The organism is Aeromonas caviae (assembly GCF_000819785.1).
Taxonomy (GTDB): Bacteria; Pseudomonadota; Gammaproteobacteria; order Enterobacterales; family Aeromonadaceae; genus Aeromonas; species Aeromonas caviae.
Genome location: NZ_CDBK01000078.1, coordinates 1 through 55,280 on the forward strand (window position 1 = coordinate 1; position 55,280 = coordinate 55,280).

Consider the following 55,280-nt stretch of genomic DNA (forward strand, 5'->3'; position numbering starts at 1 on the left):
ATTCAAATTGTTAAAGAGCAGGGTCTGAAACTATAACCCTCACCAGCTTGCTTTGCAAGGTGGACCAGACGCGCACTGCGCCGTGCTGATGGAGGCGCATTATAGGGATATGATTCTCGCTGACAAGCGAAAACTACGTGTTTATTTGAAAAAGACGCTCAGGTGTTTAATCAACAACCAACAAGACTAAAAAACCATCAACGATTCATCTAAATGAGCCTGCATACCTTCTCTATCGCTACCAATCGGTACCCGTTTTCGCCACATCAAGATCTACATGCCAGCCACGCCAGGCATACAAAAATGAAAAGGGCCCCTCGGGGCCCTTCATATCACGCGGCTTGTAGATCAGATGGAAAAACTGGAACCGCAACCGCAGGTCGTCGTGGCGTTGGGGTTGGTCACGGTGAAACGGGAACCTTCCAGGCCTTCGGTGTAATCCACGCTGCCGCCGACCAGGTATTGCAGGCTCATGGGATCGATCACCATGGTGACGCCGCTCTTCTCGACCACGGTATCGCCATCATTGATTTTCTCGTCAAACGTGAAACCGTACTGGAAACCGGAGCAGCCCCCCCCAGTGATGTAGACCCGCAACTTGAGTTCGGGATTCTCTTCTTCGGTGATCAAGGTCTTTACCTTGTTGGCTGCCGCATCCGTCATCTGGATGGGCAAGGGGGCTTCTGCTACTGCACTCATTGCTGACCTCACAACCGTTACATCCACAAACATGGAAACCGCGAAATTATCCAATACCCGACCATTTAGTTCAAGTATTCACCACTCTCTTACTGTGCTGCCGGCAAGGGGGCTGGTTGAGCGATCAGAGGCTTGAGCACCTCGTTCCACTCAGCAACCAGCTCCTGGGCCGGTTGCCGACCCTCCTTCGGGATGAGGATTCTCACCCTGTCCGGGATGAAGCCTGAGGGAAGCTGCCAATTGCCCTCCAAGAGCTGGAAGTATCGCAACGCGTAGCGTCCCTCCCCCACCTTCATGCCAAGATCCCGGCCACTGAGGATCCTGGGCTTGTCAGCCAGACTGCCTTCGAGCCGGATCTGCACCTGCCCCCGAAACAGCTCCCGCTTCTTGGCGGGTTGTGTGAGCGCCAGACGATAGTGGTAGCGACCCGGCACACTCGTCTCCTGCACTGTCAGATTGTCGATGGATACCCCCACCTGTTCGCCGGTGGGACGCATGATGCGCTCGAAGAAGGCCAGCTGACGTTTCTGCTCCTGTACCTGGGCTTCCTGATCCTTGAGCGTCTGCTGAAGTTGTTCGAAGGCGGCCTTCTGGGTCGCCAGCAGGGTCTCCCTGACGCCGAGATCCGTCTTCAGTTGTGCAATGGCCTTGCTCTGACGCTCCAACGTCTCTTGCTGCACCGTCATCAGGCTGCTCTGAGCCAGCTCCTGTCTGTTCCCGACGACATAACCGATACATGCCCCCACGGCCAGCACCACCAATAACTTCACGATTTGGGACATAAGGCCTCTTCTATATGCCGACATCAACACGGCCGGTTTCTTTTCACTATACGCGACCATGCCGGATTGATACGGATAAACAAAGAGTTAACCGGTCGCGATGCTGCTTTCACCCCGGTTTTGACGCGCAGCAAGCCGTAAAGTTCGCTCCAGGATCTGGGAATAGATGGGACGCCCCCCCAACCATTGCGCCACCAGGGTTGCCCCTATGGTGGTGATCATCATGGGCAGGATCAGCTGATAGTTGTCTGTCATCTCGGTCACCAGCACGATGCCTGTAATGGGGGCACGCACGGTGGCGGCGAAGAGCGCCCCCATGCCGGCGATGGCAAAGGCGCCCGGTTCGATGCCGAGATCGGGAAATGCAGAGTGGAACAGGTGACCAAAGATCACCCCGAACAGGGTGCCCAGCGCCAGGGTCGGCGCAAAGACACCACCAGGGGCCCCCGAGCAAAAGCAGATGAGGGTACCCACCAGTCGCACCGAGAAGATGATGAAGAGGGTCGCCATCGCATAGTCTCCCCCCGTCAGATGCGGGATGAGCTCGATTCCCCCTCCAGTGACCGAAGGGGCGAACAGCGACAGCATGCCAAAGGTTCCAGCCACCCCCATGCCGATGATGACGAAACGGTGGCGCTTGTTCTGATGCAATGCCAGATAACCATCCTGACAGGCGAGCACCAGCTTGTTGAAGACGAACCCCAGCACACCAAAGCAGCCCCCCATGAAAAGAAACAGCCAGAGCGCCTTCAAGGCCGGAGCGTCGTAGTGAGGCAGCATGATGACGGGGGATTGCCCTTTCATGTTCTGCAGCATCAGGGTCGCCATGACGGCCGAAATCCCGACCGCCTTGATGGCGAGGAAGGAGTAGCGAAATTGCGGTCGCATCTCTTCCATGACAAACAGTATCCCTGCCAGCGGGGCATTGAAGGCCGCAGCGAGACCACCCGCCGCACCGGCAGCCAGCAGGGCATGGCCATGCTCCTTGGGCAACCGGAAGATATCCGCCACCATCTTGCCGAGGTTGCCCCCTATCTGCACCGAGGGCCCCTCTCGCCCCAGCACCATGCCGGAACTCAGGGTACAGACCCCGCCAAAAAACTTCACCGGCAACACCCGCCACCAGCGTACCGGGCGCAGGTCGTCCATGGCCCCTTCAATTTCCGGGATACCGGATCCCCCCGCCTCGGGGGCAAAGGCATGAGTGAGGAAATAGCCGACCAACCCCAGCAGGGCGCTGAAACCAAAGCCGAGCAGGCCGAGCTGCCACCAGGGGCGATCGGCCAGCAAGTCGACACGCTGCTGGGCCAGCCAGTGAACGCAAGACTCGAACAATCCGCACACCAGACCTGCCAGCAGGCCGACCAGGGCCGCCAACAGGAGCACCAGCAGCGGCATCTTGTCCCGCCGTATCAGGCGCTGCAAGACTGGAGGACGACGCAGCGAGGCCGCGTCGGCGGAAGGAATGGCTTGTTGCTCCATGGATAATCACGCTCATCTAACGAGGACCAGACACACCTCGGCCTCGGCTGCCCAGCTCTGGGCCTTTCTGCTATAGTCGGCCCGTTTCATGTATCACGGGCGAGAGTCCGGGGCGAGAGCGCAAAGCATACTCCTCCCGCCATCCCCTGCCGAGCCGCAATCGGCAGCCTGCGCCCGGGTAACGACCAAAATCCCATTAAGGATGATCCATGTCAAAATCAGATCAGCTGTTTGAACAGGCCCGCCAGACCATTCCCGGTGGCGTCAACTCACCGGTCCGCGCCTTCAACGGGGTCGGCGGCACACCCCGCTTCATCGATCACGCCGATGGCGCCTACCTCTATGACGTGGATGGTCAGGCCTATGTGGATTACATCGGTTCCTGGGGTCCCATGCTGCTGGGCCACAACCACCCGGCCATCAAGGCCGCGGTCATCAAGGCGGTGGAGAAGGGACTGAGCTACGGTGCCCCAACCGAGATCGAAGTGCTGATGGCCGAGAAGGTGCGCCAGATCGTCCCCTCCATGGAGCAGGTGCGGATGGTCAACTCCGGCACCGAAGCGACCATGAGCGCCATCCGGCTGGCCCGCGGCTACACCGGTCGCGACAAGATCGTCAAGTTTGAAGGCTGCTACCACGGCCATGCCGACTCCCTGCTGGTCAAGGCCGGTTCCGGCGCCCTCACCCTGGGTCAGCCCAACAGCCCGGGCGTACCGGCCGATTTCGCCAAACACACGCTCACCTGTGTCTTTAACGATCTGGATTCGGTGCGCGAAGCCTTTACCCAGTACGGCAGCGAGATCGCCTGTATCATCGTCGAGCCGGTAGCCGGCAACATGAACTGCATCCCGCCGGTGCCCGGCTTCCTGGAAGGGCTGCGCGCCATTTGTGACGAATTCGGCGCCCTGCTGATCCTGGACGAGGTGATGACCGGCTTCCGCGTCTCCCTGCGCGGTGCCCAGGGCCACTACAACATCGACCCGGATCTCACCACCCTCGGCAAGATCATCGGTGCCGGCATGCCGGTAGGCGCCTTCGGCGGCAAGAAGAAGGTGATGCAGCACATCGCCCCGACCGGCCCCGTCTATCAGGCTGGTACCCTCTCCGGCAACCCGGTGGCCATGGCCGCCGGCCTCACCATGCTGGACCTGCTGCTGGAGCCGGGCCTCTATGAGCAGCTGAGCGCCAAGACCGCCCGTGTCGCCGAGGGGCTGAAAGCCGCCGCCGCCAGGCACGGCATCCCGCTTGCCATCAACTACGTGGGCGGCATGTTCGGCTTCTTCTTCACCGACGAGCCCGAGATCACCCGCTACGAGCAGGTCACTCGCTGCGACATGGAACGCTTCAAGCGCTTCTACCATCTGATGCTGGAAGAGGGTGTCTATCTGGCTCCGAGCGCCTACGAGGCGGGCTTCCTGTCGCTGGCCCACGGCGACAAGGAGATCGAACACACTCTGGCGGCCGCCGAGCGCAGCTTCGCCAAGCTGGCTGGCTGACAAGCCGCAAGATGTGCAGAGGGCCCCGATGGGGCCTTTTTTGTTTGCTCGTCCCGACAAGGCACCATAGTGGTGCATCCTTAAGTCCCTCACCGGAGCCTTGCCACCTGCTGGTGCGCCGCGCCGTACACGGGCTGTCATAAATCGGGCCCACAATTTGCAGGCCCCTGCTCAGGAGCCCATTGGACCGAGGTGTATATGGCAGAGATGAGCCCCATCGATGTGCTGCGGCGCTATCAGGAGTACGAAACCGAGCTGGCCCCCCTGCTGCTGGGGCTGCTCACCCTCCCCGAGGCATCTCTCAAGACCTATGCCTTCGTCGAGGAGGTGAAGAGCCTGGCCCCCCAGATCAGGCCAGCCATACTGGCGCCCGTTCCGGCGGCCCAGGGGCAGCTGCGCCTGCTGGTGCAGGGCCATGGCCGGGAGCTGGAGATCAACCTGCACCAGCTGATCGCCTGGCTGATGGGGGACAGGGAGCGGCGGCGCGCCATTCCCTGGTTCAGGGCCGTCTACGTCGTCCTGAGTCTGGCCCTGTTTCTCATCGTCGGCACCCTCATCTGGCACGGGCTGGAACAGCTCTATCTGCTCCTGTGCGGCACCCAGCAGAACCGGCTGGGGGCCTTCAGCGCCATCATCTTCCTCACGCTCGCGCTGGCGGTGTTCGATCTCGGCAAGACCATCCTCGAAGAGGAGGTGCTGCTGCATAAGGACATCTTCCGCCACAGCGCCATCCGGCGCACCATTACCCGCTTTATCGCCGCCATCCTGATCGCGGTCTCCATCGAGGGGTTGCTGCTGCTGTTCAAGGGATCCCTCGGCCAGAGCGAACTGCTCTGGCCTGCGGTGGGGGTGATGGGGTGCGCCGTGGGGTTGCTACTGGCGCTGGGGCTCTATGTGTTTCTCGGTGCCAGGGCGGAAGCCGCACTGGTCGCCTCCAGCCAGCAGACCGCTCACTCGGAGGGGGCTGCCAGAGGCATCAGAAGACGCGCCAGAACCGGGCGAGCGGGATGACATACCAACGCGGGGTGCCCGTGCAGGCGGGCCTCGCCGACGCCAGCTAGCTCGTCGCCTCTGCCAGCGCGGGCGCTGGCTGTCGCCGCGCCGCCCGCCAGGAGGCGTACATGGTCCAGGAGGTATAGATGACGATGAAGGCCACCAGCCATTTGAGCATCTCCATCTCCATGGATTTGACCAGCATGGCCGCCAGCACCACGCCGATGGGGCCGAAGATGGCCACCGCCAGCACGGCCCGCGCATCGAAAGCCCCCTTGCGGATGAAGGTCCCCGCCGAGAAGACGCTGAGAACGGCGGTGGATCCCATCATGATGGGGAAGGCCACCAGCGGGTTCATGCCGAGCAGATAGACCAGGGTCATGCAGGGGGCGAACAGGCCGATACCGACGTTCATCAGGGCTCCGAACAGGAAGTTGCCGGCAAGGGCGATCCCCAGCTTGTAACCGCTCAGCCCCATGGCCTCGCCACCGAGGGGGAAGAGCCCGAGCAGGCCGGCAAAGATGAGACCGGCGACCACCAGTAGGGAGACCGCCATCACCAGCCGGATGGTCTGGCGATCAAAGGAGGCCACGTAACGGGCGCCCCAGGCCGCACCGGCTGCTGCCGCCGCCATCATGCTGATGAGGGTCATGGGATCCACGTTGACCACGCCGATGAAGATGAGAGCCTGGGTCACGGTCGGCAGCACGCACTGGCCGTTGAGGGTACCGGGCAGCACCCGATCATCGATCAGCCTGAACTGCTTGTAGCAGGCGGTCTTCACCGCAAAGCTCCCTACCCCCAGGGTATCGAGAAAATTGGCCACAAAGCCGATGGCCGCCACCGGCCAGAAAGGGGTGGCTTCGAGCTGGCCATGACGCCGTTTGTGCCACCAGGCACGGACCAGCATAACGAGAAAGACCAGGGCACAACCGATAAACAAGAGACGCAGAAAAGTGACAAGCATGGGGAGACCTCCAACAACGGGCGGCGATTCTAAGGCAGCGGAGGGAAAAAATCCTGGCCAGGATCATGAGAGGACGGATGCAAACGTTTGGCCCCGACTATTTTGGCTGGCAGAACCCGAATGGGGCTATCCATACTGGTTGGGAGGGCGACAGCCCGGGCTCATCGGGCGTAGTCCTGGTCATTTCGCGACGACCACAGCACCGGTGAGGCGTAAACGAAAGAAGGCGGGGTGACCCGCCTTCTTTTTTCATTCTCCGTCAGGCAATCCAGCGTGGCAACCGGGGAGCCAGGCGGTCGATCAGGCGATCCGACACGGGAGTGAGCAACAGCAGCGGCAGGCAGATCAGGGAGAGGCAAAGAGCGCCTACATAGACGTCCGTCATCCAGTGCGCACCCGCCAGGATGCGGGGCGCCGAAAACAGGGGCACCATCACCACCGCAACCACCCCGGCCCAGCGCGGCAGATAGCGCAGGGCAAAACCGGCGAAGATCATCAGGAAGAGGGCGTGATCACCGGGGAAGCTGTCACCGGCGGAGTCCTTGGTGGGAATCGCACTGATCTCGGTCAGGCGCAGTGCCCCGTCCACCATCAGGGTGGGGCTGGGACGGCTGACCGGCAACAGATGCCCGAGCTGATTGATCACCAGGGCCCCCAGCAGCATCACGACCCCCATGGCCACCAGACGACGGCGCTCCTGCCCGTCGGCACGGAAGAAGCAACTGGCGAGGATCCCGCCCATGCAGGCCAGCGCGGCCAGATCGAACAGGCGGTTGTTGGTGATGGCCACCAGATCGGCCCAACGGGGGGAGTGGCCAATCCAGCCATTGACCAGCTGGAAGAGGGCGAGATCCCACCCATCCCAGGGGCCGTGCTCAGGCAGGGCGCCCCAACTGAAGGCGATGAGGCCCCCGGCCAGATAGAAAGGAATGAACTTGCTCATGCCGACGTGTCCTTCGAAAAACGCTCATTCTAGGCCAGCCGCAAGATGATTTGCATCACAAAAGTGTAAGAATTCGTGTAACAAAGGTATTCCATCGGCTCTTCTTTTGGCGCCGCCGACCAGGTGGGCAAGCGCGCCCCCTCCTTGGCTCTCCCACCGGTTGCGGCTAGTATGGGCGCTCCCTTCGTTCAGGATGATGATGATGCGCAGCTACCTTCGCATGATGTTGTTTGCCCTCGGTTTGCTGGCAGGTGTACAGATCCCCGGGCTGGTCGATCTCTACTTCCAGCGGCTGGATGCCCGGCTGCAGCAGGCAGGTCTGGCGCTGGCCCCCTTCCAGCGCACGGCGGACCAGCACTTCAATGGCGATCTGCAGGCGCTGGTCGCCCATTACGGTGCCAGCCAGGATCCCGTCTTCACCCAGGATGCCACCAGCCTCCAGCAACTGGTGAACCAGCAGCAGCACCTTCAGGGGGAGATCGCCGTGCGGGAGAGCCCCTGGTACCAGCAGCTCTCCCACCTGTTGCTGCGCGCCGATCCCACCCTCTGGCAGGATACCCTGCACAACTACGGCTATGTGGTCCCCCTCAAACAGGCCGCCATTTTCTGCGGCGTGGCGGCGGGTCTGCTGACCTCCCTGACGGGGGATCTGCTGCTCGGCCTCCTGCTGCTGCCATTTCGCTCCCGCCAGCGCGTCCCCCGTCACGGCCTGCGCTGATCCCCTCTCACTGCCAACCGGGGTGCCCGCCCCGGTTGGCGGCTACTCGAAGGGTTCGAGATAGGCTTCTATGGCCTTCTTCAGCCAGGCCAGCACCTGGCCGTGATGGGCGTTCTCCGACAGATAGACTCCGTAATCGCGCCACTGCAGGCTGAACTTGTGCTTCAGGGTCAGCAGCTCCCCCTGGCGCAGCTGGCTCTGGATAAGGGGTGAAGGCAGCACCGCCCAGCCCAGACCATCCAGCACCGCATCCCGCATCAGTTCGAAACTCGACAACCCGATATGCTGCCCCCCGATGGGCAGCAGGCTCTTGACCGAAAACGCGTCCACATAGGAGAGAGTGACCTGGGTGTGATCGGTCAGATCCTGCTGCAACACCCGCTTCAGCCCAGCCAGCGGGTGGCTTGGCGCCACCACCATCAGGGTGCGGATCGGGTTGAGCACGTCGATGCAAAGACCGCTGCGCTCCTGTTCCTCGGTGATGAGGCCGAAGGCGGCATCCACGAACCCCTCTTCCACCAGGGCCGGCAGCTCCGGCGGTGAGGCCAGCACCAGGGAGATGCTGGTGCCCGGAAACTGGCGACGCAGCGCCCCCAGCATCTCGCGCCATACCACCTCGGGAATGGCGTCGTCCCGGGCTACCCGCAGCGCCACCTCGGCACCGGAGGCATGGTGCTCGCACTTGAGCTTCAGGCTGTTGGCGGCCTGCAACAGCCGCCGACAGTCGTCCAGCACTTGCTCGCCGATTTCGGTCAGTCGGCTCTGGTTCGCCCCTCGTTCGAAAAGTTCGACGCCAAGCTCCACTTCCAGGGTTGCAATCGCCGAGCTCACGGCGCTGCGACTCTTGCCAAGTCGTCTGGCGGCATTGGCTATCGAACCACTGTCTGCTGTTTCTACAAAGAGTTGTATCTGATTTAGCTTCATGACTTCAAACTGGCGGCAGATTATTCCATCACCACCTTATCCCCTGCCCCGCCCCCAAGGCAAACAAGCAGCGACAGCTTTCTCGACGCTCAGCGATAACCTTGCCCGTTTCGGGTGCCGTTATCCTCTCTTCGTCGCAGCAACAGAAGGAAACTGCATGTCATCCCGTCCCCTGCTTTTGGCCCGCCTCTTCCTGACGGGGGCCATCCTGACCGAGGTCGCCGGCACCTCCTCCATGGCCCTGATCCCAAAGAGCGAGAGCGGCTGGATCCACTATCTGCCGATGTGGCTCCTCATCACCCTCTCCTACCTGCTGCTCGCCAAGGCCGCCAGGACAATCTCCATTGGTATCGCGTTTGCGCTGTGGGAAGGGCTGGGGATCGCCCTCATCACCGCCGTCTCCGTCCTGTTCCTCGGCTACGAGCTGAGCATCCAGGAGTGGATCGGACTGGCGCTGGCCATAGTGGGGATTGTCATGGTGACCCTGGGCGAGACCCATGATGTACCAGCCCCCACCCGCCAGAGGAGGGAAGCCCCATGCACCCGTTGATCATCGTACTGGGCGCCGCCCTGCTGGATATCGGCGCCAACATGGCGATCAACCGCTCCATCGGTTTTCGCGACAAGGGGTGGGGCGTCCTCGGCATTCTGCTGGTGCTCTGTGCCTTCACTCTGCTCAGCGAGGCGGTCAGTACCGGCAAGATCGATCTGGCCGTGGCCTATGCCACCTGGGGCGCCATCGGCATCCTGGGCACCGCCCTCGGGGGCCTGCTGCTGTTCGGCGAGCGCCTCAGACCCGTCGGCTGGCTCGGCATGATGGTGATGGCGGTGGCGGTCGCCCTGCTGACCACAGCATGATCCCCTCTCCAACCCCATGAAAAAAGCCGCCCTGTTCCCAGGGCGGCCTTTTCATGGTCAAACCGATCATCCAGGTTGCAACAGGCAGCCTAACGCGCTGCCTCGTACAGCTCCAGCGGCAGGCCGTCGGGGTCGGCGAAGAAGGTAAAGCGCTTGCCGGTCAGCTCGTCCACCCGCACCGGCTCCACTTCCACCCCGTGCAGCTCCAGGTGGGCGATGACCCGGTCGAGATCCGCCACCCGAAACGCCAGGTGGCGCAACCCGCACGCCTCCGGCCTGGAGGGGCGGGGCGGCGGCGCCGGGAAGCTGAACAGCTCCAGCTGGCTGCCGTCCGGCAGCGCCAGATCCAGCTTCCACGACTGACGCTCGGCCCGCAGGGTCTCGGCAATGATGGGCAACCCCAGCACCTGGTGATAGAAGTGGCGCGAGCGCGGATAGTCGCTGGCGATGATGGCCACGTGATGGATGGCCTCAAACAGGGGATGGGTCATGGCAATCCTTGCAAAACGGGCAGCCTGCGCTGCCCGTCTTCGTCAGTTGAAGAAACCGTTGAACCAGTTGTCCAGGGCATTCGCCGGGTCCGAGACCGGGCTGGCACAGCTCATGGGCTCGGCCAGCCCGGCCAGCTTGGCCGGCACCTGCAGACTGCCGGGACAATCACTGGCCACCCGGGCACCGCTCGAGCGGGAGAAGTTGGCCCAGCTAACCCCTTCGGGCATCTTCAGCCCCAGGCTGTTGACCCCTCGCTGGCTCATGTAGCCGCTGAACAGCTGCAAGGCGCCACTGGCACCGGTCAGCCCGGCCGGGGTGTTGTCGTCACGGCCGACCCAGACGCTCACCAGCTCGTTGTTGTCCATCCCGGCAAACCAGGAGTCTCGCAGCTCGTTGGTGGTACCGGTCTTGGCTGCCATGGTGGCCCCGGGGAACTTGGCACCGAGCGCACGGGCCGTCCCCTGGCTCACCGTCTTGGTCATGGCGAACAAAGTAAGCCAGCTTGCCTGGGGATCCGTCACTCGCTTGGCCGCTTCGTCATGCTGGTAGAGCTGGCGCCCCTCGCCATTCACCACGGCCCGGATGGCCGACAGGGGCTGGGTCAACCCCTGGTTGGCAATGGGCAGGTACATCTGGTTCACCTCCATGGGCGAGAGCGCCACCGCCCCCAGCACCAGGGACGGATAGGGCTGGATCTCCTGCTGCACCCCCAGCTTGTGCAGGGTGTCCACCACCTTGTCCAGGCCTATCTGCATCCCGAGGTTGACGGTCGGCACGTTGAGGGAGCTGGCAAGCGCCTCCATCAGGGGCACGCTCTGGCGGAACTTGCGGTCGTAATTCTGCGGCGTCCAGATCTGGCCATCCTGGCCGCGAATGCGGATCGGCTGATCTTTAAGCGGCGTGCCCAGGGTCAGGCCGTTGGAGAGGCCGGTCAGGTAGACCGCCGGTTTGACCAGGGAGCCAATCTGACGGCGGGCATCCAGTGCCCGGTTGAAGCCGGCGTAGCGGGGATCCCGTCCCCCCACCATGGCGACCACCTCGCCCTTGTGCCAGTCGGAGACCACCATGGCCGCCTCCAGCTTCTTCTTGCCACGCTGCTTCTCGATGGTGGCCAGACCCGACTCCACCGCCTGCTCGGCGGCGTGCTGGGCGATGGGATCCAGACTGGTGAAGATCTTGAGGCCGGACTGCTTGAGCAGATCCGGGCCGAAGCGGTTCTGGATCTCCCGCTTGAGCAGCCCCATGAAGGCCGGGGTACGGCCATAGCTCATCTGGCCGCGGGCGATAATGCCAAGGGGCTGCTTGCTGGCCAGGTCATACTCGGCCTGGGTCAGGCTGCCGTGATCCGCAAGCAGTTTCAGCACCAGATCCCGGCGCGCCTTGGCCCGGTCGGGGAATCGCCAGGGATCGTAATAGGAGGGGCCCTTCACCATGCCCACCAGCAGGGCCACCTGATCGATGTCCAGCTCGTTGACCGGAATACCGAAGTAGAAGTAGGAGGCGAGCCCGAAGCCGTAGACCCCCTGGGAGAAGTTCTGCCCCAGATAGACCTCGTTGAGGTAGGCCTCCAGGATCTCGTCCTTGCTGTAGCGGTAGTCGATGAGCACCGCCATGTAGGCTTCCTGCAGTTTGCGCCACAGGCTGCGCTCACGGGTCAGGAAGAAGTTCTTGGCGAGCTGCTGGGTGAGCGTACTGCCCCCCTGCACGGTGCGACCCGCCAGCAGGTTGGCTGCCATGGCGCGCATGATGGCCACCGGCGAGACACCGCCGTGCTGGTAGAAGTCCCTGTCTTCCGTGGTGAGCAACGTCACCAGCAGGCTGTCCGGCACCTCGGAGAGGCGCACCAGCAGGCGGTCTTCCCGATCCTCGGTGTTGAGGCGATCGAGCAGCACCGGGTCCATCTGGGCATAGCCGAGCTGGCGCTGGTTCTCCAGGGACTGGATCCCCTCGAGGCGCGCCCCGTTGAAGGTGAGACGCAGGCCACGGGCGCCGTCGGCACCGTCGTGGAACTCAAACGGCCGGCGCACCAGCTCGATGCGATTGCCGCTCACCGCGTACTCACCCGGGGTATGGGGCTGACGCACCTGCTTGTAGCTCAGCATGTTGAGCTCGCGCAGCATCTGGGTCTGGGAGAGCCGCTGGCTGGGATAGAGCTCCAGCGGGCGGCTGTAGACCATCACCGGCAACTGCCACTTCTCCCCGTCGAAGCGCTCGCGCACCTTGGTGTCGAGATAGATGCCAAACACCACCATGAAGGCCGCCACCACCAGAGAGAGCTTGAAGCCCAGCCAGAACAGGGTGCGCCAGATGGTGCGTTTGGGCGCCGCCTTCTTGGGCGTGCGCTTGCGTCGTTGGGTTGCCATAAATCCTCTTGTCGTTCTCCTCGCCATCCCGCTGATGCGAGCGGCCTGCGATGCCTGTTGTGGAGGGGACTGTGCCACCGCCATCTTGTTCTGATCGTACCGACCGATCACTGCCCCGTCGGCTACTCCTGCAATCCCATCTTTTTCTTGGTCACCCGGGTCGGCATCGCCTCCAGCGGGTTGTCCGGCCAGTAGTGACGGGGGTAGCGCCCCTTCATCTCTTTTTTCACCTGCTCATAGGATCCCGCCCAGAAGGCGGCGAGATCCGCGGTGATCTGCAAGGGGCGCTGGGCCGGGGAGAGCAGCTCCACCACCAGGGGGACCCGGCCATCGGCCACGCATGGGGTCGCGCCCAGCCCGAACATCTCCTGGATGCGCACCGGGATCGCCGGCGCCTGACCCGGCTGGTAGCGGATCCGTACCCGGCTGCCGGTCGGTGCGGTGAAGTGGCTCGGCAGCGCCTCGTCCAGCCGCCTTGGCAGGGGCCAGGGCAGAGACTGGCGCAGGATGTCGCTCATGTCGAGCCGCTTCAACTGCTCCAGCCGGGTCATGCCGCTCACCGCCGGCAGCAGCCACTGCTCGAGGTCGGCCAGCAGGCTCTCCTCATCCATGGCGGGCCAGGCTTCGTCGGGCAGCCAGTCGCGGGCGCAGCGCAAGCGGGCCAGCAGCCCCTCGCTACTCTCGTCCCAGGGCAGCACGTGCAGCCCCTTGCGCCGGATGCCCTGCAGCAGGCAGCGCCCCTTCTGTTCATCGGAGAGATCCGTCAGCGGCCGCTGGCCGAGCACCAGCTCGCCGAGCACCTGCTGGCGCTCCGCACGCACCCGTTCCTCCCGATCGTCCCAGTCGAACCACTGGCGCTCGCTCACCAGCTCGGACAGCTGGCGCACCAACTCATCCAGCGCCACCGGCTCGGCGATGAAGATGCGGCTGCCGCGCTCGTTCTGACCCATTTCGACGGCCACGATGGCCCCCTGCCCCTGGCAGGGATGCCCTTCTACCAGATCGCAGCTCACCCCGCCACTGAGCTGATAGCGGCTGCCACTGCGCAGCTTGCCGATGCGATCGGGCCAGGCGAGGGCGCACAGCAACCCCAGCCATTGACCCTGCGGGCTGCTTGCCCGCACGCCGAGCCGCTCGAACCAGCGGGCCGCCCCCTGGCGCAGGGCGCCCTGACGGCGGTGGAACAGCACGGACAGGCGCTCCGATCCTCGCAGATCTTCTTCCAGCAGCGCCACCAGGAAAGCCGCATCGGCGACAATCCCTGTCAGACCCTCGGATTCCAGCTCGCGGGCCCGCAGCAGCATGCGGGCAAGGCGGGGATGGGTGCCGAAGGCCACCATGGCACGGCCTGCCGGGGTAAGTTGTTGCTCACCCTTCGGGGCCATGGCGCCCAGGGCCACCAGCAACCGCCGGGCGCTGGCCACGGCGGCAGGGGGCGGCATGTCCAGCAGGGGCAGCGCCTCCACCCGGGCCCCCCACTGGGCGGCGTCCATCAGCAGGCCGGTGAGCTCTTGCGTCAGGATGTCGGGGGGACTCTGCTCGGCGAGGCGCTCCTGCACCTCGCTGCTCCAGAGCCGGTAGCAGACGCCGGGGCCAAGCCGCCCTGCCCGCCCCGCCCGTTGGGTGGCGGAGGCTTTGGCGATGGGCCGGGTCTCCAGCCGGGTAACGCCGCTCTTGATATCGAAGGTGGCGCGCCGCTCCAGTCCGCTGTCGATGACCACGGAGATCCCCTCGATGGTGAGGGAGGTCTCCGCCACGTTGGTGGTGAGCACCAGCTTGCGACGACCCGCAGGCGCAGGCTCGATGGCCGCTTGCTGGGCCGCGAGGTCAAGACGGCCATAGAGGGGAGCCAGGGTCACATCCCCTGGCAACCGCCCTTCCAGCCACTGTGCCAGCCGCTCTATCTCCCCCTGTCCCGGCAGGAACACCAGGGCACTGCCAGCCTGACTGGCGAGCGCCTCCAGCACCACGGCGCCGACCTGGGGCTCCAACCACTGCTGGCGATTGGCGGGGCGATAGTGGTACTCGATGGGAAAGCCGCGCCCCTCGGAGCGCACCACGGGGGCGCCTGGCAGCAGGCGCTCCAGGGCCATGCCATCCAGGGTGGCGGACATCACCAGCAGCTTGAGATCATCGCGCAACCCCTGCTGGCTTTCGATGGCGAAGGCCAGCGCGGTATCGGCGTGCAGGCTGCGCTCGTGGAACTCGTCAAAGATGACGAGCGACACGCCGGTGAGCTCAGGATCCTGCTGCAGCATCCGGGTCAGCACCCCCTCGGTCACGATCTCGAGCCGGGTCTGGCTGCTGGTGCGGCTCTCCCCGCGCACTCGCAGGCCGATGCGCTCGCCCACCTTCTCCCCCAGCTGACGCGCGAGGAAGCTCGCGATGTTGCGCGCCGCGAGGCGCCTGGGCTCCAGCATGATGATGCGCCCGGGCAGCCGGTGCTGGCGCACCAGCTCCAGGGGCAGCAGGGTCGATTTGCCCGCACCGGGGGGCGCCTGCAGGATCACGCTGGTATGGTTGTCGAGGGCTGCAAAGAGTTCGGGCAACACCGGGACGATGGGGAGGGAAGACAAAGCGATGGGCACCTTCTGTGACACTCCTGAAAAGGGGTCCATTCTGCCACAGCCTCCCGGCCATCGTAAGCGCCCCTGCCGGGCAGGGGCAGGAAGCATCAGGTGCAACACGGCAAGACATCCCGGGAGCGGCTGCCATAGAATGGCCCTTATCCGATGCCCATCACGAGGACCGACACGCCGCATGTCCAAACTCTTCTTTGCCCTGCCCCTGCCAGAGCTTGCCCCCGAGCTTGCGACCTGGCGAGACCAGCGCCCCTGGCCCGGTCAGCCGGTGCCCGAGAGCAACCTGCACCTGACCCTGGCCTTTCTCGGGGAGGCCGACGAAACGACTCAGGCTCGCCTGATCGCGGCCGCCGAGCGACAGCACTGCCCCCCTTTCAGCGTCCATCTGGATCAGACCGGCTGGTTTCAGCGCGCCAAAGCCGCCTGGGTGGGGCCCGGTGAGTGGCCGAACGAGCTGACCGTGCTCGCGAGGGCGCTGCGCCGCCACGGTGAAAAGCTCGGGCTGGGCAACGGCGAGCAGGGCTATCGCCCCCACGTCACCCTGTCGCGCAAGGCGGGCGAGGCCCCCGGCGAGCTGCCTGCGCCGGATTTTCTGCTCAGGGCCGATCGCTTCTGCCTCTATCAATCCGTCAGCACGCCGGACGGCGTCCACTACGAACCGCTCGCCTGCTGGCCCCTGCGGGCCCGCGTCAAAAACCCGCACCGCGAGGAGCTCACCCCATGATCTTCGATCCCCCCCTGCAGTCCGGGCAGCTGATCTCCCGCTACAAGCGCTTTCTGACGGATGTCGCGCTCGACAACGGCGAGGTGATCACCATCCACTGCGCCAATACAGGTGCCATGACCGGCTGCGCCCTGCCGGGCACCCGGGTCTGGTACTCCACATCCGACAACCCCAAGCGCAAGCTGCCAAACAGTTGGGAAATCGCCGAGAGCCCGGCGGGTCACTTCATCTGCGTCAACACGGCCCGTGCCAACCAGATCGCCCGGGAGCTCATCGAACAGGGCGCCCTCGCCCCCCTAGCAGGCTATGCCAGGCTGCGCACCGAAGTGAAATACGGGGAAGAGAACAGCCGCATCGACCTGCTGCTGGAAGATGACCACAGACCGGATTGTTACATCGAGGTGAAATCCGTCACCCTGCTCGACGAGCGGGAGCAACCCGGCATGGGGTACTTCCCCGATGCGGTCACCACCCGCGGCGCCAAGCACTTGCGTGAATTGATGGCCATGAAGGCGGCAGGGCACCGGGCCGTGCTGCTGTTCATGGTATTGCACTCCGGCATCGCGAGAATGCGCCCTGCAGCCCATATCGATCCGCACTATAGTCAGCTTGTTGAACAGGCGATGGCGGCAGGGGTTGAAATTTTATGCTATCGCCCCCATGTTGGGGTGCAGGGCATGGTGGCTCAGGATTTTATCCCATTTGAATCTGACCATATGCTACCCGAGGGCGGAGAATAAATGCAGAAGTGGGTAACATTATTGATAAGGCTTGTTTGCCTCCCGTTGACCCTTCTGCTATAGATGTCGCCCTCAATTTATGGATGGCACGGGTAGCGTGCTGAATTAGGAGACAGGGCATGCCAACAGGCGAAAACAGGAAATCTCTGGGCCCCCTGGCCATTGCGGGTGTAGAGCCTTACCAGATGAAAGCCGGTGAGGAGTACATGAATGACCAACAGAAGGTACATTTTCGCAAGATCCTGGGAGCCTGGCGCAACCAACTGATGCAGGAAGTTGACCGCACCGTCGACCACATGAAGGATGAGGCTGCCAACTTCCCGGATCCCGTGGATCGCGCCGCGCAAGAAGAAGAGTTTGCTCTCGAACTGCGCACCCGCGACCGTGAACGCAAGCTGATCAAGAAGATCGAGAAAACCTTGCTGCTGCTCGAAGAAGATGACTTCGGTTACTGCGAGCATTGCGGCATCGAGATCGGCATCCGCCGTCTGGAAGCCCGTCCGACCGCAGACCTCTGCGTGGACTGCAAGACGCTGGCCGAGATCAAGGAAAAACAGATGGCTGGCTGATGCCGCCCATCCACAGAAACGAAAAGGGAGCCCAGGCTCCCTTTTTTATTGAGCTTTTGGTCGGGCCGTCCCAGAATGCAGCCTCAATGCATCGCCTACCCGAATTGCCATGGTCATGACCTCCCCCCCCTCCCGACGCCCCTATGTGGGCCGCTTCGCCCCCTCACCGTCCGGTCCGCTCCACTTCGGATCCCTGGTCGCCGCCCTTGGCAGCTTCTTGCAGGCCAGGGCACAGCAGGGCCGCTGGCTGGTGCGCATCGAAGACATCGACCCCCCGCGGGAGATGCCGGGAGCGGCTGACCTTATCCTCACCACCCTGGAGGCACACGGTCTTGGCTGGGATGGGGAGGTGATGTTCCAAAGCGCGCGCCATGGCCGCTATGACGAGATCATCGATCAGCTCTACCGGGCCGGGGATCTCTACTGGTGCCGCTGTACCCGGCGCGAAATCATGGCCGCAGGGGGGTTCTACAACGGCCATTGCCGCGCCCTAGGGCTGACCGCCGAGGGGTGTGCCGCCCGTTTGCGCCAGCACCACCCGGTCTATCGGTTCGAGGATGCGCTGCAGGGAGAGATCACCGTCCCCGCAGCGCTGGCGGAGGAGGACTTCATCGTGCGCCGCCGGGACGGGCTCTACGCCTACAACCTGGCGGTGGTGGTGGATGACATGGACAGCGGCATCACCGAGATCGTCCGCGGCGCCGATCTGCTGGAACCCACGGTGCGCCAGATTGCCCTCTACCAGACTCTGGGGGCTGCCATCCCCGATTGGGTGCACCTGCCGCTGGCGGTGCAAGCGGATGGCAACAAGCTCTCCAAGCAGAACCATGCGCCGGCGCTGTCGCAGGACGAGGTACGACCGGCCCTGTGGCAGGCGCTGCACTTTCTCGGTCAGTGCCCGCCGCCCGAGCTGATGGCGAGCCGGATCGACGAGATCATCGGCTGGGGCATCGCCCACTGGCAGCTGGTCCGGGTGCCCCGCCAGCAGAAGATCCCGCAAGGGCAAAGCTAGCCCTGGCTGTATTTCTTGCCCCAAAAGGACCAATCAAGGGGAAGCAGGCCACACCGTTTCTCATTTGGTTGGGGCTGAGCTATGATAGGCCGCTATTTTTTTGGCCTCCCGTCAATTTGAAGTCATAACGAGGTGTACCATTTTTTCCCAGATCGCAAACTTTTGCCGCAAAGTGCTCGGCAAGGAAGACGGCGAGCAGTCGGTGGAGTCCCCCATTCCGGCCCGTGTCGCCGGACAGCGCCGTACCTTGAGCCGTGACCAGCACCCGATTTCGCGCAAAGAGATCAGCGAGAATGCCCTCAAGGTGCTCTATCGCCTGAACAAGGGGGGCTATGAGGCCTACCTGGTCGGCGGCGGCGTCCGTGACCTGCTGCTCGGGAAGACCCCCAAGGATTTCGACATCGCCACCGACGCGACGCCGGAGCAGATCAAGGCGCTGTTCAGCAACTGCCGCCTCATCGGCCGCCGTTTCCGCCTGGCCCACATCGTCTTTGGTCGTGACGTGATCGAAGTGGCCACCTTCCGGGGTCACCACCATCAGGTCAATACCAGCAAGCATGTGTCGGCCCAGTCCGATGAAGGCATGCTGCTGCGAGACAACGTCTACGGCACCATCGAAGAGGATGCCGAGCGTCGCGACTTTACCGTCAACGCCCTCTACTACAGCGCCAAGGATTTCACCCTGCACGATTTCGAGGGTGGGCTGGAAGACCTGGCCGCGCGCAGACTGGAGCTGATTGGCGACCCCGAGACCCGCTACCGGGAAGATCCGGTGCGCATGCTGCGCGCCGTGCGCTTCGCCGCCAAGCTCGACATGACCATCAGCCCGCGCACCGCCGCGCCCATCCGGGAGCTCGCCCCGCTGCTGCAGGACATCCCGGCCGCCCGCCTGTTCGAGGAGACCCTCAAGCTGTTCCTGGCGGGGGACGGTCTGGCCACCTACAAGCTGCTGCGGGAATACGGGCTGTTCCAGCCGCTGTTCCCCCAGGTAGCCGCCCTGTTCACGCCCCACGGCAACTCGCCCTACGAGCAGTTCATCGAGCAGGCGCTGATGGACACCGATACCCGGGTCCGTGAAGAGAAGCGCGTCACCCCCGCCTTCCTCTACGCCACCCTGCTGTGGGGCGCCGTCGAGGCCCGCGGCCGGGTGCTGGAAAACGAGAGCGGTCTGCCCTGGTACGATGCCTTCATGCTGGCTATCAACGAGGTGCTGGACAACCAGGTGCGGATCATCGCCGTGCCGCGCCGCTTCACCACGGACGTGCGCGACATTTGGGCCCTGCAGCAGCGCCTGACCCGCCGCCAGGGCAAGCACCCCGAGCGCGCCATGGAGCACCCGAAATTCCGTGCGGCCTTCGACTTCCTGTTGCTGCGCAACCGGGTCGAGCGCGGCCTCGGCGAGCTGGCGAGCTGGTGGGAACGCTATGTGGCCTCCAACCCGGACGTGCGCCCGCAACTGCAACGGGAGGCGACCCGCCGCCCGGCGAGCGGCGAGCGCGCCGACTCCCGCAGCGGTGATGGCGAGAAGCGCAGCGGCAATGGCCGCAACCGCCGTCGCCCCCGTCGCCGCAAGCCGAAGTCGGCAGAGTAAGGATCCGCCGATGATCGAGGTCTTCGTCGCCATCGGCTCCAACCTCGCCGACCCTCTCGGCCAGGCTCGTCGCGCCATCGCCGCGCTGGCGACCCTGCCCGAGTCAGAGCTGCTGCAGACCTCCCACCTTTACGGCAGCCGCCCCATGGGCCCTGCGGATCAGCCGGACTACGTCAATGCCGTGGCGCGCCTTGCCACTCGCCTCAGCCCTCTGGCGCTGCTGGACGAGCTGCAGCGCATCGAGCAGGCACAGGGGCGAGTGCGCAAGGATGAGCGCTGGGGCCCCCGGACCCTGGATCTCGATCTGCTGCTGTACGGCGACGAGGTCATCCGGCATGAGCGCCTGACGGTGCCTCACTATGGCATGAAGGAGCGGGAGTTCGTCCTGCTCCCCCTTGCCGAGATAGCCCCCTCCCTGGTGCTGCCCTGCGGCACCCCGCTCACCGAACTGATTGCCCGCTGCCCGCGCAATGGACTCGCGATCCTGGCCGGTGCAGCAGGCGAGTAGAGAAGAGTAGGAACAACGTAATGAGCAAGATCACCACTACCCACCTGCAGAAGATGAAGCAGGACGGACAGAAAATCACCGCCATCACCGCCTATGACGCCACCTTCGCCAAGCTGTTCGACGACGAGGGCGCCCAGGTGCTGCTCATCGGCGACTCCCTCGGCATGGTATTGCAGGGCGGAGACGACACCCTGGCGGTCAGCATGGACGAGATGGTCTATCACACCCGCTGCGTGGTGCGCGGCACCACCAATGCCCTGGTGGTGACCGACATGCCGTTCATGAGCTACGCCACCCCGGAGCAGACCTACCAGAACGCGGCGCGCCTGATGGCGGCCGGTGCCCGCATGGTGAAGATGGAAGGGGGGGACTGGCTGTGTGACTCCATCCGCCACCTCACCCGTAACGGGGTGCCGGTGTGCGGCCATCTCGGCCTGACCCCGCAATCCGTCCACGTGTTTGGCGGCTTCAAGGTGCAGGGGCGCGACGAGTTCCACGCCCAGGAGATCTACCGCCAGGCGCTGGAGCTGCAAGCGGCTGGCATCCAGTTGCTGGTACTCGAGTGCGTGCCCGTCTCTCTGGCAGAGCGCATCACCAAGGCGCTGCGCATTCCGGTGATCGGCATCGGTGCCGGCCCTGCCACCGACGGCCAGATCCTGGTGATGCACGATGCCTTCGGCATCACCTCCGGTTATGTGCCCAAGTTCACCAAGAACTTCCTGGCCGAGACCGGTGACATGCGTGCCGCCATTCGTCTCTACGTGCAGCAGGTGAGCGAGGGAACCTTCCCCGGCCCCGAGCACTGCTTCAACTGACTTTCTGTCGTCATGAGCGCGGGGGCCTGTGCCCCCGTCTCTCACTCCCCCCTGACGACCCCCTCTTTTATTGATTCATCTGAAGGTGAACTGACGATGTTGGTTGTGAACAATCCCGCCGCGCTGCGCGAGCAGATCGGTCAATGGCATCGCGAAGGCCGCGCCATCGCATTCGTGCCCACCATGGGCAATCTGCATCAGGGTCATCTCACCCTGGTCGAGGAGGCCCGCCGCCATGGCGACAAGGTGGTGGTCAGCATCTTTGTGAACCCCTTGCAGTTCGACAAGGCCGAGGATCTCGCCAACTACCCCCGCACCCTGGAGCAGGATTGCGCCGCCCTGGAGGCCGCCGGTGTGGACCTGGTCTTCACCCCGACGCCGGAGATCATGTATCCCCAGGGGCTCGCCAGCCAGACCTTCGTCGAGGTGCCCGGCATCTCCAGCCTGCTGGAAGGGGCGCTGCGTCCGGGGCATTTTCGCGGGGTCAGCACCGTGGTCACCAAGCTGTTCAATCTGGTACAGCCGAACGTGGCCTGCTTTGGCGAGAAGGATTACCAGCAGCTCGCGCTCATTCGCAAGATGGTGGCCGACATGGCCATGCCCATCGAGATCGTGGGCGTGCCGACCGTGCGGGCCGAAGACGGGCTGGCCCTCTCTTCGCGCAACGGCTATCTGACCGCTGCCGAGCGGGCCATCGCCCCCGAGCTCGCGCGCACCATGAACTGGATTGCCGGGCAGATTGAAGCGGGGAACAGTCACCTCCCCTCCCTGGTTGCCCAGGCCAGCCAACGCCTCGACAACGCGGGATTCAGGACGGATGCCATCGACATCGTCGATGCCGACACCCTGGAATCCGCCAGCGCCGAGAGCCAGCGCCTGGTGATCCTGATGGCCGCCTATCTGGGCAAGGCCCGCCTCATCGACAACCGGGTCGTCGCCCTGCGGGGTTGAGACACGGCAAGGAGACCACGATGTCCAAGAAGGTTTACTGCATCGCCCAGTTCCAGCCCAAGCCGGGCCAGGAGCAGGCCCTGTTCCGCGTCCTGCAAGGGCTCGAACCCGACACCCTGCGTGAAGATGGCTGCCTGCAGTACATCGTCACCCGCCATATCCAGAGCCCCTTTGCCGAGGGGGAGAGCTTCCCCATCGTCTTCAACGAGATCTGGCGCGACATGGCGAGCTTCGAGGCCCACTGCCAGCGCGCCGGTATCAAGGCCTTCTTCGAGCGCTACTGCCTCGCAGATGATGGCCTCGCGGCCAAGTGGAACGTCTGCGTCTACAGCGACGAGCCCGCGGACTACGATGCCCCGGCCCTCTGAGACCGACATGTGCAAATAAAAAGGCGCCCGAGGGCGCCTTTTTGCTGGCAGGTGCGCGCCTCAGTGGCGCAGACCGGTGCCGCGGGAGATGAGCCACCAGGCCATCCCGTAGAGCACCAGGATGAAGCCGATGATGATGAGATAGGCGGTGCCGAGGGGCACGTCGGAGATCCCGAGGAAGCCGTAGCGGAACGCGTTCACCATGTAGATGATGGGGTTCACCTGGGAAACCCCCTGCCAGAACGGCGGCAGCAGGGTGATGGAGTAGAAGACGCCCCCCAGATAGGTCAGGGGAGTCAGGATGAAGGTCGGGATGATGCTGATGTCATCGAACGACTTCGCGAACACCGCGTTGATGAGCCCCCCCAGGGAGAAGAGGATGGAGGTGAGCAGCACGGTCACGCAGACGCTGAACAGGTGATGGATCTGCAGCGGCACGAAGAACAGCGACACCAGGGTGACGATGAGGCCGACACAGAGGCCGCGCGCCACGCCACCGCCCACATACCCCGCGATGATGATGTAGTTGGGCACCGGCGCCACCAGCAGCTCCTCCACGTTGCGCTGGAACTTGGCGCTGTAGAAGGAGGAGGCGACGTTGGAGTAGGAGTTGGTGATGACCGACATCATGATGAGGCCGGGCACGATGAACTCCATGTAGCTGAAGCCACCCATGTCACCGATGCGCGAGCCGATGAGGTTGCCGAAGATGACGAAGTAGAGGCTCATGGTGATGGCGGGCGGCACCAGGGTCTGGATCCAGATCCGGGTGAAGCGGCTCACTTCCTTGGCCAGAATGCTCTTGAAGGCGATGTAATAGGTCATGGGGTTCATGCTTTGCGACCCTCCTCTACCAGATTGACGAACAGCTCTTCCAGCCGGTTCGCCTTGTTGCGCATGCTGAGCACCTTCACCCCCTGGGCGGAGAGCTGCTCGAACAGGCTGTTGAGGGACTGGCTCTTCTCCAGCTCCACTTCCAGGGTGTTCTCATCCTGCATCCGGCCGTTGAACTCGGGCAGGGCCGGTACGGTGGAACCCGGCACCAGATCCAGCAGGAAGGTCTCGCGACCCAGCTTGCCGAGCAGGCTCTTCATGCTGGTGTTCTCGATGAGGCGCCCCTTGTCGATGATGCCGATGTTGCGGCACAGCATCTCAGCCTCTTCCAGGTAGTGGGTGGTCAGGATGATGGTCACCCCCTGCTCGTTGAGATCCTTGAGGAAACTCCACATTGAACGGCGGATCTCGATGTCCACCCCGGCGGTCGGCTCATCCAGGATCAGCAGCTTGGGCTCATGCATCAGGGCGCGGGCAATCATCAACCGGCGCTTCATGCCACCGGAGAGAGTGCGGGCCGCCATGTCGCGCTTGTCCCACAGATCGAGCTGGCGCAGGTACTTCTCGGCGCGCACCTTGGCCTCGGCCCGCGGCACTCCATAGAAACCGGCCTGGTGAGTCACTATCTGGCTCACCTTCTCGAACTGGCTGAAGTTGAACTCCTGGGGCACCAGGCCGAGCTGGGACTTGGCCAGCTCCAGATCGGTATCGATGTCATGACCGAATACCTTCACCTTGCCGGCACTCTTGTTGACCAGTGAGCTGATCACGCCGATGGTGGTGGATTTGCCCGCCCCGTTGGGACCGAGCAGGGCGAAGAAATCCCCCTGTTTGACGGTGAGATCGATGCCCTTGAGGGCTTCGACGCCCCCCTGATAGGTCTTCTTCAGACCGCTGATTTCCAATGCGTTCATTGCAACCCCTGTGATGGATGAGCCCATCTCGAGACAGAAAAGGCGGCTGTGACGCCGCCTGAAGACAGTCGATGGCGGGCCGGCCAGCCTGCCTTGCTACTTCGGACCCGGCTTACTCTTGCGGTACCACCTTGCCGATGAAAGGCAGGTTACGGTACTTCTGGGCGTAGTCAATGCCACAGCCCACCACGAACTCGTCCGGGATGGAGAAGCCAAGCCAGTCCACCGGCACCTGAACCTCGCGGCGGGACGGTTTGTCCAGCAGGGTGCAGATGGCCAGGGATTTCGGCTCGCGCAGAGAGAGGATCTCGCGCACCTTGTTGAGGGTGTAACCGGTGTCGATGATGTCCTCGACGATCACCACGTCCTTGCCTTTGATGTCGTCATCCAGATCCTTGAGGATGCGCACGTCACGGGTGCTGTGCATGCCGGAGCCATAGCTGGAGGCAGTCATAAAGTCCAGGGTGATGGGCAACTGGCACTGACGGCAGAGATCCGCCAGGAAGACGCAGGAGCCGCGCAGCAGGCCGATCATGACCACTTCCTCGGAGCCCTGGTAACGGGCGGTAATCTCTTCACCCAGCGTGGCGATCCGGGCTGCAACCTCGGCCTCGGGGATCATCACCTCGACAATGTGTTTCATCACATACTCCAATAATGACCAAAGGGTTATTGGCCGTTCATTAACGTCAAAACCGAGGATTCTACCACTCCAACCAGTGGGCGTCAGGCATACGTGATGCTTTTATCGGCTTATTTTAATTGATAGAGTTAGCAAGCCTTCGGGCATTATCGGTGACAATACTATAAACACCATAATCAATAACTATTAGATGAAAAAACTATGGAACCACGCGCAGAAATAAGACGTCGAACCCGGCTTTCGCCGGAGGCTCGCCGTGATCAATTGATGGAGTGTGCCGTCGAGGTATTTTCCCGTCGCGGCATCGGCCGTGCGGGGCATGCCGAGATAGCCGAACAGGCAAAGGTCTCGGTTGCGACCGTTTTTAACTATTTCAATACTCGTGAAGATCTGGTCGACGAAGTGCTGACAGAAATCGAAGCCTTCGTACAGCAGATCCTCGAACAGGCCTACAACGGTCAGGGCTCCGCCAGGGAGAGCATTCACCGCCACGTGAAGCTGTTCGTTGACGCCGCCTATGACAAGCCCGATCACGCCAGCATCTGGCTGGAGTGGAGCTCCTCGGTGCGGGAAGAAGTGTGGCCTCGCTACACCAGGCTGCTGGACAAGGCGCTGGAGCGCATTGCCCCCCACCTGCAACGGGCCATCGACAACGGCGAGATCCAGAGCGTGCTGTCGGCGCAGGATCTGGCCCGCTCCCTGACCGGTTTTGGCTATGTGATGATGCAGATGATCAATCAGCCACAGCGTCCGAGCCGGGAAGAGGTGACGGATTTCCTGTTCAAGTACGTGACTGCCCCCATCCAGGCCAGCTGACTCGCGCAGATGTTGACAAAGCGGCGCCGGGCTTTACAGCCCGGCGCCGCTTTTTTGTCCGCTCCCCACCGTATCAGTGGTTGGCATAACCCCAGCGACTGGTCAATTCATGCTCGACACCCAGGTGGTCGAGGATGCGGGCGACCATGAAGTCCACCAGATCCTCGATGCTTTTGGGTTCATGGTAGAACCCTGGCGCCGCCGGCATGATGGTCACGCCAAGACGGGCAAGCTTGAGCATGTTCTCCAGATGGATCGCCGAGAAGGGGCTCTCCCGGGGCACCAGAATCAGCTGGCCTCGCTCCTTGATCACCACGTCCGCCGCCCGCTCCAGCAGGTTGTCCGAGGTGCCGTTGGCGATCGCCGAGACGGTGCCCATGGAGCAGGGGCAGACCACCATCTGTTTGGGGGCCGCCGAGCCGGAAGCCACCGGCGAGAACCACTCCTCCTTGCCGCAGGCGACGATCTGACCCTCTTTGGCACCATATTGGCGACAGAGGTACGCCGACAGCTCCCTGGGGGAGCCCGGCCAATCCTGCTGTTGCTCGGTCTTGAGCACAACCCTGGCCGCCGAGGAGGCGAGCAGGAAGACCCGATAGTCTGCCTGCACCAGGCATTCCAGCAGGCGCAGGGCATAGGGAGCGCCGGAGGCGCCGGTCAGCGCCAGGGTGATGGCCTTGTTCATGATGCGCTCTGCAGCTCCTTGAGGCGGGCGATCAGCTTGTCGTGAATGCCGCCGAAGCCGCCGTTGCTCATGATCAGAATATGATCCCCTGGGCGGCTCTCGGCCACCAGGGCGCCAATCAGGGCATCAAGGGCCTCGAATACCCGGGCAGGCCGGGTCATGTGGGCCGTCACCTCCCCCAGATCCCAGCCGATGTTGGGGGGCTGGAAGAAGAACACCTCGTCGGCGCCGTCGAAGCAACCGGCCAGTTCCTCCTTGTGAACCCCGAGCTTCATGGTGTTGGAGCGGGGCTCCAGCACCGCCATGATGCGGGCCTTGCCCACCTTGGCGCGCAGGCCGCCCAGGGTGGTCTCGATGGCGGTGGGGTGGTGGGCGAAGTCGTCATAGACGCTGATGCCGGCCACTTCCCCTTTCAGCTCCATGCGCCGCTTGGGGGACTTGAACTGGCAGAGGGCGTTGATCCCGTGCTCCACCATGACACCGGCATGACGGGCGGCGGCGATGGCCATCAGACCGTTGTTGACGTTGTGCTCGCCGATGCACTCCCAGTGCACCTCCCCCTGTTTCACGCCATCCAGCCACACCTCGAAGGCGGAGCCGTCATCGGCCAGCTTGACCGCCTTCCACTTGGCGTCGTCCTGGCCCACCAGCTCCACCTCGCTCCAGCAGCCCATCTCGCGCACGGCGGTAAGGTTGTCATCACCTTTGGGGAAGAGCACCCGGCCGTTGCTCGGCACGGTGCGCATCAGGTGGTGGAACTGGCGCTGGATGGCGGCGAGATCCGGGAAGATGTCCGCGTGGTCGAACTCCAGGTTGTTCATCACCAGGGTGCGCGGGTGGTAGTGGACAAACTTGGATCGCTTGTCGAAGAAGGCGCAGTCATATTCGTCCGCTTCAATCACAAAGAAGGGAACCGAGCCGAGACGGGCGGAAACCGGGAAGTTGCCCGGCACGCCGCCGATGAGGAAACCGGGTTCCAGCTTGGCATACTCCAGCACCCAGGCCAGCATGCTGGCGGTGGTGGTCTTGCCATGGGTGCCCGCGACGGCCAGCACCCAGCGATCTTTCAGCACGTGCTCCAGCAGCCACTGGGGGCCGGAGATATAGGGCAGATTGCGGTCCAGCACATATTCCACACAGGGGTTGCCACGGCTCATGGCATTGCCGATCACCACCAGATCCGGCGCAGGATCGAGCTGGGAGGGGTCGTAGCCTTCGGTCAGTTCGATGCCCTGTTGCTCGAGCTGGGTGCTCATGGGGGGATAGACGTTGGCGTCGGAGCCGGTCACCCGATAGCCAAGCTGTTTTGCCAACACCGCCAGACCACCCATGAAGGTGCCGCAGATCCCGAGAATGTGAATGTGCATACCGCTGCCTTTTCCAGTAAAGGGAGTGCGCATTCTAGGGTCTGTTGACCCGGTGGCACAAGCCGCGCCCATGGGGAGCGAAGGCATCGGCGCCCGCAGACGACAGAAATCGGGCAAGCGCGGGGAAAAGCCACCCTCCGCCACGCCACCCGGCCCTTGAAATATGGTCATTTGACGGGACATCGCTATAATGTCGGCCTGCAAACTTGACTCCAACACTCAAAGGAAACGTCATGAGCCTGAACCTGGTACCGGCCGGCAAGAGCCTGCCTGACGACATCTACGTCATCATCGAAATCCCGCAGAACGCCGACCCGATCAAATACGAAGTCGACAAGGACAGCGGCGCCATCTTCGTTGACCGTTTCATGTCCACCCCGATGTTCTACCCGTGCAACTACGGTTATGTGAACGCCACCCTGTCCCTGGACGGGGATCCGGTCGACGTGCTGGTTCCGACTCCCTACCCGCTGCTGGCCGGCTCCGTCATCCGTTGCCGCCCGGTCGGCGTGCTGAAGATGACCGACGAATCAGGCGAAGACGCCAAGATCGTGGCCGTTCCCCACTCCAAGCTGACCAAGCAGTACGATCACATCCAGGATGTGAACGATCTGCCCGAGTTGCTGAAAGCCCAGATCCAGCACTTCTTCGAGCGCTACAAAGAGCTGGAAGCGGGCAAGTGGGTCAAGGTGGAAGGTTGGGGCGACAAGGCCGCTGCCGAAGCCGAGATCAAGACCTCTGCCGAGCGTTACGCTGCAAAATAAGCGTATCCCTCGCAAAAAAAGGCGCCTTATGGCGCCTTTTTTATTGGTCGTTGCGGGGACGCTCCGGGGGGATCCCCCTGGATATAGAGGTCTCGCCCGTTTTGCCGATAGGGGCGGTAATAGTCATCACCACAGCGATATTCCTGACCGGCACCTCCCACCAGATCGCAGTTGACCGGCAGCACCTCCAGCCACTTGATGGCCTGCTGGAAGCGCAGCCACTCCTGCCATTCATGCTCCCGGGCCAGCTGATCCCGCAGGGCGAAGGTATCCGCGCTGGACAATCCCTGATTGACGATGACCTGCCCCGCCAGCGCTGGCGTGGCCACCAATATCAGCAGAAACCGTGAAACAAGCTTCATGATGATTTCCCCCATGACTTATTTCCTGAATTAAATTTAAAGTCAGATCAGATAATTACCAATATATCTGTCACCAGACCAATCCAAATGCCGGTCACTCACCTAGTTGTTTATTATCAACCCAGGCGGAGGCGCACCATGAAACTGGCACAAGGCTTTCTGTGCAGTCTGCTCTTCGGCACCATGGCGCAGGCCAACGAGATCAACCTGAGCTGGCAGTGGCAATCTGCGGATGGTCAGCAAAAGCACCTGCAATTGACGGCGGATGAGCGCACCTTTTCAGCCAGCCGTCACGAGATGACACAGCTCGACACCGCCCTCAACTTCCCGCTGGAAACACTCTACTCCTACATCAGTCCGCGCCTCTACAACAGCATCAACCAGATCAACCAGCACAGCCCGGAGACGGCCACCAAGTTCCGCAACCTGGAACAGGCCTTTACCCTGCACGACAGCAGCCTCGAATCCGCCCAGTTCTGGCAGGCCTACCGGCAATATCAGGAGGACGCCTTCTACGAGATGCGGGTCCAGCCCTGCGTGCACCCGGCCAATCAGAAGCTGCCCTGCGTGCGCCCCAACTACTCCCAGCTGTTCTATCAGTTCAAGGGAGACCTCAAACCCCTGGCACAGCAGTTTTCGGCCAAGGATCTCGCCACCAGCGTCACCCTGCTGCAGGAGTGGCTGAGCGGCATCCCCACCCCGCCCGAGCAGATGGACCACTTCGCTCCGCCCTTGCAGGCCCTGCAGGACAACAAGGCCGACAGCGACGAGAAGGCGCTGCTCATGGCCAGTCTGCTGGCGGAGCTGGCGCCCCAGTACAGCCTCAGCATCATCTATCCGAACATCAGCATCGGCAGCGTCTCGCCGGCCTGGCTCGCCATCACGGCCGACAGCGGCCTTGAGGGGGACACCCTGGTGATCGGCAATCAGCGCCACGTGCTGCTCACCGGTTCTCCCCTGCTGGCCCAGCAGATGACCATGGCCCAGATTCCCTTGATCAGTGAACCGCTCTACTAGCCTCTTCTGACCATCACTTGCTTTTGATGGATGACATGCCATCCTTGCCGCCGTCATTGGGGGGATGGCGACCATGTTGACAAGATCACCGTCGCACCCTGCATTATTTAACACTTTTTAAACAGATCCGATCAGTTTAGGATGTTCAGGGTCCCATTCCCTCGACCCAAAAATCGTTATAACATCACAAAGGAGTGTCATCCGGATGAAACATCTCGTGCTTACTCTGGCGCTGCTGCCAACCCTGGTCATGGCCCACAACATCAAGGAATCAACCCAGGTGCCGCTGGTCAACATCAGCGACAAGGGGGAGCTGGTGCTCAAGGAGAAGGAGATCAGCTATCAGCCCTGGCAGAGCAAGGTCCTGACCGGCAAGGTCTTCCTGATCCAGCACATCGCGGGTCGCTCCAGCGCCAAGGAGCTCAATGCCCCCATGATCGAGGCGATCAAGGCGGCCAAGCTGCCCCACGACAAGTACCAGACCGTCACCATCATCAACAGCAATGACGCCATCTGGGGCACGTCCGGTTTCGTGAAGAGCAGTGCCGAGGACAGCAAGAAAGAGTTCCCCTGGTCCGCCATGGTGCTGGATGCCAAGGGGATGGCCCGCAACGCCTGGGCGCTCACCCCGGAAAGTTCGGCCATCATACTGCTGGATAAAGAGGGCAAGGTGCTGTTTGCCAAAGATGGCCAGCTCGATGCCGCCGAGATAACCAAGGTGATGGGGCTCATCCAGTCCCATCTCTGAATCAGAGAGAAGGGCGCTGATGGCGCCCTTTCCACAAGGGTCTATGGGTCGTTCCACACTGACAATCTGGGTGTTGCTGCTGGGCTGGTTGTGGATGCAACCGGCGCTGGCACAGCACCCCCTTGAAGCAGCCCTGCCCGATCACGGTCATGCTTGCACCCTCTGCGTCCTGCATCTGGATGGCAAGCTGGCACTGACGCCGACCCCCGTTCTCCCTCCCCTCTCCTCTGGCATCGACCGGTATATCGGCACTCCCCAACCGAGGGCGGCCACCGGCACTACGGGACATCGCCGTATCCGCGCCCCGCCGCCCCTTCATTGTTTCTTTTTTTGAACCAATCTTTTCTCTATTCATTCAAAAGGATTAACGATGAAAGCAGTCACCCTGTTGCTGGCCGCTGCCGCCTTCGGCGCCCAGGCCCATCACGACGAACACGAAAGCCACAGCCACGGTGCCCATGAGCACGGTCACGGCCACCTCAACCTGGTACTCGACGGCAACCAGCTGATGATCGAGTTGCAGGCCCCTGCCGCCGATCTGGTGGGCTTCGAGCATGCCGCCAACACCGATGAGGAGAAAGCGCAGTATGCCAAGGCGGTGGCCCGCCTCCAGCAGCCCGACGCTCTCTTCCGTTTCGACCCTGCCGCCGGCTGCAAGCTGACCCAGCAAGAGCTGCAGGCCGCCAAGGAAGATCATGACCATGAGCACGAGCACGAGCACGAGCACGAGCACGAGCACGACAAGGCTGATGGCGCTCACGATGAACACCATCACGACGACGCGGGCCATGCGGACATGGGAGCCATGTACACCTACACCTGCGCTACCCCGGCCAAGCTCACCGGTCTCGAGGCCACCCTGTTCAGCCTCTACCCGAGCCTGGAGAAGCTGAGCGTGCAGGGCATACTGCCCACCGGCCAGACCGCCGCCGAACTGACTCCGTCCGCCAACAAACTGGGCTGGTAACACCATGAAACATGCCGTGGTTGAGATCCGTGATCTGGCCTTTGCCTGGCCGGGTCACGAAGCCGTCCTCGATCTGCCCGCCCTTCGCATCCACGAGGGTGAGCGCGTCTTCATCAAGGGCCCATCGGGTTGTGGCAAGTCCACCCTGCTCGGGTTGCTGGCCGGTATCCAGACCGCCAACCACGGCACCCTGGAGGTGCTGGGCCAGCCCCTGGCCCGGCTTTCCAGCCGCGCTCGTGACCAGTTCCGGGCGGCCAATCTGGGGTACATCTTCCAGCAGTTCAATCTGCTGCCGTTTCTCTCGGTACAGGACAACGTCACCGCTGCCCTCACCTTTTCACCCGCCAAGCGGGCCCGCCTGACAGGGAGCCCCGAGCAGGAGGCGCGCCGCCTGCTGGCAGAACTGCAACTGCCGGATGAGGCACTCCATCGCCCCGTCCACGCCCTCAGCATCGGCCAGCAGCAGCGGGTTGCCGCCGCCCGCGCCCTCATAGGCTCCCCTCCTCTGGTGATCGCCGACGAGCCCACCTCGGCCCTGGACACCGACAACCGGGCCGCCTTCATCCGGCTGCTGTTCGAGGAGTGCGACAAGCAGGGGTCTACCCTGGTCTTCGTCAGTCACGATCCCTATCTGGAACCCCTCTTCCCCCGGGTGGAGAACCTGCAACAGCTCAACCGGAGGGCGGCATGACCACACGCCATCATCTCGCAGCCCGTCCGGCCATCTCCCCTTCACTGCGGAGGCTCTCATGCTGAAACTCGCCCTGCAAAGTCTCTGGGCCCGTCGCCTCACCGCCGGGCTCACCCTGCTGGCCGTCGCCATCAGCGTCACCCTGCTGCTCGGGGTGGAGCGGGTGCGCAGTCAGGCACGGGACAGCTTCGCCAACACCGTCTCCGGCACCGATCTCATCGTCGGCGCCCGCTCCGGCCAGGTGAACCTGCTGCTCTATTCGGTGTTTCGCATCGGCAACCCCACCAACAACGTGGGCTGGGACTCCTACCAGGCCATCAAGGCCAGGCCCGGTATCGCCTGGACCATCCCCCTCTCCCTTGGCGACTCCCACAAGGGGTTTCGCGTGCTCGGCACCAACGGGGACTACTTCACCCACCTGAAGTACGGCCAGCAGCAGGCGCTCGTCCTGCGCGAAGGTCGCCCCTTCGAAACACCGTTTGAAGCGGTGCTGGGTGCCCAGGTGGCCGAAAAGCTCGGCTATCACCTGGATCAATCCATCGTCATCGCCCATGGCGCCGGCAACACCTCGTTCAGCCAGCACGACAACATGCCGTTCAAGGTGGTGGGGATCCTGGCCCCCACCGGCACCCCCATCGATCGCACCATTCATGTGCCGCTGGCGGGCATAGAGGCGATCCATCTGGGCTGGGACACCGGTCGTCACAGCAAGAACGTGACCCCGGAACAGGCGATGGCGCTGGATCTCACCCCCAAGACCATCACCGCCTTCATGGTGGGGCTGAGCAACCGGATCCTGGCGTTCCAGTTGCAGCGCAGCGTCAACACCTATCCCAGGGAGCCCCTGATGGCCATCCTGCCGGGGGCCGCCCTGCAGGAGCTCTGGGGGCTGATGAGCGTGGCGGAGACCGCCCTGTCGGTGATCGCGGGCTTCGTGGTGGTGGCGGGCCTCATCGGCATGCTGACCACCCTGCTCGCCGGCCTCAACGAGCGGCGCCGCGAGCTCGCCATTCTGCGCTCGCTGGGGGCGGGCCCTGCCCACCTCTTCCTGCTGCTGGCGCTGGAGGCGATGGCGCTCACCACGGCGGGCATCGCCCTCGGGGTGGCCGCGCTCTATCTCGGTCAGGGGCTTGCTAGCCCCTGGCTGCTCAGCCACTATGGCCTGCAAATGAGCCTGGGTCTGCCGAGCGCCTATGAGTGGCAACTGCTGGGCCTGGTCTGGCTGGCGGGCATGGTGATCGGGCTGCTGCCTGCCGCCCGCGCTTACCGCTACAGCCTGAGCGACGGCATGAGCATTCGCGTCTGACCCGACGCATCCGACCAAGAGAGAAGAACAGATGATGAAGTGGAAAATAGTGGCGCTGCTGGCCAGCCTGCTGGTGCTGCCTGCCATGGCCGCAGATTACAAGACCATCGACTGGGATATCCTCATCCCGGAGGGGGAAAAACTGCTGCCACCGCCCCAGGTCAGCCATGATGGCGACTTCTCCTCGGTGCCGCAACCGGTGGGGGGCGTCAACAAGAAGCTGGACAATCAGGAGGTGCGGATCCCCGGGTTCGTGGTGCCCCTGGAAGGGGATGCCAAGACCGTCACCGCCTTCCTGCTGGTCCCCTACTTTGGCGCCTGCATTCACGTGCCGCCCCCGCCCACCAACCAGGTGATCTACGTGAGCTACCCCAAGGGGGCGCCGGTGGATGACCTCTGGGACGCCATCTGGGTCAAGGGCAAGATGCACACCGTCAGCTCCAGCCACGAGATGGCCACCGCCTCCTACTCCATGGACGCGGTCGAGGTCAGCGTCTACGAAGAGTGAGCCCCTGATGGCCTCCCCCGGGAGGCCATTTTTTTATCCCGTGACGACCCCGGCAAAGGGATTGTTCATGGATCTGGTTGGAGTAACATTCACTACCAGACCTTGCCATCACGGAGCCAGCATGGCTGACCTGCCCCCCAAGAAAGAGAGTTCCATCCTGAGCAGCCAGGAGCAGACCCTGCGCCTGGCCCGCAGCCGCGGCATCGATGGCATGCTCACCCGCAACAGCGACAGCACCTTTGAGCAGCGCGCCACCTTTCGCCAGCTGGCGGAGCAGGCCACCCGCCAGCGCAATCTGGAATCCATCATGGTGATGGCCGCGCGCCACTGCGAAGAGACTGCCGCCGGCGGCGAGATAGACAGCGACTGGCTCACCCGCTTCCTGCAACTGGCCGAAGACATCAGCATGACCCCCATGCAGCAGTTGTGGGGCCGCATCTTCGCCCTGGAAGTGGCGACCCCGGGCCGCTTCTCCATCCGGGCCCTCAATACCCTCAAGGAGATGACCCAGCGCGAAGCCCAGCTGTTCCAGCGCATCTGCGCCCTCTCCTGTCACTACGAGGGCAGCGACGAGCAGCGCCTGCTGCTGGGCATGCACAAGGGGGCCAGCCTGCTCAGTCGCGCCAAGGTCACCCGGATGGGGCTCGGCAAATACCGGGTGCCCTACAGCGCCCTGCTGCTGCTGTGCGATCTCGGGCTGCTGCACCGTGGCGAGCTCGAATCCGGTCCCCTGCCCGCCGACGGGGTCGAGCTGGCCTTTGGCAACCAGCGCTGGCGTCTGCGCCAACGCCAGAGCAACCTCACCCTGCTCTATTACCGGCTCACCCCCATCGGCAACGAGCTTGCCCTGCTGCTGGACGAGCCCCCCCTGGAGGAGTACCTGCAGGATCTGAAGACCCTGCTCTCCACCCACCTGCAGATAGAGACCCAGATGCCGGCCCCGGTCAGCGAGCCGGATCTGCCCGCCTGAGGCTGGCGGAGGCCCCGGCCCCGCCTTGCCAAATTGCGAAACCCGCCCTGCCATTGCCAAAACGGCTCCCAAAAAGCGAATCCTGACGGCAGAGGCGGACGCGAGCCCGGGCCATGTTCCCCCCACTACGGGTTTTGAGCGCAAAAGAGACATATAGAGCGCAATTTAAGCGGTTTTGGGCACTCTGGTGTACGAATTGCAACCAGACTCTCTTTCCTCTGTCAGGCAGGAAGTACCATGAGAGTCAATCAACCCGTTACCCAGCGTGAGCGCCTCTACCCGTCGCACCAGAACCTGATTTCCACCACGGATCTGGAGAGCCGCATCACCTATGCCAACGACGAGTTCTGCCAGATAGCCGGCTTCACCCTGGAGGAGCTGCAAGGGGCACCCCACAACCTGGTCCGCCACCCCGACATGCCGCCCCAGGCGTTTGCCGACATGTGGCGCCATCTGCGGGAAGGCAAAAGCTGGATGGGCCCGGTCAAGAACCGCTGCAAGAACGGGGATCACTACTGGGTCAACGCCTTCGTCACCCCCATTCAGGACGCAAGCGGCAAGGTGGTGGAGTACCAGTCGGTGCGCACGGCGCCGGACGACGCGATCAAGCAGCGTGCGGAGCAGGTCTATGAAGAGATGCGCCGCGGCAAGACCCCCCGGGCCCTGCGCCTGCCCCCCTGCTGCCACACCCTGGGGATCCACCTCTGCCTGATGGCGTTGCTGGCCAGTCTGGTCACCCTCGGCTATCAGCACGGCCCGGGCTGGCCTCTGCTCATCGGCGCCCTGCCCCTGGTGGTTGCGCTCGTCATCTGCCAGACCCTCTCCCGGCGCCTCGCCCGGCTGGAGACCCTGGCCCGCCACCGTTTCGACAACCCCTTGATGCAACTGCTGTATACCGGCCGGGTCGATCGTCTGGCTGCCGTCGAGCTCGCCATGAAGATGAACCAGGCCGAGTTCAATGCGGTGCTGGCCCGCACCCAGCAGACCTGCCAGCAGATCGTGCAGGCGGCGCAGACGGATCTGAACAATGCCGAGTCCATCACCGGCAACCTGCAGCAACAGCAGGCCCAGACCAACCAGGTCGCGACCGCCATCACCGAGATGACGGCGTCCATTCGCGAGGTCTCCCACAGCTCGAGCGCCTCCTCGGACAGCCTGGACAACACCGCCGTGCTGTTTCGGGAGGGCAATCGCAGCGTGCTCGATACCGTGGCGGCGGTGGAAGGGGTTCACGGCGAGCTGCTCACCTCCCGCGCCGTGATAGAGGCGCTGGCCAGCCAGTGCCGCGCCATCGACGGCATCCTGGACGTCATCAACAACATCGCCAACCAGACCAACCTGCTGGCCCTCAATGCGGCCATTGAGGCGGCCCGGGCGGGCGAGTCCGGTCGCGGCTTCTCGGTGGTGGCGGACGAAATCCGCACCCTGGCCATCAAGACCCAATCCTCCACCGGCGAGATCCAGCAGATGATAAGCCTCTTGCAGGCCAGCGCCGACGATGCCCAGCAGGCCATGGCGCAAGGGGAGCAGCTCTCCGCCAGTTGCCGCCTCAAGGCCGCCGCCACCGGCGATATCCTGCAACAGATAAGCGAACGCCTGTTGCAGGTGACCGCAGGCAGCAACCAGATAGCCCAGGCGGTGCAGGAGCAGTCCCTGGTCACCCAGGACATCCACCACAGCGTGCTGGACATCAAGCGTCTGGCCGACGACTCCAGCCAGGGCAGCCGCCACGCCGTGCAGGGCATCATTGCCCTCGTGAAGCAGCTCGGGGATCTGGAGCGGCTGGTACGCCAGTTCCAGCAGCATCCCGCCACCCGACCAACCAGCACCGCCCTGACCAGCAGCCAACCCCTGCTGGCCCGCTAAGCCTTCACGGAGGAAAGCAAATCCCATATCAAGACCGTGCGCTAACAATAAAAACGGGCCCCTGCCGTCACCGGCAGCGGGCCCCTCTTTTGGGTGGAGCATAGGAGTCTGAGCGGGTTTCAAATTCGAGTCCTCGACTGAACTCGCGGCTCTTTCGCCCCCTCCCAACCACCTGCTCGCCCTTGCCACGCCGACCCTCTCGGCTGCACCGCATGACCCTCGGCAGGGCAATGACCTCGCTCACTCCCCCATCCATACACCGTGAATATTGGGCGTTGGGCCTTGAGCGTTGAGCGTTGAGCGTTGAGCGTTGAGCGTTGAGCGTTGCGCCTTGAGATCCCTCTTATCCAACCTGACGCAGGCCCCGCTGGCCCCCCAATTTATTGATCTTGCCCGAGAAATCGCCCGATCCCTCTTCCCTAACCAGCTCCGTTCGGTAACATGGCAATCGGGATCACCTCTTGTCGGAGTCAGCCATGAACCAGACCGGAGCCACAGGAAAAGCGCAGCAGGCTGGAGGCTGAAATTCAGGGGCGGTAGCCTTGCCTGAATGTTCGGAAAATCACGACCAAAGAGGTAAAGGTTTGAAAAGAAAACCAATAATAAAACTTTCTCATATTCAAGAAGTTATCAAGTTATTTGATTCCATAAGCCAAGACGCGAACTTACCTGATACATATTACGAGATGTCTCGCTACATAAGCTCAACTGAATATGATGAAATGAATTTGTATGAACTTTCTTTTGAACCTTATTTATCTATAGCTAAACAATGTGACATGAGTTTTTTCGCCCTGTATCGGAGCAAACAACGAATATATCTTATTCATTGTAACGATGCCGGTCACCCCCCACCTCGATGGGAAGCCCATCCTATCAAATTATCTCAACTTAAGGATATTGAGTTGATGATGTTTTTAATGCGAGATCACGCCTATCAGCTAGTGCTCAGAAATAAGCAAGGTTTAGCCTATGGAATTTAAATCATTCAACATTCCCAAATAGATAAACTGATAAAATTGATAGCATGTGATTGCCACATTTTTCTTAGTATCAATCATTAAAAACCACAACCATCATATTCAATATGAAAGTTCTATTACTATTTTTTGGTTTTCTCTTTTTGACAAGTTCGGTGAACCCTCAGGAGATCATGACTCGCACAGTTAGCAGGGATGATGGTTCGTTTATTTCCTATTATCTTGTCCAACATGTCCATGACACAGATACACTGCTGTTGATCCTGCAAGGCTCTGATTGCAATAGCGTGCTTAACATAGACTCCATACTCACCGAGTATAAAAATGTCTGGCCAGAAGCTGATGTGTTGCTAATCGAAAAGTACGGCATCAATCGTAAATTAAAATACAGTGAAGATGCCGAACGCAAGGATTGCCCTGCCCAGTACCTTGAAAAGGACAATCCTGCGCAGCGGGTCGCGGATATCAAGGCTGTGCTCGATATCGTTCGAAAAGACGGGCAATACAAAAAGTTCATCCTCTTGGGCGGCAGTGAAGGAGCCGTTATCGCCAACCTCGTAACCACAGAAGTCGACTATATCGATGCCACCATCGCCTTTAATGGCGGTGGCCGCTGGTTTATCGATGACGTTTCACACAGCATCGAGGTAAAGCATAAAAATCCCGAAGCGGCGAGAAAAGAGATCGACGGTTTTAAAGGGTTTGCCGAGCATGTTCTTCACAGCAAATCCTTTGAGCTTGAGGTGAGCGGACATGGTTATCATTGGTGGCAGCAGATGCTCTCCATCGATCAGCTGGATACCCTTAAAAAAGTAAATTCTCCTTTGCTAATCGTGCAGGGGGGAATGGATACTTCGGTATCACCTCAGAAAACAGATGAATTGATGCAGCGCCTTAAAGACCTAGGAAAAAACAATATTGAATATCGGCGTTACGAAGAACTCGATCATGGATTGAAAAACAGTGACGGGAAAAGTCAGCGCAAAGAGGTCGTCAGCGATATAAATATGTGGTTAAGGTCGAAACTAGGCAATCCAGCCAATAAATCCAGCGGCAACTTATTGAAGCGGGCTGAGCAGGCTGAATACTGAAACTCTGGGCGGTAACCATGCTGACGTTCACCATAGCTAATATCTTCGCTGTTTTTCTAAACAGTGGTAATTGTTACGCAAATGAAGGAGGTCAAACGAACCTGCTCTACGTCAAAGATAGTTCAAAATATTATATCTCATATCCATATCACTGCGGAATTAAATTAAATAGAAAGCACCAAGGAGAATATTATGAGAATTTTTGATAAGTTATTTTGTAAAAAAAACAATAAAGTTATACTAGGTGAGCTAGAAATATCAGATATGCCCAAAGAGCTAAATCATTTAGTTAGTCGTTTGGGGTTAATAAAACCCAATATGTGCTTTATGAATTCATTCTTAACGGTGATGCAAACCCTGACTAAAGATGAATTTTATATCCACTATGTTTTGGTTGAGATCACAACTCATACTGGTTACAAGTTCGAACATGCTGTTATTAAATGGAATGGGCGATATTACGATCCTACGCTGGAGCCCCAAAAACTTCATAAGCAAACAAAATACAGATTACAAAAAGAGTTTTCACCAGAAGAAATAGTGTCGATGATGACCGAAAAATTCGGTTTAGATCACATAAAGCTTATGATCAATGGAGAAGCTCCATTTTGGCCTTTAAAAATCAATGAACACGGTGAGTATGACTTCATTGATGCCTGACAATCGCTTCAATAAAAGACGCAAAAGTCTTGGCTTGCGTCACTTTATTCCTTAAGTTTAGTCAAAATTTTATACGCCCATTAAGCTGGCGTTATACATAAAGCTAACAATGGAGTGTAAAAATGTCTAAATGCAACTGGCCGCTTGGAAACGGCCAACATATTCAGTTCGATGTCTTTGGTCAAAATCAAGGCTGGAATTCCGTCTCAGGCCTGTACATATTCAGCTACCAATTGGAAAATGGAAACTGGAGGGCTTTGTATGTAGGCCAAACTGACGATTTCTCTTCCCGCCTTCCTAATCACGAGCGTTTGAATGAGGCTGTCCAACTCGGTGCAACTCATATCCATGCCGCTGTCGTTCCACTTAAGTCCAATCGTGACTCATGGGAAAGAATGCTAATTCAGCACCTACAGCCCCCAATGAACACTCAGCACCGATAGCGGTTTGTTATGTATAACAAGGTCCTCAAGGGGCAGCCCAACTACACTGGGCTCTGATCTGCGCTGCTACGCAACTTTGACCCGTTATGGTGGCGTTAGGAAAAATCAAAGTTCGAGGTAATATGCAAATATCAAGAAGAACAAAATTTTCACTTAGCCAACTCCTCGCTGTTGTAGAAAAACCAACTGTCTATGTTCTTTTCGAAAAATTTGGGCTTGAGCCACAGTTGGTTTCTTCTCCCGCTGGCATTAGTGACCAAATAACCTCATCTTCAGAGGAAGTTCTGTCTGACTTACTTATTGAGTTGATCCATACAAATAGAACACTGAGAAACCAAACCAATCCAAAATATAAGTTTGATGACCAGTACTCCATACTCAAAAAGTCCTTGTTACTTGATGGTTACAAGATAGAAGAGCAAGCAATAGAGGCTCTAGATCCAAATTTTCAGGGGCATGAACCTGTTGAAGATGCCTTATTGAAAGAGCTTAACAATTCGTTACTACAAAATACAATCGGAATAGAGCGATCAGTTAAAGCGTCTGCTGAGGATTTTGTAAAAGCACAGCCTGACTATAACGGTAGCCTTACAAATATACGTATAGCTCTTGAAACGTTAATAAGGGAAATTGCGTTTGCGCAAGGTTTTACCACATCACGCAATGGAAATACCTGGGGGCCTTCTCTAGCATATTTGAAGAGCAATGGTTTTATTGATCAACAAGAGGAACAGGCATTAGCTTCTGTTTTTACATTTATCAGTAATGGAGCCCATGTTCCGCTCGGCTTTAGCCACGAAGAGTTTGTTAGATTGGGGCGAAACCTCTGTTCTTCTATGTGCTACTTTGTGGTCAAAAAGTATAATGCCTAACAAGCGCAAGCAGTTGGAAAAATTACTCGCTGGCGTTCCCAATTTCCCGCTGTTGCGAGCGTTAGTCAAAGAAAAGTCCATCTTTTCATCCCTATGTAATATGCCTCATTAAGCCTTTAGCTACTAACAACAAGAGGAATAGTTGGCAGGCAATAAACGAGGGGGGCACTTGCCCCCTCTGATATCAACCCTCGGTATCGGCAACCAATCTCAGTCGATCAGCCCCCGCAGCCGCAGGGCGGTCAGCAGCTCATCCACCAGCGCTTCCACCGGCTTGCCGGCGTTGAGCAGATGGATCTCCGGATTTTCCGGTGCCTCGTAGGCGGAGTCGATACCGGTAAAGTTGCGAATTTCCCCCGCCCGCGCCTTCTTGTAGAGCCCCTTGGGGTCGCGCTCTTCACACACGCTAAGGGGCGCATCCACAAACACCTCGACAAACTCCCCTTCACCCACGAGATTGCGCACCAGTTGCCGCTCGGCACGGAACGGCGAGATAAAGGCGGTGAGCACGATAAGTCCCGCATCCACCATGAGTTTTGCCACTTCGCCGACCCGGCGGATATTCTCCTGGCGGGCGGCGTCATCGAAGCCGAGATCGCCGCACAGGCCGTGGCGCACATTGTCCCCATCCAGCAGGTAGGTGTGCTTGCCCGAGGCGGCCAGCGCCTGCTCCAGTGCCCCCGCCAGGGTGGACTTGCCCGCCCCGGAGAGCCCGGTAAACCAGATCACCAGCGGCTTTTGCCCCTTCTGCTCGGCCCGGCTCTGTTTGTCGACGGCATGGGCATGCCACACGATATTGCTCATCCAACACTCCTTGATTGGCGCTCACGCCTCAAAACTTAAACTGTCCGGCACCACAGGGAGCCACCTCGGACTATCAGCCGACAACGTGCTGATGCCATGGCATTGCTCACCCAACACTCCTTGATTGGCGCTCACGCCTCAATACTGACACTGTCCGTTACCGCAGGGAGCCGCCTCGCACCATGAGGCGGCAAGGTGCTGATGCCCTGAGATTGCGCATGCAACCCCCCCTGATTGGCGCTCACGCCTGGATGCCAGTGCCCTGGCACTCCCCTGTGTCATAAGCAGCCTTGATAAAAGCCGCGTTAACATAAGCAGCCCTTAACACATCCCCCCGGTATCAGACCTTAAAACGGAAACAGCAGGGGTACCATGACGATCACCCCGATGCTGTAGGCCAGGGAGACCGGCAGGGCCAGCTTGAGATAATCCGGCATCTTGTAGTTGCCCGCCGCATAGACCATCAGGTTGGTCTGGTAGCCGTAGGGCAGGATAAAGCTGGAACTCGCCCCGAACAGCACCGCCAGAATGAACGGCATGGTGGAGACATCCATGCTGAGCGCCAGCTGGAATCCCATGGGGAAGGCCAGGGCCGCCGCCGCGTTGTTGCTCATCAGCTCCGTCAGCACCAGGGTAAACAGGTAGATCCCCACGAAGGCGATAAAGGGACTGGCCCCGTTGAACTCCCCCATCAGCCAGTCGGCGATGAGCTTGGCCAGGCCGCTCTTCTCCAGCTGATCGGCGATGGCGAGCGCCCCGCCCACCACCAGCCAGATATCCAGGGGAAAGCGGCGGCGGATCTCGTCCAGGGTCAGGATGCGTGAAAACAGCAGCACCACCAGCATCACCAGCAGCCCCTTGAAGAGCGGCACCAGATCGAGCACCGACAGGGTCAGCACCCCGAGGAACCCCGCCACCACGGCGGCGCTGCGCGTGGCATCGAGCCGGGTGGAGGCCTCCAGCCCGCTCACCACCACGAACTCCCGGGAGAGGGACTTGTTGCCCGCAAACTTGGGGCCGGGCGCCAGCAGCAGGGTGTCCCCTGCGTGCAGTTCAATCTGACCCAGGCCGCCGGTGAGCTGGGTCTCGCCCCGGCGCACCGCCAGCACTACCGCATCGAAATGGGTGCGAAACTCCGCATCCTTGATGGTCTGACCCACCAGGCGCGAGCTGTGGCTGACGATCACCTCCACCAGGTGCTGGCCGTTGAGGCGGTGCTGGCCGTAGAGATCCAACCCTTTGAGCTCCTGCAACACGCCGACGCTCTCCACGTCGCCACAGAACAGCAGCATGTCCCCCTCGTGCAGCTCGTGTTCCGGCTGCACCGGGCAGATCACCTGGTTGCCCCGGATGATCTCGGCAAGATAGAGGCTTTTCAGGCTGCGCAGGCCATTCTCCTTGACGCTGCGCCCGGCCATGGGGGAGCCGGGGCCCACCTTGGCTTCGAGAAAATAGCCGGATTCCCGGCTCATCTCGGTGTCCTGCTCCGGCAGGTGGCGGGCAAACAGCAGCACGGCCACCAGCCCTGTCAATAATGTGCCAGCACCCACCATAAAGAAGTCGAACATGCCGAGCGGCTTGGCCCCCATCTTGATGAGGAAGCTGTTGACGATGAGGTTGGTGGAGGTGCCGATCAGGGTCAGCACGCCGCCAAAGGTCGCCGCGAAGCACATGGGCAACAGCAGCCGGGAGGGCGCATGGTTGGGGTTGCGCTTGACCGCCCCCAGCATGGACGCCACCACGGCGGTGTTGTTGACGAACGCCGACAGGAAGGCGGTGGAAAACCACACCTTCACCAGCACCTTGTTGAAGGAGCCGGTGCCCACCAGGTTGGCAAACCAGCTCATGACCCGGGTCTTCTCCACCGCGAGCGACACCAGCAGCAGCAACACCAGGGTCAGCAGGGCGCTGTTGGTGTAGCCCGCCACCACGGCGTTGATGTCCGCCAGGCCGCTCAGGTAGGTGATGAGCACGGCGCCCGAGAAGAGCAGCGCCGGCCGGAGTTTGCCCTGGATCAGCAGGGCGACGAGGGCAGCCAGCAGACCCAGCACCAGGGATTGTTGCCAGGTCATGGGCTTACTCCTTGCCGGAATCGTTGCTGATGGTCAGCGCCTGCCAGTGGGGGAAGTGCTTGCGCACCAGGGCGTTGAGCTCCACTTCGAACTCGCTGTATTGCCCTGCCATCACCTTGGCCGCCAGCCCTTCCACTATCATGCCCGCGCCCACGGTGACGTTGGTCAGCCGGTCGATGAGGATGAAGCTGCCGGTGTCGCGGATCTCCTTGTAGGGGTCGAACGCCACCGGGTCGGTCAGGCTGAATTCGCACAGGCCGATCTCGTTGAGCTTGAGCTCGGAGGCGGGCAGCTCGTCGAGCTTGTTGATCTCGATGCGGTGGCGGATAGCCTCCACCTGACCGCGACTCTTCTTGGTGGCCAGCTTGACGTCATAGACCCGGCCCGGTTGCAGGGACTCTTCCCCCATCCAGACGATGTGAGCCAGCACGTTCTGGGTCACCTGGGGCTTTTTCACCGCATCCACCAGCAGGTCGCCCCGGCTGATGTCGATTTCGTCCGCGAAGGTGACCGTGATGGCCTGACCCGGCAGGGCGTACTCCAGATCCCCGTCGAAGGTGACGATGCGGGTCACCGTGCTCTCTTTGCCGGACGGCAGCACAGCAAGCTTGTCGCCCACCCGCAGAATGCCGGAGGCCAGGGTGCCCGCGAAGCCGCGAAAATCGAGGTTGGGGCGGTTCACGTACTGCACCGGCAGGCGCACCGGGTGGCGCTCCAGCTCGCGCTCCACTTCGGCGGACTCCAGCAAGGAGAGCAGGGTCTCGCCCTGATACCAGGCCAGCTTGTCGCTCGGGTTGACCACGTTGTCACCGTCCAGGGCCGAGACCGGCACGATGTGGATGGTGTCGACGCTGAGCTTCTTGGCGAATTCGCGGTACTCCAAGCTGATGCGATCGAACACCTCCTGGCTGAACTCCACCAGGTCCATCTTGTTCACTGCCACCACGAACTGCTTGATGCCGAGTAGGCTTGCGATAAAGCTGTGGCGGCGGGTCTGATCCAGCACCCCCTTGCGGGCGTCGATCAGGATGATGGCCAGATCGCAGGTGGAGGCGCCGGTGGCCATGTTGCGGGTGTACTGCTCGTGGCCCGGGGTATCCGAGATGATGAATTTGCGCTTGGCGGTGGAGAAATAGCGGTAGGCCACGTCGATGGTGATGCCCTGCTCGCGCTCCGCCTGCAGGCCGTCCACCAGCAGGGCCAGATCCAGCTTCTCGCCGGTGGTGCCGAGCTTCTGGCTGTCGGACTCCAGCGCTTTGAGCTGATCTTCATAGATCTGCTGGGAGTCGTGCAGCAGGCGGCCGATGAGGGTGCTCTTGCCGTCGTCCACGCTGCCGCAGGTGAGAAAACGCAGCAGGCTCTTGTGCTGCTGGGCGTGCAGGTAGGCTTCAATGCCCTGTTCGCTGATGGCGGTCTGAATGTGGTTGTTCATGTTGCGATTCCTTAGAACATTTTTTTAGAAATAGCCCTGACGCTTCTTCTGCTCCATGGAGCCGGCCTGATCGTGGTCGATGAGCCGCCCTTGCCGCTCGCTCGAGGTGGTGATCAGCATCTCTTCGATGATCTCCGGCAGGGTGGTGGCATTGGATTCGATGGCCCCGGTCAGCGGGTAGCAGCCGAGGGTACGGAAGCGCACCAGCTCCTGCTTCACTTCGTCTTCCGGGCCGATGGGCATGCGATCGTCATCCACCATGATCTTGATGCCGCCGCGATCCACCACGGGGCGCATGGCCGCAAAGTAGAGCGGGACTATGTCGATGTTCTCGAGATAGATGTATTGCCAGATGTCCAGCTCGGTCCAGTTGGAGAGCGGGAAGACACGGATGCTCTCCCCCTTGTTGACCTGGCTGTTGTAGACGCGCCACAGCTCCGGGCGCTGGTTCTTCGGATCCCAGCGGTGGGACTTGTCGCGGAAAGAGTAGACGCGCTCCTTGGCGCGGGATTTCTCCTCGTCGCGACGGGCACCACCGAAGGCGGCGTCGAAGCCGTATTTGTTGAGCGCCTGCTTGAGCCCCTCGGTCTTCATGATGTCGGTGTGCTTGCTGCTGCCGTGCACGAAGGGGTTGATGTCCATGGCCAGACCGTCCGGGTTCTTGTGGACGATGAGATCCAGCCCGAACTTTTTGGCGGTCTCGTCCCGGAACTTGATCATCTCCTTGAACTTCCAGTTGGTGTCCACGTGGAGCATGGGGAAGGGGATCTTGCCCGGATAGAAGGCCTTGCGGGCCAGGTGCAGCATGACGGAGGAGTCCTTGCCGATGGAGTACATCATCACCGGGTTTTCAAATTCGGCGGCCACCTCGCGGATGATATGGATGCTCTCGGCTTCCAGTTGCTGCAGGTGAGTCAGTCGCTCGCGGGTGACACCTGCACGGATGCTCTGTGCATCGGATGGCTGCAGTTGGGTCAGTCTTTCACGGTCCATGTCTGGGTCCTCGGTTCATTGCTAACGCGCCTGGTCAGGGCGCGGTGTTGGTTCAGTTCGGTGCCGCCTTGGCCGCACCGTCAAATCGATTCGGGTCTCGCCTCTCAGGCCAGGCTCACCAGCTTGAGCTCGTGGCCGCTTTCTGCCTCCTGCCCTTGCCCCTGTTCGCCAAACCAGGCGAGTTGCTGGCGCAGGGCCACCACTTCACCGATGACGATAAGCGACGGGCTCACCGCCTGCTGGGCCAGTTCGGCCAGATCCGCCAAGGTGCCGGTCAGCACCCGCTGACGGGCCGTGGTGCCCCGCTCGATGATGGCGATGGGGGTGGCGGCGCGTCGGCCATGGCTCACCAGTTGCTGCTGGATATGATCGGAGCGCATCAGCCCCATGTAGATGACCAGGGTCTGGTTGGTGGCCGCAAGCTGCTGCCAGTCGGGCTCCTTGCCCTCCTTCTGGCAGTGGCCGGTGATGAAGACGGCGCTCTGGGCATGGTCGCGGTGGGTGAGCGGAATGCCCGCATAGGCGGTGGCACCGGCGGCGGCGGTGATGCCGGGCACCACGGAGAAGGGAATGCCCTCCTCTGCCAGCACTTCCAGCTCCTCGCCACCACGGCCGAACATGAAGGGATCGCCCCCTTTGAGGCGCACCACCCGGTTGCCCGCTTTGGCGTATTCCACCAGCAGGCGATTGGTCTCTTCCTGGGGCACGCTGTGGGCCCCCGCCTTCTTGCCGACCGACACCAGGGTGGCGTCGCGGCGCACCAGGTCCAGGATCTCGGGGGAGACCAGCTGGTCATAGAGCACCACTTCGGCCTGCTGGATCTGTTGCAGCGCCTTGAGGGTCAGCAGGCCAGGATCCCCCGGGCCCGCCCCCACCAGCACCACTTCCCCCACTTCGGTACGGGCCTTGTCCAGTCCCTCGTTCAGCCACTGCTCGGCACCCTGCCAATCGGCTTTCTCAATCAGACCGGCCAGGGTGTTGGAGGCAAAGGCGCGCTCCCAGAAGCGGCGGCGATCGGAGAGGGAGGCCAGCACCTGCTTGGCCCGGCTGCGCACCCGGCCGGAGAGCTCCGCCAGACCGCCAAGATGGCGGGGCAGCAGGCTCTCGAGCCGCTCGCGTAACAGGCGCACCAGCACGGGGGCCTTGCCGCCGCTGGAGACGGCCACCACGATGGGGCTGCGATCGATGATGGAGGGGAAGATAAAGCTGGAGCGCTCGGGGTCATCCACCAGGTTGACGAACAGACCGCGCTCGGTGGCGCTCTGGTAGACCAGGGCGTTGACCTCGAGATCGTCGGTCGCCGCCACCACCAGGATCTGCCCTGCCAGGTGGGCCGGATCGAAACGCGCCGCCACATGGGTGAAGCGACCGGCAAATTCATGGAACTCGGGCTCGAGCACGGGAGAGACCAGGGTGATCCGGGCACCTGCCGCCAGCAGCAGGCGCCCCTTGCGCAGGGCAACCTCGCCCCCGCCCACCAGCAGTACCGGGCGGCCTTCCAACCTGGCAAACATAGGTAAATAATCCATCAGGGCCCGCTCCTCGGCATCGCGACATCTGGGGCGACTATAGGCAGGAGCGCTTATCCCTCAAAATAATAAAAAATGCTCTTTAATGCGTTTTGGTAATTAGTAAAGCCGTGTGGCGGCAATAGAGAAGCGAATCTGCTTGTGGTGGATGGCACCAGACCCTAGGCTAGTGAAAGTGTTTCATAAGGAGCTTAATCATGAATGAGTCATTGATTGTATTGGGGATCTTCATATTCCTGGTACTCGCCACCCTGAGTGCCGGCATCAAGATAGTGCCCCAGGGTTACAACTGGACCGTGGAGCGCTTCGGCCGCTACACCCGCACCCTCTCCCCGGGCCTCAACCTGCTGATCCCCTACATCGACCGCATCGGCCACAAGATCATCATGATGGAGCAGGTGCTGGACATCCCGGCCCAGGAGGTGATCTCCCGGGACAACGCCAACGTCACCATCGACGCCATCAGCTTCGTGCAGGTGGTGGATGCCCGCAAGGCGGGCTACGAGGTCAATGATCTCACCAGTGCCATCCGCAATCTCACCATGACCAACATGCGGACCGTGCTCGGCGCCATGGAACTGGACGAAATGCTCTCCCAGCGCGACACCATCAACGAGAAGCTGCTGCGCACCATGGATGCCGCCACCGCCCCCTGGGGCATCAAGGTGACCCGGATCGAGATCAAGGATGTGCGCCCGCCCCTCGCCCTGGTGGAAGCCATGAACGCCCAGATGAAGGCCGAGCGCCAGAAGCGGGCCGAGGTGCTGGAGGCCGAAGGGGTGCGCCAGTCCAAGATCTTGAAGGCCGAGGGGGAGAAGCAGTCCCAGATCCTGAAAGCCGAGGGTGAACGTCAGGCCGCCTTCCTCGCCGCTGAAGCGCGGGAGCGGGCCGCCGAGGCGGAAGCCAAGGCGACCCACATGGTCTCCCAGGCGATCGCCGAGGGCGACATGCAGGCCATCAACTACTTCGTGGCCCAGAAATACACCGAGGCCCTGGCCCGCATCGGTGAAGGCCCCAACAGCAAGATCATCATGATGCCCCTGGAAGCGGGCAGCCTGATAGGCTCGGTGGCGGGCATGGCCGAGCTGTTCAACAAAGACGGCAAGGCGGGCAAATCATGACAGCCCTGTTCGAGGGGCTGACCCACTGGCACTGGCTGGGGCTCGGCTTCGTGCTGCTGGCCATCGAGGTGATGGGGTCGGTGGGCTTCCTGCTCTGGACCGGCATCGCCGCCCTGGAGGTGGGACTCTTGCTGCTGGTCTGGCCCTTCGGCTGGCAGGCGCAGTTGCTGCTCTTCGCCCTGCAATCCCTGCTCACCACCTGGGCCTGGTGGCGCTGGCAGCATCGCCGGGATCGCTCCGGGCTGGATGCCGCCGCTCCCATCAACGAGCGGATGCAAAGCTACATGGGCCGCGAGCTGACCCTGCTGGACGAGGTCAGCCAGGGGATGAGCCGGGTACATCTGGACGACACCGTCTGGACGGTGCGCTGCAACGCACCGCTGCCGGCCGGCAGCCGGGTCAAGGTGGTGGGGGCCGACTCCCACATCCTGCTGGTGGAACCCCTCGGCTGACCGGGCAACGCCCCGTCATGGCCATAAAAAAACGGGCCCGGCGCGAGTGCGCCGGGCCCGTTTTTCAATGAGGCGCTGGCTTAGTTGGCCTTGGCATCGCTCACGGCAGCTTCAGCCTTGGTGGCCACGTCAGCGGCAGCCTTCTCGACAGTAGCGGAAGCTTCGGAAGCAGCCTTCTCGACGGTAGCAGACGCTTCGCTAGCGGCTTTCTCGACAGTGGCAGCAACGTCTGCGGCCGGGGTCGCAGCCGGAGCGGCAGCTTCTTCTTTCTGACCACAGGCGGTCAACATCAGACCCAGGATACCGGCTACCAGTACTTTGTTCATGTGCATACCCTCAAAAAAAGATGGAGAGATGGTGCAGGGACCATCACTGTACGCCCCGGCTCCTGTCGGCACACCGGCCGCTGGAGCCCGAAGGCGCGCGAAATATATCCCCATATGCGGCCGATGAAAACGCGTATCACAATGATATTTTCTCGTTGGCATGATAAGAAACACTGCTGCAACGACAAATATTAATATAAAACACCCATTCACCACCAAATTCGCACAACAAATCGCCAATTACCTGGCGATTGCCAGTCAGCCATTGTCTTTCTGTCAGGCTCTCGGCGCTGTCGGATAACGCCGTCAGTCAGACAGCTTCTGACAAGGCAGGCGCCGCCCCTGCTGGTCGCTCTCCCGGGCCAGGTCCAGCAAGGCCATCACCGCCAGGGCCTCGTCGGCCGGCACCGGGTTCTCCCCTTCTCCCCGGATGGCGGCGCAGACGCCGCGATAGTAGGCGCCGTAGTCCCCCGCCTCGCCAGCCACGGTCTGCTGCAGGAGCTGACCGTCCCGGATCTGGCTGAGCTGGCCGGGGGCGGGATCCACGCCCCAGTCCGCCGCCGGGGGCCGCTTGCCCTCCTTGAGCTGCTCCTCCTGCACGTCCATGCCGAACTTGATGAAGGAGCCCTGACTGCCGTGCACCACGAAGCGGGGCATCACGGCCGACACCAGACAACTGCCGTGCAGAATGACCCGCATCTCGCCGTAACCCAGCACCACATGGAAGTAGTCGTCCGCCAGGGCCCCGGGGCGCTGCTTGCCCAGATCCGCCTGCAACCAGTCCGGCTGGCCGAACAGCTGGAGCGACTGATCCAGGATATGGGGGCCGAGATCGAACCAGAGACCGGAGCCCGGGCCGCCCGCCTCGCGCCAGCGCTGGCGCACCTCGGGGCGATAACGGTCGAAGTGGGATTCGAACTGGGCGACTTGCCCCAGCGCCCCCTCCGCCAGCAGACGGCGCACCGTGAGGAAATCCCCGTCCCAGCGTCGGTTGTGGAAGATGCTGAGCAGCCGCTGCTGCTTCTCCGCCAACTCGACCAGCGCCTTCGCTTCGGCCAGATCCAGGGCAAACGGCTTGTCGATCACCACGTGCTTGCCCGCCAGCAGGGCCTCGCGAGCGATGGGGGCATGGGTGTCGTTGGGGGTGGCGATCACCACCAGATCGAGGCTGTCATCGGCCAGCACCTGCTCCAGGGTGCCGACCCGGGTGCCGGGCAACGCGGCCTGTACCTTGGCGGCATCCCGGCTCACCACCCAGCGCAGGGTCAGGCCTGGGGTCGTGGCCAGGAAGGGGGCGTGAAAGGTCTGTCCTGCGAAGCCGTATCCCACCAGGGCGGCGTTGATTGTGTGGCTCATCCGGTTTTCTCCACGGGTCTGTGATCATGCGAGGCAGGCGGGTCGCCTGAAAAAGAGAAGGGGGCTCAAGGCCCCCTGAGTGTGCTCATCAGAGCACAGGATTTATTGCAAACACAAGCGCCGGCCCTGGCGGGTCATCAGCATCACCAGCGGGGGCAGCAGCAGCCACATGTGCAGGGCCAGCTGGCTCAGGGGATCCGGCATCAGCCAACCGGTGATCCCCACCAGGGCGCCGGAGCCGCTCATCTGGAACAGGCCGAGCAGGGCGGCCGCAGTCCCGGCGCAGTGGCCGAAGGGGGCCAGCGCCATGCCCGCGGCGGCGCCCAGGATCATCGCAAAGCCGATGCTGGAGAGGAACACCGGGCCCATCATGGCCAGCGGGTGCGGGATGTGCATGGCCAGGGTCAGGGTGATGGCGGAGAGCAGCAGCACCAGCAGGCCAATGCGCAGGGTCCGTCTTGGCCCTACCCGGGCGATGAAGCGCGGGGCCAGGAAGCAGGCCAGGATGTTGAGGGCCGCATTGGCGGTGAACCAGTAGCTGAAGCCACTCATGTCCAGCCCCAGGGTCACCATCAGTTGTACCGGCGCCGCCGTCACGTAGGCGAGGATCACCGCCATCGCCAGCATGCACAGCGCCGCGTTGAACAGGAAGCTCGGGGAGCGCAGCACCGGGCTGTAGCGGGACCAGCTGATGAGCGGGCCAGCACTGCTGGTCTCCTCAGGACGGGTTTCCGGCATCCGCCACAGCAGCCAGCTACCGACCACCACGGCGTAACCGGCCATAAACCAGAAGTTCGCCGACCAGCCCGCCTTGGCGGTGAGCCAGCCACCCAGCAGGGGCGCCAGTGCGGGGATGAAGCAGATGGCACCGTTCAGATAGGAGATCATCTGACCGCTCTTCTTGGGGCCATAGCTGTCACGGACCACCGAGAAGGCGGCCACAGAGGTGGCGCAGGCCCCGAAGCCTTGCAGCACTCGCGCCAGCATCAGCTCACCCAGGCTGGCGGCAAAGCCGGCTGCCAGGGCGCTCAGGCCGTAGAGCAGCACGCCCCCCAGGGCAATGGGTTTGCGCCCGTAGCGATCGGCGAGCGGCCCCACCAGCAGTTGCCCCAGCCCCATGCTGAACAGGAACCAGGTGATGGTGCCCTGCATCAGGGTCACTTCGGCCCCCAGCTGCTCGGCCATCTGGGGGATGGCAGGCAGATAGATGTCGATGGCCAGCGGGCTGAACAACACCAGGAGTACAAGCAAAAGAATCAATGGCATCAGTCACCTCAAGCCCTAGGAATATCGATTGGGCCGCGAGTCTACTGACTCAGAGTAATGAATTGAAATGGTATTTAATCACTTCGGTTATTCCCTGCTGGAAACATGTATCTCTTCTACCTCTCAGGGGGTGGAACCAGGTTCCCCCGTTGGCACCGGATCCCGGGCAATTGGCGCTTTTACTAAACCCCTCCCCCGCATAGAATGCGCAGATTATTTTTGCGGAGGTGTGTGATGAACAAGCTTGTCCTGGCAACAGGGAACCAGAAAAAGGTGAAGGAATTGGCCGCCATGCTGGCCGATATGAAGATCCAGGTGATCCCGCAGAGCGAGTTTGCAGTCTCCGATGCCGACGAGACCGGCACCACCTTCGTCGAGAATGCCATCATCAAGGCCCGCCACGCCGCCCGCGTCACCGGCCTGCCCGCCGTGGCCGACGACTCCGGCCTGGAAGTGGATCTGCTGCACGGCCGCCCCGGCGTCTACTCCGCCCGTTTTGCCGGTGCCGGTGCCAGCGACAAGGAGAACATCGACAAGCTGCTGGCCGAGCTCAAGGGCGCGCCGGATTACCTGAAAAGCGCCCGCTTCTGGTGCGTGCTGGTCTACATGCGCCACGCCGACGATCCCACCCCCATTATCTGCCAGGCCAGCTGGGAAGGGATGATCATCGACGAACCCCGCGGCCAGCACGGCTTCGGCTACGACCCGGTGTTCTTCGTGCCCGATCACGACTGCACCTCGGCCCAGATGCCAGCGGAGCTCAAGAACCAGCTCAGCCACCGTGGCCAGGCCCTGGCCAAGCTCAAAGCGGCCCTGGCGGCGGTCAACTAAAGCGCTGTCTCCCGCCGCGTTGTCATCTACAATGGGGGCCGTCGGCCCCCGTTTCGTTCGCGGCGCCCCGCCCGTTGTCACCGGCAACCAGGGCCACCCGACCCCTTTTGATTGTTGAATACTGGAAATCCCATGCTGCAACTGCCGCCCCTCTCCCTCTATATCCACGTGCCCTGGTGCGTCCAGAAGTGCCCCTACTGCGACTTCAACTCCCACGCCCAGAAGGGGGAGCTGCCCCACCTCGAGTACGTGGCGGCCCTGCTGGAGGATCTGGAGCAGGATCTGCACTGGGCCCAGGGGCGCCCCCTCTCCTCCATCTTTATCGGTGGCGGCACGCCGAGCCTGCTCTCCGTCGACGCCATGCAGGCGCTGCTGGACGGGGTGCGCGCACGCATCGCCCTCGCCCCGGACTGCGAGATCACCATGGAGGCCAACCCGGGCACGGTGGAGGCGGACAAGTTCGCCGGCTTCCAGCGGGCCGGTATCAACCGCATCTCCATCGGGGTGCAGAGCTTCCAGCAGGAGAAATTGACCCGGCTCGGCCGCATCCACGGCCCCGAGGAGGCGCGCAAGGCCGCCGAACTGGCCCACGCCATCGCGCTTCCCACCTTCAACCTGGATCTGATGCACGGCCTGCCGGATCAGAGCCTGGACGATGCGCTCTACGACCTGCAGCAGGCCATCGACTGCGCGCCGCCGCACCTCTCCTGGTATCAGCTCACCATAGAGCCGAACACGGCATTCGCCTCCAAACCCCCCACATTGCCGGAAGATGACACCCTGTGGGACATCTACGAGCAGGGCCACGCCATGCTGACCGCCCGGGGCTATCAGCAGTACGAGATCTCGGCCTATGCCAAAGAGGGGTATCAGTGCCGCCATAACCTCAACTACTGGCGCTTTGGCGACTATCTGGGGATCGGCTGCGGCGCCCACGGCAAGGTGACGGATCTTGCCAACCAGCAGATCCTGCGCACCGCCAAGGTGAAGCACCCGAAAGGTTATCTGGATCCGAACCGCCCCTATCTGGACAGCCAATGGCAGGTGAGCGCGGACGATCTGCCGCTCGAGTACTTCATGAACCGGTTCAGATTGTTTGAACCCGCCCCCAAGGCGGAGTTCGAGGCCTTCACGGGGCTACCGCTGGAGCGGGTAGAGACCATGCTCGCCATCGCCCGGACCAAGGAGCTTATCGAGGATCTCGGCGACAGCTGGCAGCTCACGTCCCTGGGGCATCGCTACCTCAACGTGCTGCTCGAACTCTTTATGGACGAATGAGGTAACCGCCTTTAACCAGATGGAACACAAGCGGGGCGCCATGAGCGCCCCGCTTATTTTGGTTCCAAGAACCTGTTCACGGTCTGTCGCGAGAGGCTGTCAGCAAGGTGAAGAGCAGCGCAGGAACCGGAGTGTGTAAGTACACATGAGGATTGCGAGCAGCACATGAGCCTTGATCACGGCCTCGCAGCAAGATCGTGGACTGGTTCCAAAGCAGGAACCCGCTCAGCAGCAGACGCTTACCATCTGCTGTTGGCCGGGCTCCCACCGCTTGCCGTGCTTGGCCTTGCGTTGATAGCTGCCCTTGCCCTTCTTGCTCGGCTCGACCCGGGCCTGGAACAGGGGGGAGGTCACCAGTGCCTTGAGGTGGTTGTCCTGAATGATGCCGCGCTGATGTTCGCAGGCGGGTTCGGCGGTGACACAGGTCACCTTCTTCTTGGCCATATGGGCTCCTTGATGGGGTTGTCGTGTTTGCCTGTCGTCCCTGCCTGGAAGGGCAGGTGGCGAAAAACGCGCCGATTGTGCGCCTCTTGCCTCCCCCGTGCAAGCTGTCAGGCGGGGTGATAGATAACCCGCACCAGGCCGCTTGGCAGCACGGCGCTCGACACCGGTCTCAACCCTGCGGGGAGAGGCCCGGTAAAGAGCGGGATCCCGCCCCCCAGGGTGACCGGAACCCAGAACAGGGTCAGCTCGTCCACCAGGGCCCCCTGCAGACCCTGCCTCACCAGCTCCCCGCCAT

Annotated in this window: 58 protein-coding genes (1 of these 58 running past the window's edge); 33 read left to right on the forward strand and 25 right to left on the reverse strand. The window is 61.8% G+C overall.

Annotation, left to right across the window (positions count from 1 at the left end):
- Positions 1–348: 348 nt before the first annotated feature.
- From erpA to clcA, 3 genes are all read right to left on the reverse strand, one after another.
- Positions 349–699 carry an iron-sulfur cluster insertion protein ErpA gene (gene erpA / locus BN1120_RS12205; protein ID WP_010675554.1) on the reverse strand — a complete coding sequence of 117 codons (351 nt, stop codon included), beginning with the start codon at positions 697–699 and terminating at the stop codon, positions 349–351.
- A gap of 89 nt (positions 700–788) precedes the next feature.
- Positions 789–1,481: a DUF6776 family protein gene (locus BN1120_RS12210; protein ID WP_042016291.1), complete on the reverse strand. Its 693-nt coding sequence runs from the start codon at positions 1,479–1,481 to the stop codon at positions 789–791.
- An 87-nt stretch (positions 1,482–1,568) separates the two neighbouring features.
- Complete coding sequence (gene clcA, locus BN1120_RS12215; protein ID WP_039040862.1) at positions 1,569–2,963, reverse strand: H(+)/Cl(-) exchange transporter ClcA; 1,395 nt, start codon at positions 2,961–2,963, stop codon at positions 1,569–1,571.
- A gap of 209 nt (positions 2,964–3,172) precedes the next feature.
- Here clcA and hemL point away from each other — a divergent pair, with 209 nt between their 5' ends.
- The gene (hemL, locus tag BN1120_RS12220) at positions 3,173–4,459 is read left to right on the forward strand and encodes a glutamate-1-semialdehyde 2,1-aminomutase (protein ID WP_010675557.1); all 1,287 of its coding nucleotides are present in this window, start codon (positions 3,173–3,175) and stop codon (positions 4,457–4,459) included.
- 198 nt (positions 4,460–4,657) lie between these two features.
- A complete protein-coding gene (locus BN1120_RS12225) occupies positions 4,658–5,470 on the forward strand; it encodes a hypothetical protein (protein WP_042016292.1) in 813 nt (270 codons plus the stop codon).
- Positions 5,471–5,516: 46 nt separating this feature from the next.
- Here BN1120_RS12225 and BN1120_RS12230 read toward each other — a convergent pair whose 3' ends face one another.
- Both BN1120_RS12230 and BN1120_RS12235 read right to left on the reverse strand, forming a co-directional pair.
- Positions 5,517–6,419, reverse strand: a complete 903-nt coding sequence (locus tag BN1120_RS12230) for a sulfite exporter TauE/SafE family protein (RefSeq protein ID WP_042016293.1) — start codon at positions 6,417–6,419, stop codon at positions 5,517–5,519.
- Between the two features lie 259 nt (positions 6,420–6,678).
- Positions 6,679–7,362: a phosphatase PAP2 family protein gene (locus BN1120_RS12235; RefSeq protein WP_010675560.1), complete on the reverse strand. Its 684-nt coding sequence runs from the start codon at positions 7,360–7,362 to the stop codon at positions 6,679–6,681.
- Positions 7,363–7,564: 202 nt separating this feature from the next.
- Here BN1120_RS12235 and BN1120_RS12240 point away from each other — a divergent pair, with 202 nt between their 5' ends.
- Entirely contained in the window at positions 7,565–8,080 is a 516-nt protein-coding gene (locus BN1120_RS12240) for a DUF2937 family protein (RefSeq protein ID WP_042016340.1), read from the forward strand.
- A gap of 42 nt (positions 8,081–8,122) precedes the next feature.
- Here the strand turns inward: BN1120_RS12240 and BN1120_RS12245 are convergent, their stop codons facing one another.
- The gene (locus tag BN1120_RS12245) at positions 8,123–9,004 is read right to left on the reverse strand and encodes a LysR family transcriptional regulator (protein WP_042016294.1); all 882 of its coding nucleotides are present in this window, start codon (positions 9,002–9,004) and stop codon (positions 8,123–8,125) included.
- 157 nt (positions 9,005–9,161) lie between these two features.
- Between BN1120_RS12245 and BN1120_RS12250 the strand changes: the two genes are divergently transcribed.
- Together BN1120_RS12250 and BN1120_RS12255 are read left to right on the forward strand one after the other, a co-directional pair.
- Complete coding sequence (locus BN1120_RS12250) at positions 9,162–9,554, forward strand: DMT family transporter (RefSeq protein WP_042016295.1); 393 nt, start codon at positions 9,162–9,164, stop codon at positions 9,552–9,554.
- Positions 9,542–9,862 (forward strand): SMR family transporter, encoded by a 321-nt coding sequence (locus tag BN1120_RS12255; RefSeq protein ID WP_042016297.1) that lies wholly within the window; start codon positions 9,542–9,544, stop codon positions 9,860–9,862. Before BN1120_RS12250 ends, BN1120_RS12255 begins: the two co-directional genes overlap by 13 nt.
- Positions 9,863–9,951: 89 nt before the next feature.
- Here BN1120_RS12255 and gloA2 read toward each other — a convergent pair whose 3' ends face one another.
- The 3 genes from gloA2 to hrpB all read right to left on the reverse strand — a co-directional run bounded on the left by gloA2 (position 9,952) and on the right by hrpB (position 15,293).
- Positions 9,952–10,353 (reverse strand): SMU1112c/YaeR family gloxylase I-like metalloprotein, encoded by a 402-nt coding sequence (gloA2, locus tag BN1120_RS12260; protein ID WP_042016298.1) that lies wholly within the window; start codon positions 10,351–10,353, stop codon positions 9,952–9,954.
- A 42-nt stretch (positions 10,354–10,395) separates the two neighbouring features.
- Entirely contained in the window at positions 10,396–12,717 is a 2,322-nt protein-coding gene (mrcB, locus tag BN1120_RS12265) for a penicillin-binding protein 1B (protein WP_010675566.1), read from the reverse strand.
- Between the two features lie 122 nt (positions 12,718–12,839).
- Positions 12,840–15,293, reverse strand: coding sequence for an ATP-dependent helicase HrpB (gene hrpB, locus BN1120_RS12270; RefSeq protein ID WP_042016303.1), 2,454 nt, complete (start codon positions 15,291–15,293; stop codon positions 12,840–12,842).
- Positions 15,294–15,477: 184 nt separating this feature from the next.
- Here hrpB and thpR point away from each other — a divergent pair, with 184 nt between their 5' ends.
- From thpR to BN1120_RS12315, 9 genes are all read left to right on the forward strand, one after another.
- Positions 15,478–16,023: an RNA 2',3'-cyclic phosphodiesterase gene (thpR, locus tag BN1120_RS12275; RefSeq protein ID WP_042016304.1), complete on the forward strand. Its 546-nt coding sequence runs from the start codon at positions 15,478–15,480 to the stop codon at positions 16,021–16,023.
- The gene (sfsA, locus tag BN1120_RS12280) at positions 16,020–16,763 is read left to right on the forward strand and encodes a DNA/RNA nuclease SfsA (protein ID WP_042016305.1); all 744 of its coding nucleotides are present in this window, start codon (positions 16,020–16,022) and stop codon (positions 16,761–16,763) included. The genes thpR and sfsA overlap by 4 nt, the downstream gene beginning before the upstream one ends.
- A gap of 119 nt (positions 16,764–16,882) precedes the next feature.
- The gene (gene dksA, locus BN1120_RS12285) at positions 16,883–17,332 is read left to right on the forward strand and encodes an RNA polymerase-binding protein DksA (protein ID WP_029314801.1); all 450 of its coding nucleotides are present in this window, start codon (positions 16,883–16,885) and stop codon (positions 17,330–17,332) included.
- Between the two features lie 109 nt (positions 17,333–17,441).
- Positions 17,442–18,344, forward strand: coding sequence for a tRNA glutamyl-Q(34) synthetase GluQRS (gene gluQRS / locus BN1120_RS12290; protein ID WP_042016306.1), 903 nt, complete (start codon positions 17,442–17,444; stop codon positions 18,342–18,344).
- Positions 18,345–18,444: 100 nt separating this feature from the next.
- On the forward strand, positions 18,445–19,935 hold the full coding sequence (pcnB, locus tag BN1120_RS12295) for a polynucleotide adenylyltransferase PcnB (RefSeq protein ID WP_029314802.1): 1,491 nt from the start codon (positions 18,445–18,447) through the stop codon (positions 19,933–19,935).
- 10 nt (positions 19,936–19,945) lie between these two features.
- The gene (folK, locus tag BN1120_RS12300) at positions 19,946–20,443 is read left to right on the forward strand and encodes a 2-amino-4-hydroxy-6-hydroxymethyldihydropteridine diphosphokinase (RefSeq protein WP_042016308.1); all 498 of its coding nucleotides are present in this window, start codon (positions 19,946–19,948) and stop codon (positions 20,441–20,443) included.
- A 20-nt stretch (positions 20,444–20,463) separates the two neighbouring features.
- Positions 20,464–21,258, forward strand: coding sequence for a 3-methyl-2-oxobutanoate hydroxymethyltransferase (panB, locus tag BN1120_RS12305; RefSeq protein WP_039040847.1), 795 nt, complete (start codon positions 20,464–20,466; stop codon positions 21,256–21,258).
- A 96-nt stretch (positions 21,259–21,354) separates the two neighbouring features.
- Entirely contained in the window at positions 21,355–22,209 is an 855-nt protein-coding gene (gene panC, locus BN1120_RS12310; protein WP_039040846.1) for a pantoate--beta-alanine ligase, read from the forward strand.
- A 20-nt stretch (positions 22,210–22,229) separates the two neighbouring features.
- Positions 22,230–22,577, forward strand: a complete 348-nt coding sequence (locus tag BN1120_RS12315) for a putative quinol monooxygenase (RefSeq protein WP_010675576.1) — start codon at positions 22,230–22,232, stop codon at positions 22,575–22,577.
- A gap of 60 nt (positions 22,578–22,637) precedes the next feature.
- Here the strand turns inward: BN1120_RS12315 and BN1120_RS12320 are convergent, their stop codons facing one another.
- The 3 genes from BN1120_RS12320 to hpt form a co-directional block, all read right to left on the reverse strand.
- A complete protein-coding gene (locus BN1120_RS12320; protein WP_010675577.1) occupies positions 22,638–23,411 on the reverse strand; it encodes an ABC transporter permease in 774 nt (257 codons plus the stop codon).
- Positions 23,408–24,325, reverse strand: a complete 918-nt coding sequence (locus BN1120_RS12325) for an ABC transporter ATP-binding protein (RefSeq protein ID WP_039040845.1) — start codon at positions 24,323–24,325, stop codon at positions 23,408–23,410. Before BN1120_RS12325 ends, BN1120_RS12320 begins: the two co-directional genes overlap by 4 nt.
- Before the next feature lie 112 nt (positions 24,326–24,437).
- On the reverse strand, positions 24,438–24,968 hold the full coding sequence (gene hpt, locus BN1120_RS12330; protein WP_010675579.1) for a hypoxanthine phosphoribosyltransferase: 531 nt from the start codon (positions 24,966–24,968) through the stop codon (positions 24,438–24,440).
- 201 nt (positions 24,969–25,169) lie between these two features.
- Between hpt and BN1120_RS12335 the strand changes: the two genes are divergently transcribed.
- Positions 25,170–25,784: a TetR/AcrR family transcriptional regulator gene (locus BN1120_RS12335; RefSeq protein ID WP_029314803.1), complete on the forward strand. Its 615-nt coding sequence runs from the start codon at positions 25,170–25,172 to the stop codon at positions 25,782–25,784.
- Positions 25,785–25,857: 73 nt separating this feature from the next.
- Here the strand turns inward: BN1120_RS12335 and BN1120_RS12340 are convergent, their stop codons facing one another.
- Positions 25,858–26,469 carry a flavin prenyltransferase UbiX gene (locus tag BN1120_RS12340; RefSeq protein ID WP_042016310.1) on the reverse strand — a complete coding sequence of 204 codons (612 nt, stop codon included), beginning with the start codon at positions 26,467–26,469 and terminating at the stop codon, positions 25,858–25,860.
- Positions 26,466–27,836, reverse strand: a complete 1,371-nt coding sequence (mpl, locus tag BN1120_RS12345; RefSeq protein ID WP_042016311.1) for a UDP-N-acetylmuramate:L-alanyl-gamma-D-glutamyl-meso-diaminopimelate ligase — start codon at positions 27,834–27,836, stop codon at positions 26,466–26,468. Before mpl ends, BN1120_RS12340 begins: the two co-directional genes overlap by 4 nt.
- Positions 27,837–28,069: 233 nt before the next feature.
- Between mpl and ppa the strand changes: the two genes are divergently transcribed.
- Positions 28,070–28,600: an inorganic diphosphatase gene (gene ppa, locus BN1120_RS12350; RefSeq protein WP_005335667.1), complete on the forward strand. Its 531-nt coding sequence runs from the start codon at positions 28,070–28,072 to the stop codon at positions 28,598–28,600.
- Between the two features lie 26 nt (positions 28,601–28,626).
- On the opposite strand, the gene BN1120_RS12355 is transcribed toward ppa, so the two are convergent.
- Positions 28,627–28,977 carry a hypothetical protein gene (locus BN1120_RS12355; protein WP_010675583.1) on the reverse strand — a complete coding sequence of 117 codons (351 nt, stop codon included), beginning with the start codon at positions 28,975–28,977 and terminating at the stop codon, positions 28,627–28,629.
- 123 nt (positions 28,978–29,100) lie between these two features.
- On the opposite strand from BN1120_RS12355, the gene BN1120_RS12360 reads away from it, so the two are divergent.
- The 13 genes from BN1120_RS12360 (at position 29,101) to BN1120_RS21320 (ending at position 41,081) form a co-directional block, all read left to right on the forward strand.
- The gene (locus tag BN1120_RS12360) at positions 29,101–29,979 is read left to right on the forward strand and encodes a hypothetical protein (protein ID WP_010675584.1); all 879 of its coding nucleotides are present in this window, start codon (positions 29,101–29,103) and stop codon (positions 29,977–29,979) included.
- A 205-nt stretch (positions 29,980–30,184) separates the two neighbouring features.
- Positions 30,185–30,727, forward strand: coding sequence for a YtfJ family protein (locus BN1120_RS12365; protein WP_010675585.1), 543 nt, complete (start codon positions 30,185–30,187; stop codon positions 30,725–30,727).
- 43 nt (positions 30,728–30,770) lie between these two features.
- A complete protein-coding gene (locus tag BN1120_RS20805; protein ID WP_080768013.1) occupies positions 30,771–31,061 on the forward strand; it encodes a hypothetical protein in 291 nt (96 codons plus the stop codon).
- Positions 31,062–31,097: 36 nt separating this feature from the next.
- Positions 31,098–31,694 (forward strand): DUF2796 domain-containing protein, encoded by a 597-nt coding sequence (locus BN1120_RS12375; protein WP_042016313.1) that lies wholly within the window; start codon positions 31,098–31,100, stop codon positions 31,692–31,694.
- 4 nt (positions 31,695–31,698) lie between these two features.
- A complete protein-coding gene (locus BN1120_RS12380) occupies positions 31,699–32,385 on the forward strand; it encodes an ABC transporter ATP-binding protein (protein ID WP_042016315.1) in 687 nt (228 codons plus the stop codon).
- Between the two features lie 58 nt (positions 32,386–32,443).
- Positions 32,444–33,691: an ABC transporter permease gene (locus tag BN1120_RS12385; protein ID WP_039040840.1), complete on the forward strand. Its 1,248-nt coding sequence runs from the start codon at positions 32,444–32,446 to the stop codon at positions 33,689–33,691.
- Between the two features lie 31 nt (positions 33,692–33,722).
- Positions 33,723–34,199 carry a DUF3299 domain-containing protein gene (locus BN1120_RS12390; RefSeq protein WP_042016316.1) on the forward strand — a complete coding sequence of 159 codons (477 nt, stop codon included), beginning with the start codon at positions 33,723–33,725 and terminating at the stop codon, positions 34,197–34,199.
- 121 nt (positions 34,200–34,320) lie between these two features.
- Positions 34,321–35,169: a TIGR03899 family protein gene (locus tag BN1120_RS12395; RefSeq protein WP_042016317.1), complete on the forward strand. Its 849-nt coding sequence runs from the start codon at positions 34,321–34,323 to the stop codon at positions 35,167–35,169.
- A gap of 237 nt (positions 35,170–35,406) precedes the next feature.
- The gene (locus BN1120_RS12400; protein WP_042016318.1) at positions 35,407–37,035 is read left to right on the forward strand and encodes a methyl-accepting chemotaxis protein; all 1,629 of its coding nucleotides are present in this window, start codon (positions 35,407–35,409) and stop codon (positions 37,033–37,035) included.
- A 584-nt stretch (positions 37,036–37,619) separates the two neighbouring features.
- On the forward strand, positions 37,620–38,018 hold the full coding sequence (locus tag BN1120_RS20810) for a hypothetical protein (RefSeq protein ID WP_111736010.1): 399 nt from the start codon (positions 37,620–37,622) through the stop codon (positions 38,016–38,018).
- Positions 38,019–38,188: 170 nt separating this feature from the next.
- Positions 38,189–39,106: an alpha/beta hydrolase family protein gene (locus tag BN1120_RS12405; protein ID WP_080768012.1), complete on the forward strand. Its 918-nt coding sequence runs from the start codon at positions 38,189–38,191 to the stop codon at positions 39,104–39,106.
- Between the two features lie 192 nt (positions 39,107–39,298).
- A complete protein-coding gene (locus tag BN1120_RS12410) occupies positions 39,299–39,766 on the forward strand; it encodes a hypothetical protein (RefSeq protein ID WP_042016320.1) in 468 nt (155 codons plus the stop codon).
- Positions 39,767–40,295: 529 nt separating this feature from the next.
- The gene (locus tag BN1120_RS21320; protein ID WP_145983731.1) at positions 40,296–41,081 is read left to right on the forward strand and encodes a hypothetical protein; all 786 of its coding nucleotides are present in this window, start codon (positions 40,296–40,298) and stop codon (positions 41,079–41,081) included.
- 210 nt (positions 41,082–41,291) lie between these two features.
- On the opposite strand, the gene cysC is transcribed toward BN1120_RS21320, so the two are convergent.
- From cysC to cysG, 5 genes are all read right to left on the reverse strand, one after another.
- The gene (cysC, locus tag BN1120_RS12415; RefSeq protein WP_042016321.1) at positions 41,292–41,885 is read right to left on the reverse strand and encodes an adenylyl-sulfate kinase; all 594 of its coding nucleotides are present in this window, start codon (positions 41,883–41,885) and stop codon (positions 41,292–41,294) included.
- Positions 41,886–42,232: 347 nt separating this feature from the next.
- A complete protein-coding gene (locus BN1120_RS12420) occupies positions 42,233–43,957 on the reverse strand; it encodes an SLC13 family permease (protein WP_042016322.1) in 1,725 nt (574 codons plus the stop codon).
- A 4-nt stretch (positions 43,958–43,961) separates the two neighbouring features.
- Positions 43,962–45,389, reverse strand: a complete 1,428-nt coding sequence (gene cysN, locus BN1120_RS12425; RefSeq protein ID WP_042016323.1) for a sulfate adenylyltransferase subunit CysN — start codon at positions 45,387–45,389, stop codon at positions 43,962–43,964.
- Between the two features lie 24 nt (positions 45,390–45,413).
- A complete protein-coding gene (gene cysD, locus BN1120_RS12430; protein WP_010675598.1) occupies positions 45,414–46,382 on the reverse strand; it encodes a sulfate adenylyltransferase subunit CysD in 969 nt (322 codons plus the stop codon).
- A gap of 104 nt (positions 46,383–46,486) precedes the next feature.
- A complete protein-coding gene (gene cysG / locus BN1120_RS12435; RefSeq protein ID WP_042016325.1) occupies positions 46,487–47,911 on the reverse strand; it encodes a siroheme synthase CysG in 1,425 nt (474 codons plus the stop codon).
- 197 nt (positions 47,912–48,108) lie between these two features.
- Between cysG and BN1120_RS12440 the strand changes: the two genes are divergently transcribed.
- Both BN1120_RS12440 and BN1120_RS12445 read left to right on the forward strand, forming a co-directional pair.
- Positions 48,109–49,032, forward strand: a complete 924-nt coding sequence (locus tag BN1120_RS12440) for an SPFH domain-containing protein (RefSeq protein WP_029314806.1) — start codon at positions 48,109–48,111, stop codon at positions 49,030–49,032.
- Complete coding sequence (locus BN1120_RS12445; RefSeq protein WP_010675601.1) at positions 49,029–49,484, forward strand: NfeD family protein; 456 nt, start codon at positions 49,029–49,031, stop codon at positions 49,482–49,484. Before BN1120_RS12440 ends, BN1120_RS12445 begins: the two co-directional genes overlap by 4 nt.
- 80 nt (positions 49,485–49,564) lie before the next feature.
- On the opposite strand, the gene BN1120_RS12450 is transcribed toward BN1120_RS12445, so the two are convergent.
- From BN1120_RS12450 to BN1120_RS12460, 3 genes are all read right to left on the reverse strand, one after another.
- Complete coding sequence (locus BN1120_RS12450) at positions 49,565–49,810, reverse strand: hypothetical protein (protein ID WP_010675602.1); 246 nt, start codon at positions 49,808–49,810, stop codon at positions 49,565–49,567.
- A 306-nt stretch (positions 49,811–50,116) separates the two neighbouring features.
- Entirely contained in the window at positions 50,117–51,166 is a 1,050-nt protein-coding gene (locus tag BN1120_RS12455) for an oxidoreductase (RefSeq protein WP_010675603.1), read from the reverse strand.
- A 102-nt stretch (positions 51,167–51,268) separates the two neighbouring features.
- The gene (locus BN1120_RS12460) at positions 51,269–52,432 is read right to left on the reverse strand and encodes a multidrug effflux MFS transporter (protein WP_042016327.1); all 1,164 of its coding nucleotides are present in this window, start codon (positions 52,430–52,432) and stop codon (positions 51,269–51,271) included.
- A gap of 234 nt (positions 52,433–52,666) precedes the next feature.
- Between BN1120_RS12460 and rdgB the strand changes: the two genes are divergently transcribed.
- The gene (gene rdgB, locus BN1120_RS12465) at positions 52,667–53,263 is read left to right on the forward strand and encodes an RdgB/HAM1 family non-canonical purine NTP pyrophosphatase (protein ID WP_010675605.1); all 597 of its coding nucleotides are present in this window, start codon (positions 52,667–52,669) and stop codon (positions 53,261–53,263) included.
- A 132-nt stretch (positions 53,264–53,395) separates the two neighbouring features.
- A complete protein-coding gene (gene hemW / locus BN1120_RS12470; RefSeq protein ID WP_042016328.1) occupies positions 53,396–54,541 on the forward strand; it encodes a radical SAM family heme chaperone HemW in 1,146 nt (381 codons plus the stop codon).
- 225 nt (positions 54,542–54,766) lie between these two features.
- Here hemW and BN1120_RS12475 read toward each other — a convergent pair whose 3' ends face one another.
- A complete protein-coding gene (locus tag BN1120_RS12475; RefSeq protein ID WP_042016330.1) occupies positions 54,767–54,985 on the reverse strand; it encodes an alternative ribosome-rescue factor A in 219 nt (72 codons plus the stop codon).
- 107 nt (positions 54,986–55,092) lie between these two features.
- Positions 55,093–55,280 carry the 3' end of a dihydrofolate reductase family protein gene (locus BN1120_RS12480; RefSeq protein WP_042016332.1) on the reverse strand. 349 nt of this gene lie beyond the right edge of the window, so 188 of the gene's 537 nt are visible here — the last part of the coding sequence; its start codon lies beyond the right edge, outside the window; the stop codon is at positions 55,093–55,095.

Bases quoted from the DNA above. Each gene is read 5' to 3' on its own strand.
- BN1120_RS12240 (WP_042016340.1), top strand. From the start codon at position 7,565: ATGCGCAGCTACCTTCGCATGATGTTGTTTGCCCTCGGTTTGCTGGCA.
- BN1120_RS12250 (WP_042016295.1), top strand. From the start codon at position 9,162: ATGTCATCCCGTCCCCTGCTTTTGGCCCGCCTCTTCCTGACGGGGGCC.
- BN1120_RS12455 (WP_010675603.1), bottom strand. From the start codon at position 51,166: ATGAGCCACACAATCAACGCCGCCCTGGTGGGATACGGCTTCGCAGGA.
- BN1120_RS20805 (WP_080768013.1), top strand. From the start codon at position 30,771: ATGGGTCGTTCCACACTGACAATCTGGGTGTTGCTGCTGGGCTGGTTG.
- BN1120_RS12410 (WP_042016320.1), top strand. From the start codon at position 39,299: ATGAGAATTTTTGATAAGTTATTTTGTAAAAAAAACAATAAAGTTATA.
- BN1120_RS12475 (WP_042016330.1), bottom strand. From the start codon at position 54,985: ATGGCCAAGAAGAAGGTGACCTGTGTCACCGCCGAACCCGCCTGCGAA.
- sfsA (WP_042016305.1), top strand. From the start codon at position 16,020: ATGATCTTCGATCCCCCCCTGCAGTCCGGGCAGCTGATCTCCCGCTAC.
- BN1120_RS12375 (WP_042016313.1), top strand. From the start codon at position 31,098: ATGAAAGCAGTCACCCTGTTGCTGGCCGCTGCCGCCTTCGGCGCCCAG.
- BN1120_RS12360 (WP_010675584.1), top strand. From the start codon at position 29,101: ATGAAACTGGCACAAGGCTTTCTGTGCAGTCTGCTCTTCGGCACCATG.
- BN1120_RS12210 (WP_042016291.1), bottom strand. From the start codon at position 1,481: ATGTCCCAAATCGTGAAGTTATTGGTGGTGCTGGCCGTGGGGGCATGT.
- thpR (WP_042016304.1), top strand. From the start codon at position 15,478: ATGTCCAAACTCTTCTTTGCCCTGCCCCTGCCAGAGCTTGCCCCCGAG.
- rdgB (WP_010675605.1), top strand. From the start codon at position 52,667: ATGAACAAGCTTGTCCTGGCAACAGGGAACCAGAAAAAGGTGAAGGAA.
- BN1120_RS12235 (WP_010675560.1), bottom strand. From the start codon at position 7,362: ATGAGCAAGTTCATTCCTTTCTATCTGGCCGGGGGCCTCATCGCCTTC.
- BN1120_RS12385 (WP_039040840.1), top strand. From the start codon at position 32,444: ATGCTGAAACTCGCCCTGCAAAGTCTCTGGGCCCGTCGCCTCACCGCC.
- panB (WP_039040847.1), top strand. From the start codon at position 20,464: ATGAGCAAGATCACCACTACCCACCTGCAGAAGATGAAGCAGGACGGA.
- BN1120_RS12445 (WP_010675601.1), top strand. From the start codon at position 49,029: ATGACAGCCCTGTTCGAGGGGCTGACCCACTGGCACTGGCTGGGGCTC.
- gluQRS (WP_042016306.1), top strand. From the start codon at position 17,442: ATGGTCATGACCTCCCCCCCCTCCCGACGCCCCTATGTGGGCCGCTTC.
- BN1120_RS12315 (WP_010675576.1), top strand. From the start codon at position 22,230: ATGTCCAAGAAGGTTTACTGCATCGCCCAGTTCCAGCCCAAGCCGGGC.
- mpl (WP_042016311.1), bottom strand. From the start codon at position 27,836: ATGCACATTCACATTCTCGGGATCTGCGGCACCTTCATGGGTGGTCTG.
- cysC (WP_042016321.1), bottom strand. From the start codon at position 41,885: ATGAGCAATATCGTGTGGCATGCCCATGCCGTCGACAAACAGAGCCGG.
- BN1120_RS12400 (WP_042016318.1), top strand. From the start codon at position 35,407: ATGAGAGTCAATCAACCCGTTACCCAGCGTGAGCGCCTCTACCCGTCG.
- BN1120_RS12255 (WP_042016297.1), top strand. From the start codon at position 9,542: ATGCACCCGTTGATCATCGTACTGGGCGCCGCCCTGCTGGATATCGGC.
- gloA2 (WP_042016298.1), bottom strand. From the start codon at position 10,353: ATGACCCATCCCCTGTTTGAGGCCATCCATCACGTGGCCATCATCGCC.
- BN1120_RS12245 (WP_042016294.1), bottom strand. From the start codon at position 9,004: ATGAAGCTAAATCAGATACAACTCTTTGTAGAAACAGCAGACAGTGGT.
- BN1120_RS12325 (WP_039040845.1), bottom strand. From the start codon at position 24,325: ATGAACGCATTGGAAATCAGCGGTCTGAAGAAGACCTATCAGGGGGGC.
- BN1120_RS12390 (WP_042016316.1), top strand. From the start codon at position 33,723: ATGATGAAGTGGAAAATAGTGGCGCTGCTGGCCAGCCTGCTGGTGCTG.
- BN1120_RS12395 (WP_042016317.1), top strand. From the start codon at position 34,321: ATGGCTGACCTGCCCCCCAAGAAAGAGAGTTCCATCCTGAGCAGCCAG.
- clcA (WP_039040862.1), bottom strand. From the start codon at position 2,963: ATGGAGCAACAAGCCATTCCTTCCGCCGACGCGGCCTCGCTGCGTCGT.
- BN1120_RS12405 (WP_080768012.1), top strand. From the start codon at position 38,189: ATGACTCGCACAGTTAGCAGGGATGATGGTTCGTTTATTTCCTATTAT.
- mrcB (WP_010675566.1), bottom strand. From the start codon at position 12,717: ATGGCAACCCAACGACGCAAGCGCACGCCCAAGAAGGCGGCGCCCAAA.
- cysG (WP_042016325.1), bottom strand. From the start codon at position 47,911: ATGGATTATTTACCTATGTTTGCCAGGTTGGAAGGCCGCCCGGTACTG.
- hpt (WP_010675579.1), bottom strand. From the start codon at position 24,968: ATGAAACACATTGTCGAGGTGATGATCCCCGAGGCCGAGGTTGCAGCC.
- panC (WP_039040846.1), top strand. From the start codon at position 21,355: ATGTTGGTTGTGAACAATCCCGCCGCGCTGCGCGAGCAGATCGGTCAA.
- BN1120_RS12355 (WP_010675583.1), bottom strand. From the start codon at position 28,977: ATGGGGGAAATCATCATGAAGCTTGTTTCACGGTTTCTGCTGATATTG.
- dksA (WP_029314801.1), top strand. From the start codon at position 16,883: ATGCCAACAGGCGAAAACAGGAAATCTCTGGGCCCCCTGGCCATTGCG.
- cysD (WP_010675598.1), bottom strand. From the start codon at position 46,382: ATGGACCGTGAAAGACTGACCCAACTGCAGCCATCCGATGCACAGAGC.
- cysN (WP_042016323.1), bottom strand. From the start codon at position 45,389: ATGAACAACCACATTCAGACCGCCATCAGCGAACAGGGCATTGAAGCC.
- BN1120_RS12365 (WP_010675585.1), top strand. From the start codon at position 30,185: ATGAAACATCTCGTGCTTACTCTGGCGCTGCTGCCAACCCTGGTCATG.
- BN1120_RS12335 (WP_029314803.1), top strand. From the start codon at position 25,170: ATGGAACCACGCGCAGAAATAAGACGTCGAACCCGGCTTTCGCCGGAG.
- BN1120_RS12230 (WP_042016293.1), bottom strand. From the start codon at position 6,419: ATGCTTGTCACTTTTCTGCGTCTCTTGTTTATCGGTTGTGCCCTGGTC.
- BN1120_RS12450 (WP_010675602.1), bottom strand. From the start codon at position 49,810: ATGAACAAAGTACTGGTAGCCGGTATCCTGGGTCTGATGTTGACCGCC.
- BN1120_RS12225 (WP_042016292.1), top strand. From the start codon at position 4,658: ATGGCAGAGATGAGCCCCATCGATGTGCTGCGGCGCTATCAGGAGTAC.
- folK (WP_042016308.1), top strand. From the start codon at position 19,946: ATGATCGAGGTCTTCGTCGCCATCGGCTCCAACCTCGCCGACCCTCTC.
- BN1120_RS12440 (WP_029314806.1), top strand. From the start codon at position 48,109: ATGAATGAGTCATTGATTGTATTGGGGATCTTCATATTCCTGGTACTC.
- erpA (WP_010675554.1), bottom strand. From the start codon at position 699: ATGAGTGCAGTAGCAGAAGCCCCCTTGCCCATCCAGATGACGGATGCG.
- BN1120_RS12380 (WP_042016315.1), top strand. From the start codon at position 31,699: ATGAAACATGCCGTGGTTGAGATCCGTGATCTGGCCTTTGCCTGGCCG.
- hemW (WP_042016328.1), top strand. From the start codon at position 53,396: ATGCTGCAACTGCCGCCCCTCTCCCTCTATATCCACGTGCCCTGGTGC.
- BN1120_RS12420 (WP_042016322.1), bottom strand. From the start codon at position 43,957: ATGACCTGGCAACAATCCCTGGTGCTGGGTCTGCTGGCTGCCCTCGTC.
- BN1120_RS12320 (WP_010675577.1), bottom strand. From the start codon at position 23,411: ATGAACCCCATGACCTATTACATCGCCTTCAAGAGCATTCTGGCCAAG.
- hemL (WP_010675557.1), top strand. From the start codon at position 3,173: ATGTCAAAATCAGATCAGCTGTTTGAACAGGCCCGCCAGACCATTCCC.
- BN1120_RS12460 (WP_042016327.1), bottom strand. From the start codon at position 52,432: ATGCCATTGATTCTTTTGCTTGTACTCCTGGTGTTGTTCAGCCCGCTG.
- BN1120_RS12340 (WP_042016310.1), bottom strand. From the start codon at position 26,469: ATGAACAAGGCCATCACCCTGGCGCTGACCGGCGCCTCCGGCGCTCCC.
- BN1120_RS21320 (WP_145983731.1), top strand. From the start codon at position 40,296: ATGGTGGCGTTAGGAAAAATCAAAGTTCGAGGTAATATGCAAATATCA.
- ppa (WP_005335667.1), top strand. From the start codon at position 28,070: ATGAGCCTGAACCTGGTACCGGCCGGCAAGAGCCTGCCTGACGACATC.